Source organism: Streptomyces sp. NPDC056144, from assembly GCF_042264145.1.
Lineage (GTDB): Bacteria > Actinomycetota > Actinomycetes > Streptomycetales > Streptomycetaceae > Streptomyces.
Genome location: NZ_JBHJVF010000007.1, coordinates 1 through 56,053 on the forward strand (window position 1 = coordinate 1; position 56,053 = coordinate 56,053).

General features: G+C 72.1%; 49 protein-coding genes (1 of these 49 cut by a window edge). 27 read left to right on the plus strand and 22 right to left on the minus strand.

What is annotated here, in order from left to right; genetic code table 11:
* Positions 1 to 246: 246 nt before the first annotated feature.
* On the plus strand, positions 247 to 915 hold the full coding sequence (locus ACFC0Z_RS21745; RefSeq protein ID WP_376440349.1) for a PhzF family phenazine biosynthesis protein: 669 nt from the start codon (positions 247 to 249) through the stop codon (positions 913 to 915).
* A 4-nt stretch (positions 916 to 919) separates the two neighbouring features.
* Here the strand turns inward: ACFC0Z_RS21745 and ACFC0Z_RS21750 are convergent, their stop codons facing one another.
* Positions 920 to 1,570, minus strand: a complete 651-nt coding sequence (locus ACFC0Z_RS21750; RefSeq protein WP_376440352.1) for a heme oxygenase (biliverdin-producing) — start codon at positions 1,568 to 1,570, stop codon at positions 920 to 922.
* A gap of 114 nt (positions 1,571 to 1,684) precedes the next feature.
* The gene (gene map, locus ACFC0Z_RS21755; RefSeq protein ID WP_376440355.1) at positions 1,685 to 2,542 is read right to left on the minus strand and encodes a type I methionyl aminopeptidase; all 858 of its coding nucleotides are present in this window, start codon (positions 2,540 to 2,542) and stop codon (positions 1,685 to 1,687) included.
* A gap of 61 nt (positions 2,543 to 2,603) precedes the next feature.
* Between map and ACFC0Z_RS21760 the strand changes: the two genes are divergently transcribed.
* Positions 2,604 to 2,849, plus strand: coding sequence for a hypothetical protein (locus ACFC0Z_RS21760; RefSeq protein ID WP_376440358.1), 246 nt, complete (start codon positions 2,604 to 2,606; stop codon positions 2,847 to 2,849).
* A 154-nt stretch (positions 2,850 to 3,003) separates the two neighbouring features.
* On the opposite strand, the gene ACFC0Z_RS21765 is transcribed toward ACFC0Z_RS21760, so the two are convergent.
* Positions 3,004 to 4,290, minus strand: coding sequence for an MFS transporter (locus tag ACFC0Z_RS21765; protein WP_376440361.1), 1,287 nt, complete (start codon positions 4,288 to 4,290; stop codon positions 3,004 to 3,006).
* Positions 4,291 to 4,436: 146 nt separating this feature from the next.
* Entirely contained in the window at positions 4,437 to 5,039 is a 603-nt protein-coding gene (locus ACFC0Z_RS21770) for a hypothetical protein (RefSeq protein ID WP_376440364.1), read from the minus strand.
* 105 nt (positions 5,040 to 5,144) lie between these two features.
* Between ACFC0Z_RS21770 and npdG the strand changes: the two genes are divergently transcribed.
* Together npdG and ACFC0Z_RS21780 are read left to right on the plus strand one after the other, a co-directional pair.
* Positions 5,145 to 5,891: an NADPH-dependent F420 reductase gene (npdG, locus tag ACFC0Z_RS21775; protein ID WP_376440366.1), complete on the plus strand. Its 747-nt coding sequence runs from the start codon at positions 5,145 to 5,147 to the stop codon at positions 5,889 to 5,891.
* Between the two features lie 27 nt (positions 5,892 to 5,918).
* Positions 5,919 to 6,161 carry a hypothetical protein gene (locus tag ACFC0Z_RS21780; RefSeq protein WP_376440369.1) on the plus strand — a complete coding sequence of 81 codons (243 nt, stop codon included), beginning with the start codon at positions 5,919 to 5,921 and terminating at the stop codon, positions 6,159 to 6,161.
* Here ACFC0Z_RS21780 and ACFC0Z_RS21785 read toward each other — a convergent pair.
* Positions 6,158 to 6,952: a site-2 protease family protein gene (locus ACFC0Z_RS21785; RefSeq protein WP_376440372.1), complete on the minus strand. Its 795-nt coding sequence runs from the start codon at positions 6,950 to 6,952 to the stop codon at positions 6,158 to 6,160. The two genes, ACFC0Z_RS21780 and ACFC0Z_RS21785, sit on opposite strands and share 4 nt — an antisense overlap.
* A 174-nt stretch (positions 6,953 to 7,126) precedes the next feature.
* Between ACFC0Z_RS21785 and ACFC0Z_RS21790 the strand changes: the two genes are divergently transcribed.
* Entirely contained in the window at positions 7,127 to 10,591 is a 3,465-nt protein-coding gene (locus tag ACFC0Z_RS21790) for a BTAD domain-containing putative transcriptional regulator (RefSeq protein ID WP_376440374.1), read from the plus strand.
* A gap of 27 nt (positions 10,592 to 10,618) precedes the next feature.
* Here the strand turns inward: ACFC0Z_RS21790 and ACFC0Z_RS21795 are convergent, their stop codons facing one another.
* From ACFC0Z_RS21795 to panB, 3 genes are all read right to left on the minus strand, one after another.
* Positions 10,619 to 11,485, minus strand: a complete 867-nt coding sequence (locus tag ACFC0Z_RS21795) for an ABC transporter permease (RefSeq protein ID WP_376440376.1) — start codon at positions 11,483 to 11,485, stop codon at positions 10,619 to 10,621.
* Positions 11,482 to 12,483 carry an ATP-binding cassette domain-containing protein gene (locus tag ACFC0Z_RS21800; protein ID WP_376440379.1) on the minus strand — a complete coding sequence of 334 codons (1,002 nt, stop codon included), beginning with the start codon at positions 12,481 to 12,483 and terminating at the stop codon, positions 11,482 to 11,484. Before ACFC0Z_RS21800 ends, ACFC0Z_RS21795 begins: the two co-directional genes overlap by 4 nt.
* A 99-nt stretch (positions 12,484 to 12,582) precedes the next feature.
* A complete protein-coding gene (gene panB, locus ACFC0Z_RS21805; RefSeq protein WP_376440382.1) occupies positions 12,583 to 13,446 on the minus strand; it encodes a 3-methyl-2-oxobutanoate hydroxymethyltransferase in 864 nt (287 codons plus the stop codon).
* A gap of 225 nt (positions 13,447 to 13,671) precedes the next feature.
* Between panB and ACFC0Z_RS21810 the strand changes: the two genes are divergently transcribed.
* From ACFC0Z_RS21810 to ACFC0Z_RS21820, 3 genes are all read left to right on the plus strand, one after another.
* Complete coding sequence (locus ACFC0Z_RS21810) at positions 13,672 to 15,279, plus strand: MFS transporter (RefSeq protein WP_376440385.1); 1,608 nt, start codon at positions 13,672 to 13,674, stop codon at positions 15,277 to 15,279.
* Between the two features lie 53 nt (positions 15,280 to 15,332).
* Positions 15,333 to 15,971 (plus strand): TetR/AcrR family transcriptional regulator, encoded by a 639-nt coding sequence (locus tag ACFC0Z_RS21815; RefSeq protein ID WP_376440388.1) that lies wholly within the window; start codon positions 15,333 to 15,335, stop codon positions 15,969 to 15,971.
* 203 nt (positions 15,972 to 16,174) lie between these two features.
* Positions 16,175 to 17,227, plus strand: coding sequence for an endonuclease/exonuclease/phosphatase family protein (locus tag ACFC0Z_RS21820; RefSeq protein ID WP_376440391.1), 1,053 nt, complete (start codon positions 16,175 to 16,177; stop codon positions 17,225 to 17,227).
* A gap of 36 nt (positions 17,228 to 17,263) precedes the next feature.
* Here the strand turns inward: ACFC0Z_RS21820 and ACFC0Z_RS21825 are convergent, their stop codons facing one another.
* On the minus strand, positions 17,264 to 19,024 hold the full coding sequence (locus ACFC0Z_RS21825) for an NAD+ synthase (RefSeq protein ID WP_376440394.1): 1,761 nt from the start codon (positions 19,022 to 19,024) through the stop codon (positions 17,264 to 17,266).
* Between the two features lie 197 nt (positions 19,025 to 19,221).
* Between ACFC0Z_RS21825 and ACFC0Z_RS21830 the strand changes: the two genes are divergently transcribed.
* The 3 genes from ACFC0Z_RS21830 to ACFC0Z_RS21840 are packed head-to-tail and all read left to right on the plus strand — an operon-like array spanning position 19,222 to position 22,227.
* Positions 19,222 to 20,700: an APC family permease gene (locus ACFC0Z_RS21830; RefSeq protein WP_376440396.1), complete on the plus strand. Its 1,479-nt coding sequence runs from the start codon at positions 19,222 to 19,224 to the stop codon at positions 20,698 to 20,700.
* Between the two features lie 22 nt (positions 20,701 to 20,722).
* A complete protein-coding gene (locus tag ACFC0Z_RS21835; RefSeq protein ID WP_376440398.1) occupies positions 20,723 to 21,421 on the plus strand; it encodes a DUF998 domain-containing protein in 699 nt (232 codons plus the stop codon).
* Complete coding sequence (locus ACFC0Z_RS21840) at positions 21,418 to 22,227, plus strand: alpha/beta fold hydrolase (RefSeq protein ID WP_376440400.1); 810 nt, start codon at positions 21,418 to 21,420, stop codon at positions 22,225 to 22,227. Before ACFC0Z_RS21835 ends, ACFC0Z_RS21840 begins: the two co-directional genes overlap by 4 nt.
* Here ACFC0Z_RS21840 and ACFC0Z_RS21845 read toward each other — a convergent pair.
* The 4 genes from ACFC0Z_RS21845 to ACFC0Z_RS21860 form a co-directional block, all read right to left on the minus strand.
* Positions 22,212 to 22,631, minus strand: a complete 420-nt coding sequence (locus tag ACFC0Z_RS21845) for a CBS domain-containing protein (RefSeq protein ID WP_376440403.1) — start codon at positions 22,629 to 22,631, stop codon at positions 22,212 to 22,214. The two genes, ACFC0Z_RS21840 and ACFC0Z_RS21845, sit on opposite strands and share 16 nt — an antisense overlap.
* Positions 22,632 to 22,743: 112 nt before the next feature.
* A complete protein-coding gene (locus ACFC0Z_RS21850) occupies positions 22,744 to 23,400 on the minus strand; it encodes a DUF305 domain-containing protein (RefSeq protein ID WP_376441294.1) in 657 nt (218 codons plus the stop codon).
* Positions 23,401 to 23,405: 5 nt separating this feature from the next.
* Entirely contained in the window at positions 23,406 to 24,083 is a 678-nt protein-coding gene (locus tag ACFC0Z_RS21855) for a DUF3105 domain-containing protein (protein WP_376440405.1), read from the minus strand.
* Between the two features lie 84 nt (positions 24,084 to 24,167).
* On the minus strand, positions 24,168 to 24,557 hold the full coding sequence (locus tag ACFC0Z_RS21860; RefSeq protein WP_376440408.1) for a hypothetical protein: 390 nt from the start codon (positions 24,555 to 24,557) through the stop codon (positions 24,168 to 24,170).
* A 303-nt stretch (positions 24,558 to 24,860) separates the two neighbouring features.
* Here ACFC0Z_RS21860 and glnA point away from each other — a divergent pair, with 303 nt between their 5' ends.
* From glnA to ACFC0Z_RS21875, 3 genes are read left to right on the plus strand one after another with little or no spacing between them, the layout of a single operon-like run.
* Positions 24,861 to 26,222: a type I glutamate--ammonia ligase gene (gene glnA / locus ACFC0Z_RS21865; protein WP_376440411.1), complete on the plus strand. Its 1,362-nt coding sequence runs from the start codon at positions 24,861 to 24,863 to the stop codon at positions 26,220 to 26,222.
* Positions 26,223 to 26,227: 5 nt separating this feature from the next.
* The gene (locus tag ACFC0Z_RS21870; RefSeq protein ID WP_376440414.1) at positions 26,228 to 26,683 is read left to right on the plus strand and encodes a hypothetical protein; all 456 of its coding nucleotides are present in this window, start codon (positions 26,228 to 26,230) and stop codon (positions 26,681 to 26,683) included.
* A 39-nt stretch (positions 26,684 to 26,722) separates the two neighbouring features.
* Positions 26,723 to 27,364 carry a DUF6461 domain-containing protein gene (locus tag ACFC0Z_RS21875; protein ID WP_376440417.1) on the plus strand — a complete coding sequence of 214 codons (642 nt, stop codon included), beginning with the start codon at positions 26,723 to 26,725 and terminating at the stop codon, positions 27,362 to 27,364.
* Positions 27,365 to 27,373: 9 nt separating this feature from the next.
* Here ACFC0Z_RS21875 and ACFC0Z_RS21880 read toward each other — a convergent pair whose 3' ends face one another.
* Positions 27,374 to 27,880 carry a GNAT family N-acetyltransferase gene (locus tag ACFC0Z_RS21880; protein ID WP_376440419.1) on the minus strand — a complete coding sequence of 169 codons (507 nt, stop codon included), beginning with the start codon at positions 27,878 to 27,880 and terminating at the stop codon, positions 27,374 to 27,376.
* A gap of 69 nt (positions 27,881 to 27,949) precedes the next feature.
* Here ACFC0Z_RS21880 and ACFC0Z_RS21885 point away from each other — a divergent pair, with 69 nt between their 5' ends.
* Entirely contained in the window at positions 27,950 to 28,438 is a 489-nt protein-coding gene (locus tag ACFC0Z_RS21885; protein WP_376440422.1) for a GNAT family N-acetyltransferase, read from the plus strand.
* A gap of 19 nt (positions 28,439 to 28,457) precedes the next feature.
* Here ACFC0Z_RS21885 and ACFC0Z_RS21890 read toward each other — a convergent pair whose 3' ends face one another.
* Both ACFC0Z_RS21890 and ACFC0Z_RS21895 read right to left on the minus strand, forming a co-directional pair.
* A complete protein-coding gene (locus ACFC0Z_RS21890) occupies positions 28,458 to 28,889 on the minus strand; it encodes a VOC family protein (RefSeq protein WP_376440424.1) in 432 nt (143 codons plus the stop codon).
* An 85-nt stretch (positions 28,890 to 28,974) separates the two neighbouring features.
* Positions 28,975 to 31,116: a PIG-L family deacetylase gene (locus ACFC0Z_RS21895; protein ID WP_376440427.1), complete on the minus strand. Its 2,142-nt coding sequence runs from the start codon at positions 31,114 to 31,116 to the stop codon at positions 28,975 to 28,977.
* Between the two features lie 278 nt (positions 31,117 to 31,394).
* Here ACFC0Z_RS21895 and ACFC0Z_RS21900 point away from each other — a divergent pair, with 278 nt between their 5' ends.
* On the plus strand, positions 31,395 to 34,427 hold the full coding sequence (locus tag ACFC0Z_RS21900) for a bifunctional [glutamine synthetase] adenylyltransferase/[glutamine synthetase]-adenylyl-L-tyrosine phosphorylase (RefSeq protein ID WP_376440429.1): 3,033 nt from the start codon (positions 31,395 to 31,397) through the stop codon (positions 34,425 to 34,427).
* 34 nt (positions 34,428 to 34,461) lie between these two features.
* Here the strand turns inward: ACFC0Z_RS21900 and ACFC0Z_RS21905 are convergent, their stop codons facing one another.
* Complete coding sequence (locus ACFC0Z_RS21905) at positions 34,462 to 35,079, minus strand: TetR/AcrR family transcriptional regulator (protein WP_376440431.1); 618 nt, start codon at positions 35,077 to 35,079, stop codon at positions 34,462 to 34,464.
* A 127-nt stretch (positions 35,080 to 35,206) separates the two neighbouring features.
* On the opposite strand from ACFC0Z_RS21905, the gene ACFC0Z_RS21910 reads away from it, so the two are divergent.
* A complete protein-coding gene (locus tag ACFC0Z_RS21910) occupies positions 35,207 to 36,748 on the plus strand; it encodes an APC family permease (protein ID WP_376440434.1) in 1,542 nt (513 codons plus the stop codon).
* Positions 36,658 to 38,226 carry an amidohydrolase gene (locus ACFC0Z_RS21915; protein WP_376440437.1) on the plus strand — a complete coding sequence of 523 codons (1,569 nt, stop codon included), beginning with the start codon at positions 36,658 to 36,660 and terminating at the stop codon, positions 38,224 to 38,226. The genes ACFC0Z_RS21910 and ACFC0Z_RS21915 overlap by 91 nt, the downstream gene beginning before the upstream one ends.
* Here the strand turns inward: ACFC0Z_RS21915 and ACFC0Z_RS21920 are convergent.
* Both ACFC0Z_RS21920 and ACFC0Z_RS21925 read right to left on the minus strand, forming a co-directional pair.
* The gene (locus ACFC0Z_RS21920; protein WP_376440440.1) at positions 38,210 to 39,118 is read right to left on the minus strand and encodes a phosphatase PAP2 family protein; all 909 of its coding nucleotides are present in this window, start codon (positions 39,116 to 39,118) and stop codon (positions 38,210 to 38,212) included. The two genes, ACFC0Z_RS21915 and ACFC0Z_RS21920, sit on opposite strands and share 17 nt — an antisense overlap.
* Before the next feature lie 74 nt (positions 39,119 to 39,192).
* The gene (locus tag ACFC0Z_RS21925; protein WP_376440443.1) at positions 39,193 to 40,263 is read right to left on the minus strand and encodes a LacI family DNA-binding transcriptional regulator; all 1,071 of its coding nucleotides are present in this window, start codon (positions 40,261 to 40,263) and stop codon (positions 39,193 to 39,195) included.
* A 368-nt stretch (positions 40,264 to 40,631) separates the two neighbouring features.
* On the opposite strand from ACFC0Z_RS21925, the gene ACFC0Z_RS21930 reads away from it, so the two are divergent.
* The 7 genes from ACFC0Z_RS21930 (at position 40,632) to pulA (ending at position 53,865) form a co-directional block, all read left to right on the plus strand.
* Positions 40,632 to 41,909: an extracellular solute-binding protein gene (locus ACFC0Z_RS21930; protein WP_376440446.1), complete on the plus strand. Its 1,278-nt coding sequence runs from the start codon at positions 40,632 to 40,634 to the stop codon at positions 41,907 to 41,909.
* Between the two features lie 20 nt (positions 41,910 to 41,929).
* Positions 41,930 to 42,943 carry a carbohydrate ABC transporter permease gene (locus ACFC0Z_RS21935; protein ID WP_376440448.1) on the plus strand — a complete coding sequence of 338 codons (1,014 nt, stop codon included), beginning with the start codon at positions 41,930 to 41,932 and terminating at the stop codon, positions 42,941 to 42,943.
* Positions 42,940 to 43,791, plus strand: coding sequence for a sugar ABC transporter permease (locus tag ACFC0Z_RS21940; RefSeq protein ID WP_376440451.1), 852 nt, complete (start codon positions 42,940 to 42,942; stop codon positions 43,789 to 43,791). Before ACFC0Z_RS21935 ends, ACFC0Z_RS21940 begins: the two co-directional genes overlap by 4 nt.
* Positions 43,792 to 43,867: 76 nt before the next feature.
* A complete protein-coding gene (locus ACFC0Z_RS21945) occupies positions 43,868 to 45,535 on the plus strand; it encodes a glycoside hydrolase family 13 protein (protein ID WP_376440453.1) in 1,668 nt (555 codons plus the stop codon).
* Positions 45,523 to 46,590, plus strand: coding sequence for a LacI family DNA-binding transcriptional regulator (locus ACFC0Z_RS21950; RefSeq protein ID WP_376440455.1), 1,068 nt, complete (start codon positions 45,523 to 45,525; stop codon positions 46,588 to 46,590). The genes ACFC0Z_RS21945 and ACFC0Z_RS21950 overlap by 13 nt, the downstream gene beginning before the upstream one ends.
* Positions 46,591 to 46,739: 149 nt before the next feature.
* On the plus strand, positions 46,740 to 48,470 hold the full coding sequence (locus tag ACFC0Z_RS21955) for a carbohydrate-binding module family 20 domain-containing protein (RefSeq protein WP_376440458.1): 1,731 nt from the start codon (positions 46,740 to 46,742) through the stop codon (positions 48,468 to 48,470).
* 88 nt (positions 48,471 to 48,558) lie between these two features.
* On the plus strand, positions 48,559 to 53,865 hold the full coding sequence (pulA, locus tag ACFC0Z_RS21960; RefSeq protein ID WP_376440460.1) for a pullulanase-type alpha-1,6-glucosidase: 5,307 nt from the start codon (positions 48,559 to 48,561) through the stop codon (positions 53,863 to 53,865).
* Here pulA and ACFC0Z_RS21965 read toward each other — a convergent pair.
* Positions 53,862 to 54,386, minus strand: a complete 525-nt coding sequence (locus tag ACFC0Z_RS21965; protein WP_376440463.1) for a GNAT family N-acetyltransferase — start codon at positions 54,384 to 54,386, stop codon at positions 53,862 to 53,864. The two genes, pulA and ACFC0Z_RS21965, sit on opposite strands and share 4 nt — an antisense overlap.
* A 53-nt stretch (positions 54,387 to 54,439) precedes the next feature.
* Between ACFC0Z_RS21965 and ACFC0Z_RS21970 the strand changes: the two genes are divergently transcribed.
* Positions 54,440 to 54,772 (plus strand): 5-carboxymethyl-2-hydroxymuconate Delta-isomerase, encoded by a 333-nt coding sequence (locus tag ACFC0Z_RS21970; protein WP_376440466.1) that lies wholly within the window; start codon positions 54,440 to 54,442, stop codon positions 54,770 to 54,772.
* On the opposite strand, the gene ACFC0Z_RS21975 is transcribed toward ACFC0Z_RS21970, so the two are convergent.
* Entirely contained in the window at positions 54,757 to 55,482 is a 726-nt protein-coding gene (locus ACFC0Z_RS21975) for a TetR/AcrR family transcriptional regulator (protein WP_376440468.1), read from the minus strand. The genes ACFC0Z_RS21970 and ACFC0Z_RS21975 overlap by 16 nt on opposite strands.
* Before the next feature lie 37 nt (positions 55,483 to 55,519).
* Here ACFC0Z_RS21975 and ACFC0Z_RS21980 point away from each other — a divergent pair, with 37 nt between their 5' ends.
* On the plus strand, positions 55,520 to 55,903 hold the full coding sequence (locus ACFC0Z_RS21980) for a hypothetical protein (RefSeq protein WP_376440471.1): 384 nt from the start codon (positions 55,520 to 55,522) through the stop codon (positions 55,901 to 55,903).
* 18 nt (positions 55,904 to 55,921) lie between these two features.
* Here ACFC0Z_RS21980 and ACFC0Z_RS21985 read toward each other — a convergent pair whose 3' ends face one another.
* A protein-coding gene (locus tag ACFC0Z_RS21985; protein WP_376440474.1) for a PDR/VanB family oxidoreductase crosses the window boundary here: on the minus strand, positions 55,922 to 56,053 show its 3' end. The gene runs 948 nt beyond the window's last position; 132 of the gene's 1,080 nt are visible here — the last part of the coding sequence; the start codon falls outside the window, past its right edge; the stop codon is at positions 55,922 to 55,924.

The window sequence follows — 56,053 nt, forward strand, 5'->3', positions numbered from 1 at the left end:
GGGCTGAATGTCAGCCCGCCCAGCGTTTGAGGGCACGGCCGCCAGGCCGTATTTCAGCCCCGCCGGCGTTTGAGGCGCGGGGTCTGGGGCGGAGCCCCAGTTCGGGAAGGGGCGGGGTGGGGAACAGGCCCCGCGCAGCGGCCCCCGGCCACCCACGCAGCGGCCCCGGCCACCCCACACGGCGGCCCCCCGGCCACCCCAAGCAACAACCCCGCCCACCCCGCCCCGTGGTGGTTCAATGCCGCCATGAACACGACCGCCACTGACATCGACGTCCTCCGGGTCTTCTGCGCGGGGGACGGCCGCCACGGCAACCCCCTCGGCGTCGTACGGGACCCCCGTCACCACCCCGACGAGGCCTCCCGGCAGGCGCTCGCCAAGGAGCTCGGCTTCAGCGAGACGGTGTTCGTGGACGATCCGGAGCGCGGGTTCGTCGACATCTACACGCCGGGGGTGCGGCTGCCGTTCGCCGGATATCCGCTCATCGGCGCCGCCTGGCTGCTCGACCTGGAGGTCGTACGGCCGCAGGCGGGCGAGGTGTGGGTGCGCGGGGACGGGGAGTTCACCTGGATCGAGGCGCGCGCCGAGTGGGCGCCGCCGCGGACGCTGCGGCAGTTCGGCTCCGCCGCCGAGGTGGAGGCTCTCGACGTGCCCGAGCCGGGCGAGTGGGTCTACGCCTGGGCGTGGGAGGAGGAGGCCGCGGGCCGGATCAGGGCGCGGGGCTTCCCGGGGCGCGGTGACGGCATCGACGAGGACGAGGCGACGGGCGCGGCGGCGCTGCTCCTGACGGCGGAGCTCGGCCGGGCCCTGAACATCACGCAGGGCCGGGGTTCGCAGTTGCTCACTGCCCCCGGCCCTGACGGCATCGTGGAGTTGGGCGGACGGGTCCGCCTGGAGGGCACGCTCACGCGCTGAACCCTCACGCGCTGAGCGGGAACTCCGTACCCAGCTCGCGGAAGAGCGCGGTGTTGAAGGCGAAGGCGCGCTTGCACTCGTCGACGATCCGCTGCTTCTCCAGGTCGTCGGCGTTCACGCCGTCGAGCAGTTCGCGGTAGGCGCGCTTGAAGGCGGCGGGGTTGGTGATCTCGTCGAAGACGTAGAACCGGACGCCGTCGCCCTTGCGCGCGAAGCCCCAGGTCCGCTCCGCCTTGTCGCGGATGATCTGTCCGCCCGACAGGTCGCCGAGGTAGCGCGTGTAGTGGTGGGCCACGTACCCCGCGGGCCAGTCGCGGGCGCATTCGGCGACCCGCTCGGCGTACGCGACGGTGGCCGGCAGTGGCGAGACGGAGGCGCGCCAGTCCGGGCCGCGCAGGTGGGCGAGGTCCTGCTCCAGGGCGGTCGTGCGGAACAGCTCCGGCTGTATGAAGGGCCCGGCGACCGGGTCCTCGCGCAGGGCGTCGGCGCCCTCTTCCAGGGCGCGGTAGACGAACCAGAGCTGCTCGGTGTAGCGCGCGTAGGCGTCGACGGCCAGACGTCCGCCCAGCAGGTCGCCCATGAAGGACGACGTCTCCGCCTCCGTGTGCTGCTCGTGCGAGGCCGTACGGATGAGCGTGGAGAAGGGCGTGTCCAAGGCGTGCCTCCGGGACCGATGGGACGGGAACCAGTGACGATCCTGCCAAGTTAGGCTTGCCTAAGTCAACTGGTTCCCGACGTCCTGTCGGTAAAAAAGTACCCCGCGGACGGGTCAGGGCAACGTGAGGATTTCGGCCCCGTCCTCGGTCACCACGAGCGTGTGCTCGAACTGCGCCGTCCGCTTGCGGTCCTTCGTCACCACGGTCCAGCCGTCCTCCCACATGTCGTAGTCGTGGGTGCCGAGCGTCAGCATCGGCTCGATGGTGAACGTCATGCCGGTCTTGATCTCGGTGGTGTGGTGGGGGGAGTCGTAGTGCGGGACGATCAGGCCCGAGTGGAACGACGAGTTGATGCCGTGCCCGGTGAAGTCGCGCACGACGCCGTAACCGAAGCGCTTGGCGTACGACTCGATGACCCGGCCGATGATGTTGATCTGGCGGCCCGGCTTCACGGCCTTGATCGCGCGGTTGAGGGACTCCCGGGTCCGCTCGACGAGCAGCCGGGACTCCTCGTCGACGTCGCCGCAGAGGTAGGTGGCGTTGTTGTCGCCGTGGACCCCGTTGATGTACGCCGTGACGTCGAGGTTCACGATGTCGCCGTCGCGCAGCACCGTGGAGTCGGGGATGCCGTGGCAGATGACCTCGTTGACCGAGGCGCACAGCGACTTCGGGAAGCCGCGGTAGCCCAGCGTGGACGGGTAGGCGCCGTGGTCGCACATGTACTCGTGGGCGACCCGGTCGAGCTCGTCGGTGGTGACGCCCGGGGCGATGTGCTTGGCGGCCTCCTCCATCGCCCGGGCGGCGATGCGGCCGGCGATCCGCATCCGCTCGATGGTGTCGGAATCCTGCACCTCGGGCCCCGTGTACGGGGCCGGGGCGGGCTTCCCCACGTACTCGGGGCGGCGGATGGAGCCCGGGACGGAGCGGTGGGGGGAGAGCTCCCCCGGAACGAGAAGCGACTGGCCAGACATGCCAGCGAGTCTAACGACCGCGGGTGGGGCAGCATGGTGTCGGAGGAAGGAGCCGACGACGATGGCCCTGTTCAAGAAGCGCGCCTCGGGCAAGCCGGGCGAGTGGTACTACTGCCTGGAGCACAAGAAGGTCGAAGAGGGCCCCGAGTGCCCCGCGAAGAACCGGTTCGGCCCGTACACCACCCGGGAGGAGGCGGCCCACGCCATGGAGACCGCCCGCGAGCGGAACCTGGAGTGGGAGACGGACCCGAAGTGGCACGACGGGAAGTCTCCCGAGACCGGGACCGGGACCGAGACCGAGAAGTGAGACGAAGGGGCGCCGGAAGCCCTCGTACGGCTCGTACGAGACTCCTCCGGTCGCCCCTTCGGTCTACCGGCGGCCCGCGCCTCTAGGGCCTGTCCGGCGGATCATGGCCGGGGTCGCGGGGCGCCCTATCCGACCCTGATCCGCCGGACAGGCCCTAGCGCGCCGCCGCCTCGCGCTCCACGGCCTCCTGCTGGGCCTTGCGGCGCAGCGAGTCCTCGTCGGTCTCGGAGTCGTACGTGAGCAGCTTCGGCAGCGCGAGGCAGAGCAGGCCCACCGAGGCGACGCAGGCGACACCGCCCGACCAGACGGCCGCCCGGGTGCCGGTCCACCCCGCCGTGACGCCCGCCCGGAGCTGGCCCAGCTGCGGGCCCACGCTGTAGGAGAGCACCTCGATGCCGGCGAGGCGGCCGCGCAGCTCCTCCGGGATCGTCTGGTTCCAGATCGTGGAGCGGCCGAGCCCGCTCAGCATGTCGCCGGCGCCCGCGAAGGCCAGGCAGAGCAGGACCAGCCAGATGTTCCCGAACCAGCCCGCCGCCGCGATCGCCAGACCCCAGGAGGCGGCGCCCCCGGCCACGAGCAGTCCGTGGCGCCGGACCTTCGAGGTCCAGCCGCTGGTCAGGCCGAGCAGCAGCGAGCCGACCGACCCGGCCGCGTACATCAGGCCGAGGGCCCACACCGCGTCCAGCTCGTCCGCGAGGAACGGGAAGACCGCGTTCGGGAACGCGAAGAACATCGCGGCGAGGTCGATCGCGTACGTACCGAGCAGGACGGGCCGCGACCAGGCGTACCGGGCGCCCTCCGCGATGCCCCGCAGCGAGGGCTTCTCCGCGTCGTGCGCGGGCGGCGCGGGGGAGAGGCGCAGGCACATGAGGACGGAGACGGCGAAACCCGCGATCGTCACGGCGTAGGCCGGGGCGTGCCCGGCGAAGGCGACCACGAGTCCCGCGACCGACGGGCCGGCGATCGAGCCGATCTGCCAGCGCAGCGAGTTCAGGGCGGCGGCGGCCGTCTGGTGCTCGTGCGGCACGATCCGCGCGAGCAGCGAGTCGAGCGCGGGCCGCTGGAGCCCGGCGAGCGCGGAGACGCCGGCGGCGACCACGTACAGCGGCCACAGCATCGGCTCGGGCAGCAGCGAGTTCAGGAGCAGGAGCGCGGCGAGCGCCCCGAGCCCCGCCTCGGTCCAGATGATCACCTTCCGCCGGTCGACGGCGTCGGCGAGCGCGCCGCCGTACAGCCCGAAGACGACCAGCGGGACGAGTTCGACGGCCCCCATCGCGCCGACGGCGAGCGGCGAGTCTGTCAGGTCCTTGATCTGCAGAGGCAGCGCGACCATCGCCATCGCGCTGGCGAAATAGGTGACGAGCCCCTGGATCCAGAGAAGCCGGAAGTCGCGGGAGGCGCGCCAGGGCGCCAGGTCGGGGAGGAGGGAGGAAGGTGACACGAGGGGTCATGTTCCGGCCGGGGAGCGGGCCGGGGCAACCGAATATCGCGGCTCCGGTGGCTCCCCCCGGCATATGGCGGCTCCGGCGGCTCTCCCGCGGCTCCGGCGGCTCCCCCCGGCATATCGCGGCTCCGGCGGCTCTCCCGCTACCAGCGCGGCGGCGGTGGCGCCGTGAGGCGGTCGGCCAGCTCCGCGAGCCGGTCCTTGAACCGGCGGGGGCCCCGGGGCGACGGCAGGCTGTTCTCGCCGGCCGCCGCGCTCACCAGGTGCTGGACCGTGTCCAGGTCGACCTCGGCGCCCTCGGCGACCGTCAGCGTCTCGTGGGCGAGACCCCGCACCTCCGCGTCTCCGCCGTCCAGGGACAGCACGGTCGCCCCGGCCCTGCGGGCGTCGTGCACCCGCTGGAGCAGCCCCTCGTCGGGCCGCTGCGGGGCCACCATCAGCAGGGTCGCGCCGCGCCGTGCCGTCTCCAGGCGCTGGAGCCCGACCGCCAGGTGGGCCGGGTCGTCGGGCCGTACCCGGTGGCGTACGAGCGTGGGGGCGAGTTCCGGGGTCCCCGACCAGGCGGCCTCGTCGACGAGGTGCGCGGCGAGGTGCCAGGGCTCGTACTCCCTCGTGCCGACGAGCAGCAGCCCGCCCCGGTGCGGGACGACCGAGGTGCGCAGCGCGCCCGCGAAGCGGCGGGCGGCCCCCGGCCACTCCGTCCCGGCGAGCACCTCTCGCAGCAGCGCGACTCGTACGGCATCCATGAGGAGGCATCTTGCCCCAGCGCGGGAGGGTGCGCGGACGCTCCGGTGAGGTTCGCGCGGTACGAGTCGGGTCCCCGGACCCGACCGGTCGGTAATGTCGGGTCCATGACTTCCTCCAGCGACAGCACCGTCCCCGCCGCCCCGGCGGCCCCGGCCGCCGCGACCGCCCCCAAGGCGCCCGCCAAGGACCCGTGGGACCTCCCCGACGTCTCGGGACTCGTCGTCGGCGTCCTCGGCGGCACCGGCGAGCAGGGCCGCGGCCTCGCCTACCGCCTGGCCAAGGCCGGCCAGCGGGTGATCATCGGCTCCCGCGACGCCGGGCGCGCGGTGACCGCCGCCGAGGAGATCGGCCACGGAGTCGAGGGCGGCGACAACGCCGAGTGCGCGAGCCGCTCCGACATCGTGATCGTCGCCGTGCCGTGGGACGCGCACGCCAAGACGCTGGAGTCGCTGCGCGAGGAGCTCGCCGGCAAGCTCGTCGTCGACTGCGTCAACCCGCTCGGCTTCGACAAGAAGGGCGCCTACGCCCTCAAGCCCGAGGAGGGCTCGGCCGCCGAGCAGGCGGCGGCGCTGCTGCCGGACTCCCGGGTCACGGCCGCGTTCCACCACCTCTCGGCGGTGCTGCTCCAGGACACGTCCCTGGAGGAGATCGACACGGACGTGATGGTCCTCGGCGAGGAGCGCGCCGACGTCGAGATCGTCCAGGCGCTCGCCGGCCGCATCGCCGGCATGCGCGGCGTCTTCGCCGGCCGGCTGCGCAACGCGCACCAGGTCGAGTCGCTGGTCGCGAACCTGATCTCGGTGAACCGCCGCTACAAGGCGCACGCGGGCCTGCGGGTCACGGACATCTGAGAGACCGGTTCCGGCCCGGCGGCGGGCATGGGGGACACTGGACGGGCACCAGCAGCCGTACCCGGACAGGAGCCGTCCCCCATGCCCCGCCTCGCTCTCTACGCCCTCGTCGTCTGCGTCCTCGCCGTCGCGGCGGCGGTCGTCTCCTTCGTCCAGGGCAGCTTCCTCGGCGTGATCTGGGTGCTCCTGGCCGGTCTCTCCTCGAACATGGCGTGGTACTACGTCCGCCGGGCGAAGATCGAGAAGGCCGCCGCGGCGACGCAGTCCTAGACCTGGCAGAACTCGGGAGTCTCCTCCCAGAACCGGAACAGCTGCGATCCGCAGTACCGGCTGGCGCCGTCGACCCCGAGGGCCTGGAGCATCCCGTCGACGGCGTCGAAGAAGAACGCGTTGACCGACGGGACGAAGAGCAGCGCGATGACGACGAAGAAGCCGTAGGGCGCGTACGGCTCGATCTGGCGCTTGATCCTGTACGACAGCCAGGGCTCGACGACTCCGTAGCCGTCCAGGCCCGGCACCGGCAGGAAGTTCAGGATCGCCGCGGTGACCTGGAGGAACGCCAGGAACGCCAGGGCGAACCGGAAGGCGAGCGGTACGCCGTCGAGCGCACCCAGCCAGAACGGCGCCGTGCAGACGACCGCGAACAGGACGTTCGTGAGCGGCCCGGCGGCGGAGATCAGGCTGTGCTTCCAGCGGCCCTTGATCCGGCCCTGCTCGATGAAGACGGCGCCGCCGGGAAGACCGATACCGCCCATGATCACGAAGAGCACGGGCAGGATGACGCTGAGCACGGCGTGCGTGTACGCGAACGGGTTGAGCGTCAGGTAGCCCTTGGCCCCGACGGTGATGTCCCCGCCGTGCAGGGCGGTCCGGGCGTGCGCGTACTCGTGCAGACAGAGCGACACGATCCACGCGGACGTCACGAAGAGGAAGACGGCGAGCCCGGGGGAGGCGGCGAAGTCCGTCCACACCGCCCAGCCCGTGACGGCCATGACGGCGAGGATCGCGAGAAAGACGGGGCTGATCCGCCGCTCGTGGCGCCGTGCGGTGGCGGTGGACATCGGGGACTCCCGTAGGACGAGGACGTGACGACCGCCCAACGTACTGCCCCCACGAAGGAGTTCCACCCCCGCTGCTCCGGTCCCGCGGGCCGGTGTCCGCGACGGAGCGGCGGGCCCGGACGGCGGTGTCCGGGGGTGTCCGGGGGTGTCCGGGGAGTCGCGGAGAATGGGGGCGTGCGTTACTTCGTGCTCGGGGCGGCCGGCGCCCGGACTTCCGACGGCACCGACGTTCCCGTCGGCGGCCCCCGCGTCCGTGCCCTCCTCACCCTGCTCGCCCTCCGGCCCGGCCGTCCCGTCCCCGTCCCCGTCCTCGTGGACGGGATCTGGGGCGGCGACGACGAGCCGCCCGCCGACACCGTCGCCGCCCTCCAGGCCCTCGTCGGCCGTCTGCGCCGCACCCTGGGCCGTACCGCCGTCGTCTCCGCCGACGGCGGCTACCGCCTCGACGCCGCCCCCGACGACGTCGACGCCCACCGTTTCGAGCGGCTCACCCGCGAGGGCCTCGCCGCCGGGGAGCCCGCCCGTGCCGCCGCCCTCCTCGACGAGGCCCTCGGCCTCTGGCGCGGCCCCGCCCTCGCCGACCTGCCCGACCGGGGCCCCGAGGCGGCCCGCTGGGAGGCCCGCCGGCTCGACGCCCGCCGGGCCAGGCTCGCCGCCGCCCTGGACCTCGGCGACGCCGGGACCGCGCTCCCCGAGCTGATCCCCCTCTGCGAGGCCCACCCGCTCGACGAGCCCCTCCAGGCCCTCCGGATCCGCGCCCTGCGGGACACCGGCCGTGCCGCCGAGGCCCTCGCCGCGTACGAGGACGTCCGCCGCGCCCTCGCCACCCGGCTCGGCACCGATCCGTCCCCGGCGCTGCGGGCCCTTCAGGGGGAACTCCTGAACCCCGGCACGTCGGGCACGCCGGGCACGCCGGGCATGCCGAGTACGCCGGGCACGCCGGGGACCCTTCCCGCGCCGGACCGGCGAGCCGCGACCGCACCGGCGCCCTACCCCGGCGCCGCGCACCCGCCGGTATCTCCGGCCGTGCCCACGGCCGCGACCACGGCCTTGCCCTCGCCCCCGGCGGGGGCCCCGCTCGCCCCCGCTGCCCCGCGCGGCAACCTCCGTGCCCGCCTCACCAGCTTCGTCGGCCGCGACGAGGACATCGCCGCCCTCCAGGGCGACCTGCGCACCGCCCGGCTCGTCACCCTCCTCGGTCCCGGCGGCGCCGGGAAGACCCGTCTCTCCCAGGAGGCGGCGGAGCGCGGCGCCGGGGCCTGGCCCGACGGCGTCTGGGTCGCGGAGCTCGCGCCCGTCACCGACCCGGAGGCCGTCCCCGAGGCCGTGCTCGCCGCCGTCGGCGCCCGCGAGACCGTGCTGCGCGGCGCGGGCGCCGAGGAGCTCCGAGGCGGCGGCGACCCCGTCGCCCGGCTCGTCGAGCACTGCGCGGACCGCCGGATGCTGCTGATCCTCGACAACTGCGAGCACCTCGTCGCCGCCGCGGCCGAGCTCGCCGAGACCCTGCTCGCCCGCTGCCCGGGCCTCCGGGTGCTGGCGACGAGCCGGGAGCCCCTCGGCGTACCGGGGGAGGCGCTGCGCCCCCTCGGGCCGCTGCCCGCCGAGAAGGCGCTGCGGCTGTTCGGCGAGCGCGGGGCCGCGGTCCGCGCCGGGTTCCGCACCGGGGAGGACCCGGAGGCCGCGGCCGAGATCGTCCGCCGCCTCGACGGCCTCCCGCTGGCGATCGAGCTGGCCGCCGCCCGGCTGCGGATGCTGACCCCGCGCCAGATCGCCGACCGTCTCGACGACCGCTTCCGCCTCCTGACCTCGGGCGCCCGGACCGTCCTGCCCCGCCAGCAGACCCTGCGCGCGGTCGTCGACTGGTCCTGGGACCTCCTGGACGCCGGTGAACGCGCCGTCCTGCGCCGCCTGTCGGTCTTCACCGGCGGCTGCGACCTGGACGCGGCGGAGGCGGTCTGTACCGCGGCCCAGGACACCCCCGACGACGTGCTCGACCTCCTCGGTTCGCTCGTCGACAAGTCCCTCGTCGTCTCCGCCCCGGTCCCCGACGCTCCCGGCATGCGCTACCGCCTCCTCGAAACCGTCGCCGAGTACGCGGGCGAGCGGCTCGACGAGTCCGGCGAGCGGGCCGCCACCGAGCGCCGCCATCTCACGTACTACCGCGAACTCGCCCGCCGCACCGACCCCGAGCTCCGCTCCGCCGGGCAGGTCGAGGCCATGGCGCGGTTCGGGACCGAGTACGGGAACATCCGCACCGCCCTGCGGCGGGCCGTCGCCCTCCGGGACGAGGACGAGGCGCTCGTCCTCGTCCACGCCCTGCTCTGGTACTGGCAGATGCGCGACCTGCGCGCCGACGCCCTGCACTGGTCCAAGGCCGCCGCCGCCCTCGGCCCCGACCCGTTCGTCCCGCCCGCCGCTCCCGTCGTCCCGCTCCACGAACCGTGCACGGCCGCCCCGCCGCCGCTCTCCGAGGAGCAGCGCTGGGAGGCGCGGCGCGGGGTGCGGCTCGTCGAGCTGCTCAGCATGGACCACCAGACCGGGCGCTGGACCAGCCCCGAGGGCGTGCGGCGGCTGCGCGAGATGACCGCCGTGTACGAGCCCGGCCTGCCGCAGACCTGCCGGCTGCCCGGCTCCTTCGCCGTCTTCGCCGTCCTCATGATCGGCGAGGCCGGCCGGCTCCGCGAGGTCCTCGACACGACCGTCGACGCCTGCCGCCGGTACGGCTACGACTGGGAGCTCGCCAACGCCCTCCAGATGCGCGCCAACATGTTCGCCAACCGCGCCGACCTCGCGGGCGACGCGACCCTCGACGCCGACGAGAGCCTCGCGCTCTTCGTCCGCCTCGGCGACGCCTGGGGCGCGGCGGAGGCGCTCTCCTCCCGTGCCGAGGCCCGCGAGAAGCTGCTCGAATTCGAGGGTGCCGCCGAGGACTTCGCCGCCGCCATCGCGTACGCGGAGAAGATCGGCGCCCAGTCGCAGATGGCCCTCCTGCGGGCCCGGTACGCGGACATCCTCGTCGAGACCGGGCGGGCCGACGAGGGGGAGGCGATCCTCCGGGAGATCATCGAGGGCGGTCACGGCCGGGGCCACGAGCCCATGCTCGGTGCCCGTCTCTTCCTCGCCCACACGCTCGGCCGCAGCGGCCGGACCGCCGAGGCGAGGGAGCATCTCCTGCTGCTCCGGGAGGAGTTCGGCTCCGAGACGCTCTCCATCTTCGAGGGCTTCACCCTCGGTGCCCTGGCGTGGCTGGACGCGGTGGAGGGCGAGTACCGCACGGCTTTCGCGCTCGCCACGGAGGCGTACACACGCGCGCTCGGCGACCTGTCGCTGATGGTCGCCCCGCAGATGCCGGCGATCTACGCGGTCGTCGCCGCCTGGGCGCTCGCCGGTCTCGGCGGACCGTCCGCGCGGACCGCGGCGATCCTGCTCGGCGCCCGGGAGGGCCTGGTCCCGCCCGGCCATCTGCTGCCGCCGATGGAGCGGGAGAACCTTGCCACGGCCACGGAGCTGACCCGGTCGGCCCTCGGCGAGGCCGTCTTCGCCGAGGCGTACGCCGAGGGCGGCGGCCTCTCGATGGAAGAGACCGCCGCCCTGCTCGGCCGCGCCGCCGACGCGATCAGTGAGCGCGCCGAGTCATGACCCCCGTGAACCCGAACCCCTCCCGGGTCAGGTCTTCTTGCGGAACTTCGCCACCGCCAGCGGTGCCGTCACCACGGTGATGAGCGCCGCCCAGCCGAGCGTCATCCAGACCGAGTGCGCGACGGGACCGCCGTTGATCAGGTTCCGCGCCGCGTCGGCGAGGTTCGACAGCGGGTTGTAGTCGGTGAAGGTCTCCAGCCAGCCCGGCATCGTGGTCGTCGGCGCGAAGATCGACGAGCCGAACTGGAGCGGCATCAGGACGAGCATCGCCATGCCCTGCACGGCCTGGGCCGTCTTCAGGGTCAGACCGAGCAGGATGAAGATCCACATCAGCGAGGCGCCGAAGACCATCGACAGGCCGATGGCCGCGAAGAGGTTCCAGACCGAGGTGTGGATCTCCAGGCCGAGCAGGAAGCCCATGCCGAGCAGGATCGCGGTGGCGATCAGCATCCGGCCGACCTCGACGACGATCTTCGCGATGAGGACCGAGGAGCGGGCGATCGGCATCGTCCGGAACCGGTCCATGACCCCCTTCTTGAAGTCGTCGTTGATGCCGACTCCGACGGCCATCGCGATGTTCATGCCCATCATCGCCATCAGGCCGGGCGTCACGTAGTTGACGTACGCGTCGTTGTTGCCCTTGCCCGCGATCGCGCCGCCGAAGACGTACACGAACAGCAGGATGAAGATGATCGGCATCAGGACGGCGTCGAACATCGACTCCGGGTCCTGCTTGATCTGGAGGGCGTTGCGGCGGGCCAGGGCGCCGATGTGACGCAGGTTGGCCCGCAGGCCGATGCGGCCCTCGGCGGCGGGCGCGGGGCGCGGGGCCGGCGTGCCGACGGGGGACTTGCCGAGCGTGGTCGTGGTCGTGGTCGTGGTGGTGGTGCTCATGCGGCGACCTCCTCGTCGATCGCGTCGGAGACTCCGGCGTCGGCGGTCTTCTGGCCGGTGATCGCGAGGAACACCTCGTCCAGGCTGGGCAGATGGGTACCGATGTGCGCGATGCCGAAGCCGCGCGCGCCGAGCAGCGCGACGACGGCGGTCAGCTGCTCGTCGGCGAGGATCGGGACGTACAGCGCGCCCTCGTCGGGCACGACGGTCGATCCGGCGACGCCGTCGAGGCCCGTCTCGCGGAGCGCGGCGGCCATCGGGGCGAGCTGGCCGGGGTCGACCGGGCGGATCTTCAGGGTCCGGCCGCCGACCTTCGCCTTGAGCTCGTCGACACCGCCCTTCGCGATGACCTTGCCCCGGTCGACGACGGTCAGCTCGCTCGCGAGCTGCTCCGCCTCCTCCATGTACTGGGTGGTGAGCAGGACCGTGACGCCCTCGGAGACCATCCGCTGGACCTCGTCCCACACCTCGTTGCGGGTGCGCGGGTCGAGGCCGGTGGTCGGCTCGTCCAGGTACAGGACGGAGGGCTGCCCGATCATCGAGGCGGCGAGGTCGAGCCGGCGCCGCATGCCGCCGGAGTAGGTCATCGCGGGCCGCTTGGCGGCCTCGGTGAGCGAGAAGCGCTCCAGCATCTCGTCGGACCGGCGGCGGGCGTCGGCGCGCGAGAGGTCGAGCAGCCGCCCGATCATGTAGAGGTTCTCCCAGCCGGAGAGCTTCTCGTCGACGGAGGCGTACTGGCCGGTGAGGCCTATGGTCCGGCGCAGCTGGCGGGGGTGCTTCACCACGTCGAACCCGGCGACGGTGGCGGTCCCGGCGTCCGGGACGAGGAGGGTGGAGAGGCAGCGGACGAGGGTGGTCTTCCCGGCGCCGTTCGGCCCGAGGACGCCGAGGACGGTGCCCTCCCGCACGTCCAGGTCGACCCCGTCGAGGGCCTTGGTCGCGCCGAAGTGCTTCACGAGGCCCCGGACCTCGACGGCGTTGGTGTGTGATCGCGTCATGTCCACCAGTGGACCAGCCGCCACCGACAATCCCCCGACAGACGACCGACAGCCCGCCCACACGCGGTGTGGACGGGCTGTCGGGTCACGTCTCCACGACTAGTGGAAGGTGTGCTCCTCCGCCGGGAACTCGCCGCCGGCCACGTCCTCCGCGAAGGCGCGGGCCGCGTCGCCGAGCGTCTCGCGCAGGTTCGCGTACTGCTTGGTGAAGCGCGGGACCTTGCCGCCGGTCAGGCCGGCCATGTCGGTCCAGACGAGGACCTGCGCGTCGGTCGCGGCGCCCGCGCCGATGCCGATCGTGGGGATGTGCAGGGAGCGGGTGACCTCGGCGGCCAGCTCGGCCGGTACGAGTTCCAGGACGACGGCGAACGCGCCCGCGTCCTGCGCCGCCTTGGCGTCGCTGAGCAGCCGGTGCGCGGCCTCGTCGCTGCGGCCCTGGACCCGGTAGCCCATGGTGTTCACGGACTGCGGGGTGAGGCCGAGGTGGGACATGACGGGGATGCCGGCCTGGACGAGCAGCTCGGTCTGGGGCAGCGAGCGCTCGCCGCCCTCCAGCTTGACCGCGTGCACCCCGGCGTCCTTGATCAGCCGGGTGGCGTTGCGCAGGGCCTGGACGGGGCCCTCCTGGTACGAGCCGAAGGGGAGGTCGCCGACGACGAGGGCCCGCTTGGTGCCCCGGACGACGGCGGCGGAGAGGATGGTCATCTCGTCCATCGTGACCGGGACGGTGGTCTCGTAGCCGAGGTGACAGTTGCCCATCGAGTCGCCGACGAGGATCACGGGGATGCCGGCCTCGTCGAAGACGGACGCGGTCATCGCGTCGTAGGCGGTGAGCATGGGCCACTTCTCGCCGCGGACCTTGGCGGCGGCGATGTCGTGGACGGTGATGCGGCGCGTGCCCTTGCCGCCGTACAGCGCCTTGCTGCTGTCGGCGGTCGTCTTCTGGGCAGCCTGAAGCGTCATGGTGAACGGCTCCTTCGTCATCTCGAGGCGCCCTGACGGCGTCCCCGGACCACATCCATGGTGGCACTTCGCCGGGCGGGCGGGGAAGCGGGCCGAAGTGGCGCTGTTCACACCCCACCCATCCTCCGGTAACGCGGCGCAACGTAACGCGGTCCAACGTAAAGACTCGGCCAGGATTTTCGATACGAGACGGTCTCGTATCGAAAAGAGCCTAGGGTGGTGGCCATGTCGCAACAGTCCCACCCCGCACACCCCCGCCGCTGGGCGATCCTCGGCGTGCTCATGCTCAGCCTGTTGATCGTCGTCCTCGACAACTCGATCCTCAACGTGGCCGTCCGGACGATCGCCGCCCCCGCCCCCACCGGCATCGGCGCCACCCAGAGCGAGCTGGAGTGGTCGATCAACTCCTACACGCTCGTCTTCGCCGGCCTCCTCTTCACCTCCGGCCTCCTCGGCGACCGCCTCGGCCGCAAGAAGGTGCTGCTCTTCGGCATCACGGTCTTCGGCATCGGCTCCGCCCTCGCCGCCTTCTCCTCCACCCCCGGCGAGCTCATCGCCTACCGGGCCGTCATGGGCCTCGGCGCCGCCTTCGTCATGCCCGCGACCCTCGCGGTGCTCATGAACGTCTTCGAGCGCGACGAGCAGCCGAAGGCCATCGGCATCTGGGCCGGCAGCGTCGGCCTCGCCATCGCGATCGGCCCGATCACCGGCGGCGTGCTCCTCGACCACTTCTGGTGGGGATCGATCTTCCTCGTCAACGTCCCCGTCGTGCTGCTCGCCCTGGCCCTCATGGTCTGGCTGGTCCCGGACTCCCGCGACCCGAACCCGGGCCGGATCGACATCCCCGGCGTACTGCTCTCCGTCCTCGGACTCGTCCTCCTCGTGTACGGGATCATCCGCGGCGGCGAACTCGCGAGCTTCACCGACCTCACGGTCCTCGCCCCGGCCCTCGGCGGCCTCGCGGTCCTCGTCCTCTTCGTCCTGCACGAGCGGCGCAGCGACCACCCGGCGATCGACATGGCCTACTTCAAGCGGCCCGCGTTCTCGGCGGCCGTCGCCGCCATCGCGCTCGTCTTCTTCGCGCTCATGGGCGTGACCTTCTTCTCCGCCTTCTACCTCCAGAGCGTGCGCGGCTACAGCGCCCTGCAGTCCGGCCTCCTGATCCTGCCGCTCGCCGTCGCCCAGATGGTCTTCGCGCCCCGGGCCCGGCTCGTCGTCGACCGCTTCGGCGCCCGGGCCGTCTGCACGGCCGGCATGCTGCTCGTCACCGTCGGCCTCGCCGCCTTCGCGTTCTTCGACGCGTCGACCCCGATCTGGGTCATGGAGGTCGTCTTCTTCCTCCAGGGCATGGGCATGGCGCACATCATGCCGCCGGTGACGGTCGCGATCATGCAGGCGCTGCCCCGCGAGAAGGCCGGCTCCGGCTCCGCCATCAACAACACCTTCCGGCAGGTCGGCGGCGCGATGGGCGTGGCCGTCCTCGGCTCGGTGCTCTCCTCCACGTACCGCGGGGAGATCGAGGGGCACCTCGGCGGCGTCCCGGCGGCCCTGCGGGACACGGCCGGCGAATCCATCGAGGGCACCCTCGCGGTCGCCGAGAAGCTCGGCCCGGCCGGCCGTGACCTCCTGGCCCCCGCGTACGACGCCTTCCTCGACGCCATGCACGTCACCGCCGTCGCCTCGGCCGCCATCGCCCTCGCCGGGGCCGTGGTCGTGGCGGTCTTCCTCCCCGGCGGCAGGCCGCAGGCGCCCGCCGGCGCGCCCGCGGCGGACGAACGGCGGGGCTCGGTGCCCGCGCCCGGCGCGGAGGCGGGAGAATCGGCCCGTCGATAGACGGGCCGACGGGACACCGTACGGGCGAGGGACGGACGAGAGGCGGAGCAGGCGTGTCGCTGCACGACGGCGGGGGCCAGGCCCCCCGGAACGACGACGGGGCCCCCGCCCCGCGCCGAGGCCGCCCGCGCAGCGAGGCCGCCGAGCAGGCCATCTTCGACGCGGCCGTCGCCCTCCTGGAGGAGGGCACCCCGCTCGCCGAGATCTCCATCGAGAAGCTCGCCCGCACGGCCGGCGTCGGCAAGGCCACCATCTACCGGCGCTGGTCCGGCAAGGAGGAGCTCTTCGTCGACCTCCTCCGCTCCGTGGAACTCCCGGACCCGGTGCTCCCCGGCACCTCGGTCCGGGACGACCTCGTCACCCTCCTGGAGTCCATCCGGCAGCGCGGACTCGCCAAGCGGACCTCCGCCGTCCTCCACCACGTCTTCGCGGAGATGCAGTTCTACCCGAAGCTGTACGAGGCCTACCACCGCACCGTCATCGAGCCGCGCCGCCGCCTCGGCCTCGACGCGGTGCGGCGCGGGATGGAACGCGGCGAGATCCGCGACGACCTCGACGTCGAGCTCGTCAACGACCTCTTCACCGGCCCGCTCCTGCTCCGTACGGTCATCCGCCCCGGCAGCACCCTGGAGCCCGGCCTCGCCGAGGCCGTCGTCGACACCGTCCTCGACGGCCTCAGGCCCCGCGCCTGACGTCTCGCGTGAGATCGAGCACTCGTACCTGACCTGCACAAATGTGCGCGTTCTGTCACAGGGTCGCCACCTCGTCCCCCGACAGGAACCCGGCACGGGCAGCCGCTCGTCCCTGGGGGAGTACGACGGCCCCGGGATCGCCTAGTGTCGACACCGGGTCACGCGAGACGGCAAGACGGCACGGCAGAGTGAAGGACAGTGCGATGGCGCGGGTGGACATGACGGGGACCGAAAACGGCGGCGCGGGAGACGAGCACCCCGCCTCCGGAACCCCGTCCCCGTCCCCGTCCGGGTCCCGGTTCCGCACCGCCCTCGCCCGCCTCAGGCGCGATCCCGGCATCTGGCGCCGGGGCATCGTCGTGGCCGTCGCCGCGGTGGCCGTCGCCCTCGTGATGGCCTTCCACTCCTCGATCCCCAACACCGTCGGCAACCTCGGCAGCCTCACCGAGACCTTCCTGCCCTGGTTCGGCGCCTTCGTCCCGCTCCTGCTGCTCCTCGCCCTGCTGCGCCGGTCCGCCACCGCCCTGATCGCCGTCCTGCTGCCCGCGATCGTCTGGCTCAACCTCTTCGGCGGCCTCGTCGCCGACAAGTCCGTCCCCGGCGGCGACCTCACCGTCGCCACCCACAACGTGAACGCCGACAACCCCGACCCCGAGGGCACCGCCCGCGCCCTCGCCGCCTCCGGCGCCGACGTCCTCGCCCTGGAGGAGCTCAAGGGCGACATGGTCCCGACCTACGAACGCGGCCTGGAGGAGACCTACCCGTACCACTCCGTCCAGGGCACCGTCGGCCTCTGGAGCAAGCTGCCGCTGCGCAACCCCGAGCCCGTCGACATCGAGATGGGCTGGACCCGCGCCATGCGCGCCGACGTCGTCACCCCGAAGGGCGAGGTCGCCGTCTACGTGGCCCACCTGCCGTCCGTCCGGGTCAAGCTCAACGCCGGCTTCACCGCCACCCAGCGCGACAACAGCGCCAACGCCCTCGGCGCGGCCCTCACCCGCGACCGGCACGAGCGGATCGTCCTCCTCGGCGACCTCAACGGCACCATGAACGACCGCTCGCTCAACGCCGTCACCTCCCAGCTCCGCTCCACCCAGGGCGCGGCCGGCGACGGCTTCGGCTTCAGCTGGCCGTCCTCGTTCCCGATGGCCCGGATCGACCAGATCATGGTGAAGGGCGTCGAGCCCATGTCCTCCTGGGCCCTGCCGGCGACGATGAGCGACCACCTGCCCATCGCCGCCCGCGTGAAGCTCTGACGCCCAGGGCCTGTCCGGCCGGCGCCCTCGCGGGGCTCAGCCGGACGCCGGCTCCCGCCAGCCGTTGGTGATCGGCAGCCGCCGGTCCTTGCCGAAGCCCTTCGCCGAGATCTTCGTGCCCGGCGGGTACTGGCGCCGCTTGTACTCCGCCGCGTCGACCATCCGCAGCGTCCGCGCGACGACCTCCTCCTCGTACCCGGCGGCCACGATCTCGTCCTTGCCGCGGTCCTGGTCGACGTAGAGCGCGAGGATGCCGTCGAGGACCCCGTAGTCCGGCAGCGAGTCCGTGTCGACCTGGCCGGGGCGCAGTTCGGCGCTGGGCGGCTTGGTGATCGAGCTCTCCGGGATCGGCGGGGTCATGCCGCGGTCCTCGGCCGCCCGGTTGCGCCAGCGCGCGAGCCGGAAGACGTCCGACTTGTAGACGTCCTTGATGGGGCCGAACGCGCCGACGGAGTCGCCGTACAGCGTCGAGTACCCGACGGCGAGCTCGGACTTGTTGCCCGGCGCGAGGACGATGTGCCCCTCCTGGTTGGAGATCGCCATGAGGGTCGTGCCGCGCAGCCGGGACTGGAGGTTCTCCTCGGCGAGCCCGGTGAGCCCGAGCGAGGCCATGTACGCGTCGAACATCGGCTCGATGGAGACCGTGCGGTAGTGGAGCCCGGTGCGGCGGGCCAGTTCGGCCGCGTCGCCGCGCGAGTGCTCGGAGGAGTACTTCGACGGCATCGACACCCCGTACACGTTCCCCGCGCCGACCGCGTCGCAGGCGATCGCGGCGACGAGCGCCGAGTCGATGCCGCCGGAGAGGCCGACGAGCACCGAGCGGAACCCGTTCTTCGCCGCGTACGCGCGCAGCCCCACGACCAGCGCCGAGTAGACCTCCTCGTCGTCGTCGAGCCGGTGCGCGTAGCCGCCCGCGAGCTCCGCCTCGTACGCCGGGAGCGGCTTCTCGGAGAGCACCACCCGGTCGATGCGCAGCCCGTCGGCCACGACGCCTTCCGGCGCGTCGGGCTCGGCGGCCGGGAGCTCCAGGTCGAGGATCACGCTGCCCTCGACGAACTGCGGGGCCCGCGCGATCACCTCGCCGCCCGCGTCCACGACGATCGAGTCCCCGTCGAAGACCAGCTCGTCCTGGCCGCCGGTCGACGCCAGGTACGCCGTGACGCAGCCGGCCTCGCGGGCCCGCCTGCGGACCAGTTCGAGCCGTGTGTCGTCCTTGTTCCGCTCGTACGGCGAGGCGTTGACCGACAGCAGCAGCCCGGCCCGCGCGGCGCGCGCCGCGGGGACCCGGCCGCCGTCCTGCCACAGGTCCTCGCAGATCGCGAGGGCCACGTCGATCCCGTGCACGCGGACGACCGGCATGGTGTCGCCCTGCACGAAGTAGCGGTACTCGTCGAACACGCCGTAGTTCGGCAGGTGGTGCTTGGCGAAGCGCAGCGCGACCTCGCCCCGGTGCAGCACGGCGGCGGCGTTCTCCGGGGAGCCCGCGGGCCGTCCGAGCCGGGGCACGGCGTGCGCGGAGCGGTCGAGGTAGCCGACGACGACCGGCAGGTCGCCGAGGCCCTCGTCCGCGAGCCGCCGCGCGAGCCCGCGCAGCGCCTCCCGGGAGGCCTCGACGAAGGACGGCCGCAGGGCCAGGTCCTCGACGGGGTAGCCGGTCAGCGCCATCTCGGGGAACGCGACGAGATGCGCGCCCTGTCCGGCGGCGTGCCGGGTCCAGTGGACGATCGCCTCGGCGTTCCCGGCGATGTCACCCACGGTCGAGTCGATCTGATTCAGGGCGAGGCGTAGTTGAGGCACCCCGCCAGCATAATCGTCAGACCGACGCGATGTCCCGGAAAACACCCAGCGAAACGTTCCGCCAGGCCTGTCCCCGCCCCCTTCCCGCGATGCGCCCCCGCCCCCCTTCCCCCGATGCGCCCGCGCCCTCTTCCCCCGACGCGCCCCCGCCCCCTGCCCGACATGCGTCCCCGCCCCGCCCCGCCGATCATGGGCCCATGACGACCACTGACGATCCGGCGGAGTCGGCGCGGCCCGACGGGGCCGACGCGCAGACCGTCCGGGACGACGGCACCAAGCGGCAGTTCATCTCCTGGCTGACCCTCGCCTTCATGACCACCGCCTCGGTGGCGAGCCTCAGACCATCGCCGTCGATGGCCATCTACGGCCTCGCGGCGATCTTCCTCTACCTGCTCCCGGCCGTCGTCTTCCTGCTCCCCACCGCCCTCGTCGGCGCCGAGCTCGCCTCCGGCTGGTCCGGCGGCATCTACCGGTGGGTCAGCGAGGCCCTCGGCAAGCCCCTCGGCTTCGTCGCCGTCTGGTGCCAGTTCGCCATGACGATCGCGTACTACCCGAGCCTGCTCGCGTACGTGGCCTCGACCTTCGCGTACGTCATCGACCCCTCCCTCGCGGAGAACGGCCTGTACGTCGCGATCGTCATCATCGTCATCTACTGGAGCGGGGTCCTCATCTCCTCGCGCGGTACGAAGACGATCGCCGGCCTCTCCTCCTTCGGCCTCATCATCGGCACCCTCATCCCCGGCGTGCTGCTCGTCGTCCTCGGCATCGTCTTCCTCGGCCAGGGCAACCCCTCCGCGCAGCCGATGACCGCCGACCACTGGCTCCCGCCGTGGACCGGCCTCGCGAGCCTCGTGCTCATCGTCAACAACTTCCTGTCCTACGCGGGCATGGAGATGAACGGCGTCCACGTCTCCTCGCTGCGCGAGCCCAAGCGCGAGTACCCGAAGTCGATGTTCCTGGCGACCGGTCTCGTCCTGCTGATCTTCATCCTCCCGGCCCTCGCCATCGCCTGGGTCATGCCGGCCGAGCAGCTCAGCCTCACCGCCGGTCTGATGCAGGCATTCGAGGCCTTCTTCGACCACTTCTCCATCGGCTGGATGACCAAGGTCGTCGGCATCATGCTGGTCTGCGCCGCCCTCGGCGGCATGCTCACCTGGCTCTCCGGACCCGCCAAGGGCCTCGTCCTGCTCTCCCGGCAGGAGGGCTACCTGCCGCCCTCGCTCCAGAAGTTCAACAAGGACGGCGCCCCGCAGAACATCATGATCGCGCAGGGCGTCGTCACCACCCTGATCGCCGTCCTCTACGCCTTCAGCGACGACGTCTCCAGCTCGTACTGGATGTTCTCCGTCATCACCGTGCAGATCTACCTGATCGCGTACCTGCTGATGTTCGTCGCCGTCGTCAAGCTCCGCAGGTCCCAGCCGGACGTCGAACGCGGCTTCCGCGTCCCCGCCGTCGAGTGGGTCGCGGGCATCGGCTTCGTCGCCTCGATCGCCGCGCTCGTCATCGGCTTCGTCCCGCCGGACCAGTTCGGCGACCAGCCGCTCTGGCGCTACCTGCTCATCGTCGGCGGCGGCCTGCTGGTCCTCGGCATCATCATCCCGGCCGCGCTGCTCAAGTACCGCAAACCGAGCTGGGTCCACCCGGACCACAGGGAACCCTCCGGCACCCCCTGACGTTCGAACCCATATGTCGGGCATGCCGGGAAAGGTGACGCGGGCGGCGGCGGTCCTCCTCGGACTCGGCGCCCTCGCGTACACCGCCTGGGTCCTCGAAGTCCTCGTCCGGACCGGCCTCGACCCGGTCCGGACGTACGTCTCCGAGCTCGCCGCCGCCGACCAGCCCCTCGGCGGCCTCTTCCGCGCCACGGACCTGGTGGCGGGGCTCCTCGTCCTCGCGGGCGCCGTCACGGCCCTCGTCGCGAGACGGGGGGCGCGGCTCGCCCGGGAGAGACGGTGGGAGCTCGTCGGCTGGCTCGCCCTCGCCCTCTTCGGCGCCGCCACCGCCGCCGACTCCCGGCTCCCGCTCAGCTGCACCCCCACCGCCGACCCCGAATGCGCGGCCCGCGAGACCGCCGGACTCGTGCCCGCCACCCACACGGCCCACGCCGTCAGCTCCACCCTCGCCATGACCGGCGCCCTCGTCGGCATGGTCGCCCTCACCGTCGCCGCCCGCCGCTACGGCCGCCCGAGCCCCCTGTCCCGTACCGGCCCCGTCCTCGTCGTCCTGGAGCTCGCCGCCACCGCCTGGACCCTCGCCGCCGTCGCCGCCTTCGAGGCCGGCAAGGGCACCTGGTCCCTCGGCGCGGGCCAGCGGCTCCAGATCCTGCTGGTCGCCGTCTGGCTGGCCGTCCTCGCGTACTCCCTGGCGCGCTCCCCGGCCCGGGAGGAGCGGTGACCTTCTTCGTACGGATCGGGGGCACGGCCCACCACGTGGCCGTCGAGGGCACGGGGCCCGTCTGCGTCCTCTCCGCCGGTCTCGGCCTGAGCTGGTTCGACTGGGACCCGGTGGTGCCCCTGCTCGCCCCGTACCGCACGGTCGTCCGCTTCGACCGCCCCGGCCACGGCCTCTCCGCCCCCGCGACGGCCCCGCCGACGGCCCGCGGCGAGGCCGACCGCATCGCGGCCCTCCTCGACGCGCTGGGCGCGCGGGAACCCGCCACGGTCGTCGGCCACTCGATCGCCGGCTTCCACGCCGAGGCCTTCGCGCGCCTCCACCCGACCCGTACGCACGCGCTCGTCCTCGTCGACTCCTCCGTCGAGGAACGCCCCCGTCCGGCCCGTACCGACGCCGTCGCCCGGGCCGCGGGCCTGGTGCTGTCGGCCGCCGGACTCCCGGCGGCGCTGGGCCCGGCCCTGCGCCGGGCGGCCGTACGGAACGACAGCGCGCCCCGCGAGCTCATCCGCCGCGTCTACGGCACCTCACGCGTCCTGAGGGGCGCCCTCCTGGAGAACGCCCACTACGGCGCGGTCGCCGCCGGACTCCTCGCCCTCGGGGAGGACCACCCCCTCCCGCCGGACCTCCCCGTCGCCGTCCTCGCCGCGCCCGACGGCTCCGCCCGCTGGGAGCGGCGTCAGCGCGCGCTGGCCCGGCGGCTCGGCGCCCGCTACGAGGCGGCCGAACCGTCGGGCCATCTGGTCATGAAGGACCGCCCCGACGCGGTGGCCGGGGCGGTGCTCCGCGCCGCTCAGGAAGCCGCGTAGACGCTCTCGCAGAACGCCTTGAGCTGCTCGTCCGACAGATGGTGGGCGAGGTCCGCCTCGCTGATCATGCCGACGAGCCGCTTGCCCTCGATGACGGGGAGCCGGCGGATCTGGTGACTCTGCATCTCCTCCAGGACCGCGCCGACGTCCGCGCCCGCCTCGACCCAGCGGGGCGTGCCCTCGGCGATCGAGCCACAGGTGATCTTCGCCGGGTCGTGGCCCATGGCCACACAGCGGACGACGATGTCCCGGTCCGTGACGATGCCGCAGAGCCGTTCGTTCTCGTCGGCGATGGGCAGGGCGCCCACGTTGAGTTCGCGCATCAGCTGCGCCGCGCGGTCGAGCGTCTCGTGGGCCGGGATCCAGCGGGCCCCGGGGTGCATGATGTCCTTCGCCGTGGTCATGGGCGTGGTGCCTTTCGAACGGGGTCCCCGAGCTCACTCATTCTGTGGGCGCGCGACGGCCCCCGCGACCGCAGGGGTCACGGGGGCCGTCGCGCGCCGCGAGGGGGCCTGGTCAGGCGGCTCCGCGCTGCTTGAGCATGTCCGCCATCAGCAGGATCTCGGACTTCTGGGCGTCGACCATGCCCTGCGCGAGATCGCGCTCGACCCCGGGGACGCACCGGTTCACACAGCCCTCGGCCATGTGGACCCCGCCCTTGTGGTGGGCGGTCATCAGCTGGAGGTACAGGACCTCGGCGTCCCGGCCGCTCGCCCTGCGGAGCGCGTCGAGCTGGGCGTTGGTGGCCATGCCGGGCATGACCGCCCCGTCCGAGGACTCGCTCGGCATCCCCATCCAGGCCATCGGCTCGATCCCGGACTCGAACTTGGGCAGCCCCCACAGGTCGAGCCAGCCGAGCATCATGCCCCGCTGGTTGGCCTGCGTGTTGGCGATGTCGTACGCGAGCCGGCGGACGGCCTCGTCCTTCGTCCGGTCCCGGACGATGAACGACATCTCGACGGCCTGCTGGTGGTGGACCGCCATGTCCCGGGCGAACCCGGCGTCGGCGGAGTCCGTCGCCGGGGTACGGGGAGCCTCGTCGCGCTCCGCGGAGGCGACGGTCACGGCGCCCCCGGCGAAGAGCAGCGCGAGCGCGACGGCGGTGGCGGCGGCCCAGCGGGTCCGGTCGGGCCTGCGCACCGTCTCCGTACCCCCGGGCTCACCGGCGCTCAGGGGGGTCACTGCCCCATCCCGGTGCCACCCTGACCGGACCCGTCGAGGCCGCCCGTGCAGGCGGCACCCGGCTCGGGGGTCTGCGGGCCCTGGACGTACTTCGTGAAGAAGGCGTCGACGCGCGGGTCGGAGGCGCCGTCGACGGTGACCTGCTTGCCCCAGGCGGAGAGCATGATCTTGCCGGACTGGTCGTCGACCGGGCTCATCAGCGAGTACTTGGTCTTGCCGACCTTCTCGGCCAGCTTCTTCACGTCGGCCTGGTCGGCCTGCTTGTTGTACGTGACCCAGACGGCGCCGTGCTCCAGGGAGTGGACGGCGTTCACGTCGGCGACGGCCTTGTCGTAGACGACGCCGTCGCAGTTCATCCAGACCGGGTTGTGGTCACCGCCGACCGGCGGCTTCATGTCGTACTTCACGGCGGTCTCGACGTGGTTCCGGCCGAGCTTCTTCGCGTCCCAGGTCTTCTCGCCGGCGATGGGGGCCTTGGCGGCGGCGTCCTTGGCGTCCTGCTCGTCCGACTTCTTCATCAGCACGAAGGTGCCGAAGCCGACGAGGCCGAGGACGACGACGCCGGAGATGCCGAGGGTGATGAGGCGGGAGCGGCGCTCGCGGGCCTGCTCGGCGCGGCGCATCTCCTCTATTCGGGCGCGGCGGTCGGCGGTGGAGGAGCGGTTGGCGGCCATGGTGGTGTCGTCCTTCTGGGGTATGGGAGGGAAAGTCCGGTACAAGACGTGCGGAGGGCGGTGGATGAACCGTTTCCGCTTCCGCTACGTCCGGAGAACTTGAAGGACGTGCAGGTCCGGCGCCCGGGGCTGGGCGCCGGAGAGGTGCGCGGGACCGGCTGCGGAGGCCGGGTCGAGGCGCGGGTGACCGCCGGCCGCGTGGAGCGGGGAGTCGAGCGGGGGCGCGCTGAGCACCGCGGGGGAGAGGGAGGGGAGGAGGGAGCAGCGGCCGCGGTCGTACGGGCAGACGTACTCACCGGTCGCGGTCACGGCGACGGCCCGGACGTCGTACGTCGCGGACGCGGCCTGCGTGGACTCCGTGGTCTCCGTGGCTTCCGTGGTCTCCCCGTGATGGTCCCGGTCCCCGGGGTCCACGCTCCCCAGACAGACGAAGAGCGCGGCGAGGAGCGTCGCCACGGCACTCGCCAGTGCCATGGGACGCGCATGTCGGAACAGGCGTACGAGCCGCGGGGCCCCCATGGGCCGAGATCGTAGTGGGCGAGGGGCCCCTGTGGGCCGAACGGGGTACGAACCCGTACGGGCCGAGGGGGTGGAGCAGGGGACTCCAACGGACGGAACCCGACATTCCCCCCGGCTCCCCCGTTACCTGTGTCACAGCCGAGCAGGCAGTATGGGTACGCAACGTGCGCGAAACCATGTGGTGGGATGCTCAGGTGCCCCCCGATGCACCGGAGGCGGTGGGAGCAGGCGGCCTGACCAGCGAGGATGGGTGTGGAAATGGACAAGCAGCAGGAATTCGTGCTCCGTACGCTCGAGGAGCGCGACATTCGCTTCGTGCGCCTGTGGTTCACCGACGTTCTGGGCTTCCTGAAGTCGGTGGCCGTGGCACCTGCCGAGCTTGAGCAGGCCTTCGACGAGGGCATCGGCTTCGACGGCTCCGCGATCGAGGGCTTCGCCCGCGTATACGAATCGGACATGATCGCCAAGCCCGACCCGGGCACCTTCCAGATCCTGCCCTGGCGCGCGGAGGCCCCCGGCACGGCCCGGATGTTCTGCGACATCCTCATGCCCGACGGTTCGCCGTCCTACGCGGACCCGCGCTTCGTCCTCAAGCGGACCCTGGCGAAGGCCTCGGACCTCGGCTTCACCTTCTACACCCACCCCGAGATCGAGTTCTTCCTCCTGAAGGACAAGCCCCTCGACGGCACGCGCCCCACGCCCGCCGACAACTCCGGGTACTTCGACCACACCCCGCAGAACGTGGGCATGGACTTCCGCCGCCAGGCGATCACCATGCTGGAGTCGATGGGCATCTCGGTCGAGTTCTCCCACCACGAGGGCGCCCCCGGCCAGCAGGAGATCGACCTCCGCTACGCCGACGCGCTCTCGACGGCCGACAACATCATGACCTTCCGCCTGGTCATGAAGCAGGTGGCTCTCGAACAGGGCGTCCAGGCCACCTTCATGCCGAAGCCGTTCTCCGACTACCCCGGCTCGGGCATGCACACCCACCTCTCCCTCTTCGAGGGCGACCGGAACGCCTTCTACGAGTCGGGCGCCGAATACCAGCTCTCCAAGGTCGGCCGCTCCTTCATCGCGGGCCTCCTCAAGCACGCGGGCGAGATCTCCGCCGTCACCAACCAGTGGGTCAACTCGTACAAGCGCATCTGGGGCGGCTCCTCCCGCACGGCCGGCTCGGGCGGCGAGGCCCCCTCGTACATCTGCTGGGGCCACAACAACCGCTCGGCCCTCATCCGCGTCCCCATGTACAAGCCCGGCAAGACGGGCTCCTCCCGCGTCGAGGTCCGCTCCATCGACTCCGGCGCCAACCCCTACCTGACGTACGCGGTCCTCCTCGCCGCCGGCCTCAAGGGCATCGAGGAAGGCTACGAACTCCCGGCCGGCGCCGACGACGACGTCTGGGCCCTCTCCGACTCGGAACGCCGCGCGATGGGCATCGAACCGCTCCCGCAGAACCTCGGCGAGGCGATCGCCCTGATGGAGAAGAGCGAACTGGTCGCGGAAACCCTCGGCGAGCACGTCTTCGACTTCTTCCTGCGCAACAAGAAGCAGGAGTGGGAGGAGTACCGCAGCGAGGTCACCGCCTTCGAACTGCGCAAGAACCTCCCGGTTCTGTAAGGTAGATGGCCGCCCGCCCGGGAACGAACCTGACCCCCAGGCCGCTCCACCGGGTCGGCAACGCGGGCCTCGGCATCGCGCCCGCCATCGCCACCCTCGTCTCCCTGCCGGAGGCGTGGGCGGAGGGATGGCGGGTGACGGCGGCGCTCCTCGCCGTCCTCGCCGCCTGCGGTGTCCTCGCCGTACGCGGCTACCGCCTCCGCGTCCGGTACGAGGCCCACCGGCTCGTCGTCCGGGGCTACCTGCGGACGCGGACGATACCGCGCGAGTCCGTCACCTCGGTGACGGACTTCCCGGCCGTCCGCTGGACCACACCGTCCGGCCGACGCCGGTGGACGCCGATCATGGCGTTCGCGGTGTCGGAGTCCGGACCCGAGAGCATGCGGGCTCACAACCTCCGCAACACGGCGAGACTCCGCCGCTGGGCGTCCCGGGGCGGGCGCGGCGGCGGCACGTCCTGAACGGGCGGACTGTCAGACCCCCGGGCCACAATGACCGCCATGACCGACGGAATAACCTGGCTCGCGGCCCCCCAGTCCATCGCCTACGGCGGCTACGGCGTCGTCCTGGCGCGCGGCCTGACCCCGGACGAGCTGGTGGCCCGGCTCGCGCGGGCGACGTACGACGACCGCACCCCCCGTCCGCTCGGCGACCTCACCTCCGTGGAGCTGATCGAGGAACTGGACGACGAGTACGGGGGCGACGTCGACGACCCGGCCCTCCGCGTCGGCCAGGACGGCGACTGGGTCTACGCCGTCATGTACGGCCTCTGGCAGGGCGAGTTCGAGGACCTGACCCCCGTCTCCCGCGACGGCGCCCACGTCTTCCACCTCGAATTCGAGGAGACGAACGGCAAGCCGGTCCCGCCGTTCTTCCACTACTTCCACGACGACCGCCACCAGTGCGGCTTCAACCTCCACCTGGACGGCTCGTGGGGCTCCGCGGGCGTGGACGGCGACCCCGAAGTGGCATCAAAGGTGCAGGACTTGCTGACCGCGGCCGGCCTCCCCTCGGAAGTGATCCCCCAACGGGAGGTCCACCGCGCGACCCTCCAGATCCTCGAAGCCCACTTCGGCCTCGACCTCCCCAGGGTCCGCGTCCTGGACGACGCACTCCCGTCCGTCGTCCTGGAAACGGACTGACCGCCGCCGCTACGGCAACGTCCGCGTCAGCCAGGCCACTTCGCCCGCCTCGCCCTCCACCGTCACCCGGTCCCGCGTGAAGTCGAGCTTCTCCAGGACCCGCAGCGACGGCTCGTTCCAGGTGCCCACGGTGGACCAGAGGCGGGTGCGCCCGGTCGCCGCCGCCGCTTCGACGATCGCGCGGGACGCCTCGGTGGCGTACCCCCGGTTGTGGGCGTGCTGGAACAACTCGTACGCGATCTCGGGCTCTTCGAGCGTGGCGCGGCCGACGATCAGCCCGCAGTAGCCGATGAAGTCGCCCTCCTCCCGGCGCTGGATCGGCAGGAGGGCGATCCCGTTCTCCTCCGTCGCGGCGAGCATCTCCCCGATGGCCTTCCGGATCCGGTCGACGGGCGGCTTCCCCTTGCCCCGCTCGGCGAGCAGCTCGCAGAACTCCTCGGCGTCGGACTCGGCCCACGGCCGCAGGATCAGACGCTCGGTCTCCAGGTGGTACGGCATCGTCGTGTAGGTCGGCATGGCTCCCACTCTGCCCTGACCACGGAATTCCGTTGCCCGGGGGGCGGGAAAGCCGCACACTGCCCGCATATGAAGATCGAATCCGTCGCCACCGAGCGGCTTCTCCTGCACCCCGTCACCGTCGAGGCCGCCGAGCGGGTCGTCGCCCAGGAACCCGGAGAGGGGGACCGGTGGGCCGAGGGGTATCCCCGGGACGGGGACGTCCGGGCGCTCACCGGGTTTCTGGCGAAGGTCGCCGGGCACGGCGATCCGGGGGTGTTCCGGCACTACGAGATACGGCTCGACGGGGTCGTCGTCGGCGGGATCGGGTTTCACGGGCCGCCGGACGAGACCGGGGTCGCGACCGTCGGGTACGGGCTCGCGCCGGGGGCGCGCGGCAAGGGGTACGCCTCCGAGGCCCTGCGCGCGCTGATCGAGCTGGCCCGGCGGGCCGGCGCCTCCGGGGTGAAGGGGGACGCCGACCTGACCAATCCGGACTCCCATCGGGTGATGGAGGCGGCCGGTATGCCGTGTGTGGGGGAGGACGAGACGCTGCGGTACTTCGCCCTCCGGTTCTAGCGGATGTCGTGCCGGGGCCTCAGCGTTCCGTCAGTTCCGACGGGGCCTCCTGGACCACCCAGCCGTTGCCGTCGGGGTCCTCGAACGTCATGAACGAGTTCCACGTGTCGCCCTTGCCGTCCTCCCAGCCCGTCTCGCCGACGTGCATCACGGGGGAGACGGCGACACCCCGGCCCACCAGCTCCGCGCGCGCCGCCTCGATGTCCGTGACGCAGAGCTGGAGGCCGTGCAGGCTGCCCGGCGGCATCTCCTTCGTGCCGGGCATCGTGGGCATGCCGCTCAGCATCGCGATCGAACAGCGCGAGCCCGGCGGCGTCGCCTGGATGATCCGCATGCCGGGCGCCACCTCGTCGTCCAGATCGATCGTGAACCCGCACTTCTCCCCGTAGAACTCCTTGGCCTTGTCCATGTCGGTCACGGGGACGGGGACGACTTCCAGCGTCCAGTTCATCGGTTTGCTCCTCGCGAGAGATGAGGTGGAGGGAAGTACCACCGTCGCCCATCGGGCCCGTGGACCGCATCCCGACGCGCAAACCTCAGCGGTTCGCCGGCGTCCAGTGCAGCCGGCCGTCCAGGCCGATCGCCGCCACGCCCTCCCGGCCCGCGTCCGGCGCGCCGGAGAAGAGGAAGCCCTCCAGGGTCCACTGGGGGCGCGTCCCGCCGCGGCCCATCGGGGCCGTCGCGAGGAAGCCCGTGCGGGAGCGGACCGCGAGCATGCCCTCGCCGCCCGTCGCGCCGCTGACCGGGCCGAAGCCCGCGACGCCGCCGGTCAGCTCCCGGTAGGGCGAGACCAGGCCCGTGCCCGAGAAGGCGGCGCTCCGCAGGTCGCCGGAGGACGGCTTGCGGAACCAGAGCCGTACGCCCCCGGCCGCGCCCGCGTCCCCACCCCCGGCCGCGCCCTCGTCCGCGCCCGTGACCGGGCTCGCGCTCAGCGCGAGGGTCGTCGGCGGGAGGCCCGTCGGGGTCGGGCCGACGAGCGGTCCGCCGGGGCGCTCCGCCGCCCAGACCAGGACGGTCTTCGGGGTGCCGGCGAAGACGTGGCCGCGACCGGAGGCGTCCGTCGCGGCCACCGGGTCCCCGTACAGGTCGGCCCCGCCGAGCGTCCGCCACGGCCCCCACGCGCCGTCCGCGCCCTGCTCGCGCGCCGTGAGCCGGTGCGCGCTGTCGCGCAGGACGAGCGTCGCCCGCCCGTCGCGGCCCACGGTCACGGCGGGCGCGCTGATGTCCGAGGTGCCCGCCGCGTCGTTCCGCTCGGGCGTGCCGAGGGAGCGCCACGGGCCGAAGGAGCCTTCCGGGCCCGCCGTCGTCTGCTCGGCGGTCACGACCTCGCGCCGGTAGTCGGCGGGGTCGTCGCCCAGCGTCGTACGGGTCCCGAAGACGGCGATCCGGCCGTCGGGGCGCAGCACGGAGGTGATCCCGCTGTCGAGGCCGCCGCCGGCCAGCAGCTCCGGGCCGTGCCAGGCGGACTCGCCGGCCGGCTTCCGCCAGGTCGCGAGCCGCCCGTCGAGGACGGAGAAGGCGTGGAGCGCGCCGGTCCGGTCCCGCTGGACCCAGCTCGTGGAGGTGCCGCGCGCGTACCGCACGGTCGAGGTCCAGCCCGCGCCGGTGGGCCGCACCGCGACCTTCAGGTCGCCGCAGCCGGCCTCGGTCCCGCAGTCGTTGACCCGGTCCAGCCAGGAGTACGTCTTCACGGTCTTCAGCTTCTCGCCCGAGGTCTCGGGGTCGAGGGTGTGCGGCAGCGTCGTCGTCGGGTAGCCGAGGTAGTTCTGCACGCCGACGTGCGGGTGCCCGGGTATGCGCGCGTACCGGTCGAGGGCGGCCTGCGTGAACCGCGCCCCGTACAGGTGGTCCTGGTGGTCACGGAGCTTCCCGGTCTCCGGGTACGTGCCGGGGGACGGGTCCTGCATCCGTACGAAGGTCGGCCGGAACCGCTCCAGGAGCCCGGTGATCACGTCGACCACCTGGTCCTTCGTGTACGTGAAGTCCTCCGCGACGGGCGTTCCGGCGGCGCGCTGCGAGGCGAGCGCCGGGACCCGGCCGTGCCACAGGCCGTTGAGGCTGTGCGGGCTGTCGCCGTTGGTCGACCCCGCCTCCTTCAGCTGCACCCACACCAGGGAGACGTGCGGCTCCGCGCGCAGGGTGTCCAGCTCGGCGCTCGCCCCGCCGGCCGTGGGGATCGTGGTCCGGTCCCAGGGGCTCGTACGGTCCCCGGTGGCCATCTCCGCGTACGCGGCGCGTATGCCGTTCTGCCGGGCCTCGGCGTACCCCGCCTTGTCGGGCTCGACCGCCCCGCGCCTGGCCGCGTTCACGCCGTCCGACTCGCCGGAGGTGAGGTAGACGGCGGTCAGGGGGCTGCCGGAGCGCAGGGACTGGGAGACGTCGGGGTTCATGAAGAACAGGTCGTCGTCCGGGTGTGCCACGACCTGGAGGACCGAGGCCCGCTGGTGCGCGGCCCGCGCCGGGGACGCCGCAGGGGCCGGAGTGCCCGAAGGGGTCGGAGTGCCCGCGGTGGTCGGGGTGACCGAAGGGGTCGGAGTGCTCGGAGAAGTCGCGCGCTCCGCCGGATTCGCCGTCACCGACAGCAGTCCCGCGAACGTGCCCGCCACCAGGACGGCCGTCCCGACGGTCGTGAGGACCCGGCGGCGGGACGGGGGAGAGGTACGGCGGCTGACGGGCATCGGCGAGGGCGTGCTTTCAGGAGAAGGACCCCGAGGGGTGTACGGACAGACAGCAGGACGAGCAGCAGGTCGAACAGCAAGACGAAGTTTCAAGGATGCGGGTTCATTCCGTCCTATAAGCGACGATTGTGCGAGACGTCACGTGTGATCCCATACGATCCGCAGGCCTGAACACCCCCGCCCCCCGCGCCGGATAGGCTCGATCCCCCGGGTCGCCCCCGGGGTCCTTCCGGGGCCGTCCCCGGACGGACACGCTCGGAGGGAGCCGCGGAATGTCGGTGCCGGGACCTGTGCCGGGACACGAACCGGGACGCGAGCCGGGACGTGCGCCAGGACGCAGGAGCAGTACGTTCACCCGTCTCCTCCGCCACGGGTTCACCCACCCCTCGGAGGCGGAGAAGCTGCTCGACGTCCCCGAGCTGGCCGCCCTCCGTGGCGACGCCGTCCTCCTGGAGGCCCTCGGCGCCACCGCCGACCCGGACCTCGCCCTCCGGGGCCTCGTCCGTCTCGTCGAGGCCCAGCCCGAGACCGAGCGGCAGACCCTCACCACCACGCTGCTCTCCGCCAAGCCGTTCCGTGACCGGCTCCTCGGCGTGCTCGGCTCCTCGGAGGCGCTCGCCGACCACCTGGCCCGTCACCACCGCGACTGGGAGACCCTCGTCACGTACGAGGCGGCCGACCTCCACCCGGGCGTCGCCGAGTTCGAGCACGGCCTCGCCGAGGCCACCGACGAGGTCGCGCTCCGCGTCGCCTACCGCCGCTGCCTCCTGGCCATAGCGGCACGGGACGTCTGCGGCACCACCGACGTCGCCCAGACCGCCGCCGAGCTGGCCGACCTCGCCACGGCGACCCTCCGCGCCGCCCTCGCCATCGCCCGCACCGCCGCGCCCGCCGACGCCGCGCAGTGCCGGCTCGCCGTCATCGCGATGGGCAAGTGCGGCGGCCACGAACTGAACTACGTCTCCGACGTGGACGTCATCTTCGTGGGCGAGCCCGTGGAAGGCGCCGACGAGGGCAAGGCCATCCAGGCCGCGACCCGGCTCGCCTCCCACCTCATGCGGATCTGCTCGGAGACCACCGTCGAGGGCACCATCTGGCCCGTCGACGCCAACCTCCGCCCCGAGGGCCGCAACGGCCCCCTCGTCCGCACGCTCTCCTCCCACCTCGCCTACTACCAGCGCTGGGCGAAGACCTGGGAGTTCCAGGCCCTCCTCAAGGCCCGCGCCGTCGCGGGCGACCCCGATCTCGGCAGCCAGTACATCGACGCCGTCTCCCCGCTGGTGTGGCAGGCCGCCGAGCGCGAGAACTTCGTCGCCGACGTCCAGAAGATGCGCCGCCGGGTCGTCGACAACATCCCCGCCGCGCAGGTCGAGCGCGAGCTCAAGCTCGGCCCCGGCGGCCTCCGGGACGTCGAGTTCGCCGTCCAGCTCCTCCAGCTCGTCCACGGCCGCAGCGACGCCACCCTCCACAGCGGCACGACCCTCGACGCGCTCGCCGCCCTCGCCGCCGGCGGGTACGTCGGCCGCGCCGACGCCGCCCAGCTCGACGAGGCCTACCGCTTCCTGCGCGCCATGGAGCACCGCATCCAGCTGTACCGGCTGCGCCGCACCCACCTCGTCCCCGAGGACGAGGCCGACCTGCGCCGCCTCGGCCGCTCCCTCGGCCTGCGCACGGACCCCGTCGCCGAGCTGAACAAGGAGTGGAAGCGGCACGCGTCCGTCGTCCGCCGCCTCCACGAGAAGCTCTTCTACCGGCCGCTGCTGGATGCCGTCGCCCAGCTCGCCCCCGGCGAGATCCGGCTCAGCCCCAAGGCGGCCGGACAGCGCCTCGAAGCCCTCGGGTACGCCGACCCCGCCGCCGCCCTGCGTCACCTGGAGGCCCTCGCCTCCGGCGTCAGCCGCAAGGCCGCGATCCAGCGGACGCTGCTCCCCGTGCTCCTCGGCTGGTTCGCCGACTCCGCCGACCCGGACGCCGGTCTCCTCGGTTTCCGGAAGGTCTCCGACGCCCTCGGCAAGACGCCCTGGTACCTGCGCCTCCTCCGCGACGAGGGCGCCGCCGCCGAGAACCTCGCCCGCGTCCTGTCCGCCGGCCGCCTCGCCCCCGACCTGCTGCTCCGCGCCCCCGAGGCCGTCGCCATCCTCGGCGACCCCGAGGGGCTGAAGCCCCGCACCAGGGACCACCTCGAACAGGAGGTCCTCGCCGCCGTGGGCCGCGCGGACGGCGCCGAGCAGGCCGTCGCCGCCGCCCGAGGGGTGCGCCGCCGGGAGCTGTTCCGTACCACCGCGGCCGATCTCATCGGCTCGTACGGCACCGAGGACAACCCCCGCGAACCCGACCCCGGCGCCCTCGTCGACCGCGTCGGCGAGGCCGTCACCGACCTCAACGCGGCCACCATCGCCGGAGCCCTGCGGGCCGCCGTCCGCGCCGAGTGGGGCGACACCCTCCCGACCCGCTTCGCCGTCATCGGCATGGGCCGCTTCGGCGGGCACGAGCTGGGGTACGGCTCCGACGCCGACGTCCTCTTCGTCCACGAGCCCCGCGAGGGCGTCGACGAGCAGGAGGCCGCCAAGGCCGCGAACCGGGTCGTCGCCGAGATGCGGCGGCTCCTCCAGCTGCCGACCGCCGACCCGCCGCTCCTCATCGACGCCGACCTCAGGCCCGAGGGCAAGAGCGGCCCCCTCGTCCGCACCCTCAAGTCGTACGAGGCGTACTACCGCCGCTGGTCGCTCGTCTGGGAGAGCCAGGCCCTCCTGCGCGCCGAGCCGATGGCCGGCGACCGGGACCTCGGGGAGCGGTTCGTCGAGCTCGTCGACCCGCTCCGCTACCCCGTGGAGGGGCTCGGCGAGGACGCGATCCGCGAGATCCGCCGCCTCAAGGCCCGCATGGAGTCCGAGCGGCTGCCGCGCGGAGCGGACCCGACGCTCCACGCCAAGCTGGGGCGCGGCGGTCTGAGCGACGTCGAGTGGACGGTCCAGCTGCTTCAGATGCGGCACGGCTGGGCCGAACCGGGCCTGCGGACCACCCGTACCCGCGAGGCGCTCGCCGCCGCGCACGCCGCCGGGCTGATGCCGACGGACGAGGCGCAGATCCTCGACGAGGCCTGGGTGCTCGCGACCCGCGTCCGCAACGCGGTGATGCTGGTGCGCGGCCGCCCAGGGGACACCTTCCCCTCGGACCCGCGCGAGCTGGCCGCGGTGGGCCGCTACCTGGGGTACGAGGCGGGCCACGTCGGCGAGATGGTCGACGACTACCGGCGGATCACCCGCCGGGCCAGGGCCGTCGTCGAGGAGCTGTTCTACGGGGCCGCCTAGGAGGCAGGACGCCCCTTGGAGGGCGTCCTGCCTCCTAAGCCCTGGCGTCGTAGCTCTCCAGGAGGGCCCGCACCCGCGTCAGGTATCCGGTGAGCGCCAGCTCGAAGGCCTGGTCGGTGCGGCCCTCGGCGAGTGCGGCGAGCGCGAGGGCCAGTCGCGGGGTGGCCTTCTCGTCGGGCTCCCACATGGTCTCCGGCGCCGCCATGTCCAGCGCCGAGCCGAGGACGATGTTCTCCAGGGCGATGATCACCGGCATGACGTCCGGCAGCGCGAACCCCGCGTCCAGGAGGCGGCCGACGGCCTGTTCGTAGTGGGCGAGGACCTTGGGCGCGCGGACCGGTGAGGCCATCAGCAGCGGGATCACGCGCGGGTGCGCGGCGAAGGCGGCGCGGTAGGAGCGGGCCCAGGCGGCCATGGCCTCGTCCCAGGGCGTCAGCTCCAGGGTGCCGCCGTCGATCGCCGCGCAGACCCGCTCGCGCAGCAGCTCCACGATCCCGTCCCGGCCTTCCACATGGTGGTAGACGGAGCCGGTCTGCACCCCGAGCCGCCGCGCGATCTGCGGGACGCTGAAATCCCCCTGCTCGTCGACGATGTCGAGGGCCGTGGTGGTGATCCGCTCCAGGTCGAGGAGGGGTCTGCGCGGCCGGCCCATGGATCGTCTCTCCCTGTTCGGATGTTCGGAGGATGTTCGTCAGGTCTTCCCGAATCGTCGAAGGCGAGGCTACATTGCGCAAAACCGAAAGCCTTTAGGTTTCCTGTCGCGGAAGGCTCTCCCCGCCATGCCCGTTTCCGAAGTGCCCCCCGATCCCGGACTGAGAACGGGCACCCTCACCACCACCGACATCTCCCTCTTCGTCGTCTCCGCCGCCGCCCCGCTCACCGTCATGGCCGGCGTCGCCCCCGTCGCCCTCCTCCTCGGCGGCATCGGCGCCCCCGTCGGCTACCTCCTCGCCGGCCTCACCCTCACCGTCTTCGCCGTCGGCTTCACCACCATGAGCCGCCACGTCCGCAGCGCCGGCGCGTTCTACGCGTACATCACCCGCGGCCTCGGCCGCCCGGTCGGCATCGCCGCCGCCCTCGTCGCCATGCTCGGCTACAACGGCATGGAGATCGGCGTGTACGGGCTCCTCGGCTCCGCCACCTCGGACACCGCCACCGCCCTCACCGGCCACGGCGTCCCCTGGCTCCCCGTCTCCCTCGCCGGCCTCCTCCTCATCTGGTACGGCGGCTACCGCTCCATCGACTTCGGCGCCAAACTCCTCGGCGTCCTCCTCGTCGCCGAGACCGGCATCCTCGTCCTCCTCGCCGGCGGCGTCCTGCTCGACGGCGGCGCCGACGGCCTCTCCCTCGGCGGCCTCGCCCCCGGGAACGTCCTCACCGGCGGCATGGGCGCCGTCCTCGCCTTCGCCTTCGCCGCCTTCACCGGCTTCGAGTCCACCGTCATCTACCGGCGCGAGGCCAGGAACCCCGAGCGCACCATCCCCCGCGCCACCTACCTGGCCGTCGCGTTCCTCGGCCTCTTCTACGCCTTCGTCGTCTGGATCGTCGTCCAGGCCTTCGGCGAGGACAAGGTCGTCCAGGCCGCCACCGACGACCCCGCCGGCCTCTTCTTCGCCGCCATCACCACCTACGTCGGAGCCTGGGCCGCCGACCTGATGCACGTCCTCATCGTCACCAGCGTCCTCGCCTCCCTCCTCGCCTTCCACAACGCGATCAACCGCTACACCCTCTCCCTCGCCGAAGAGGGCGTGCTGCCGAAGGCCCTCGGCCGGGTCCACCCCCGCCACCGCTCCCCGTACCTCGCCGGAGCCGCGCAGACCGTCCTCGGCGCCGTCGTCGTCCTCGCCTTCGCGCTCGCCGGCGCCGACCCGTACCAGCAGCTCCTGCTCTGGGTGAACACCCCCGGCATGATCGGCCTGATGGTGCTCCAGCTGCTCGCCGCGCTCGCCGTGCCCTGCTACTTCCGGAAGATCGACCACGGCGAGGGCATCCTCCGCACGGTCGTCGCCCCCGTCACGGCGTTCCTGCTGCTCGCCGGGGCGATCGTCCTGGTCGCCGCCAACATCGGGCTCTTCACCGGCGCCCCGCCCACCGTCAACACCGTCCTCCTCTCCCTCACCCCCGCCGTCTTCCTCCTCGGCCTCCTCCTCGCGTACCGCCTGCGCCGCACCCGCCCCGAGGTCTACGCCGGCTTCGCCGCCGAACCCACCACAGAAGGAGCAGACCCCTCATGCCCGCACCCGACCTCGTCCTCGTCGGCGCCCGCGTCCGCGACCCCGAGCTCACCGGCGCCACCGCCGTCGCCGTCCATGGCGGAGTGATCACCGCCGTCGGCACGGACGCCGAGGCCCGCGACTGGGCGGGCCCCGCCACCGAGACCGTCGACCTGGCCGGCGCCACCCTCACCCCGGGCCTCACCGACTCCCACAGCCACCCCGTCTGGGGCCTGGAGATGTTCACCGGCACCGACCTGTCCGCCGTCACCGACCTCGACGGGCTCCGCGCGGCCCTCCGGACCGCCGAGCGCCGCGACGGCTGGGTCCTCGGCTTCGGCCTCGACCACAACGTCTTCGCCGGCCGGCCCGTCCACCGCGACCTGATCGAGGACGTCCTCGACGGCGCGCCGGCCCACCTCCGCCTCTACGACGGACACTCCGCCCTCGTCAGCGGCGCCGCCCTCAAGGCCGCGGGCATCGACGGGCCCCGCGCCTTCACCCAGCGCTCCGAGATCGTCATCGGCGCCGACGGCCGCCCCACCGGCCACCTCGTCGAGCACGCCGCCATGGACCTGATCACCCCGGTCCTGCCCGCCCAGTCCTTCGCCGAGCGCCGCGACCGGCTCGTCGCCCTGCTCACCGACATGGCCGCCACCGGCCTCACCGGCGCCCACGTCATGGACCTCGGCGGCCACGACGTCCCCGGCCTGCTCACCGCCCTGGAGGAGGACGGCGACCTGCCGCTCCGCCTCCGCCTCGCCCCCTGGTGCATGCCCGGCGCCATCGACGAGGAGCTCGACACCCTCGTACGGCTCCAGGAGCGGGCCGGCCGGATGTGGCGGATCGGCGGCGTGAAGTTCTTCATGGACGGCACCGTCGAGGGCGGCACCGCCTGGCTGGAGCACGCCGACTGCCACGGCCAGGGCACCGACGCCTTCTGGCCGGACCCGGAGACGTACTCCGCTGCCGTACGCCGACTCCACCGCGCGGGCGTCGGCACCGCCACCCACGCCATCGGCGACGCGGCGGTGCGCCACGTCCTGGACACCGTGGAATCCCTCGGTACGGGCGGTCCCCGCCATCGCGTCGAGCACATCGAGACGGTCCCCGACTCCCAGCTCGGCCGCTTCGCCGCCCTCGGCGTCGTCGCCTCCATGCAGCCGCCGCACACCGCGTACACCCGCGCCGACCGCACCGACGAGTGGTCGAAGCGGCTCGGCGACGAGCGGGCGGCCCGCGCCTGGCGCTGCCGCGACCTGCGGGAGGCCGGCGCGCACCTCGCGCTCGGGTCGGACTGGCCCATCGCCCACCACGACGCCCGTCAGGTCCTGGCCACCGCCCGCGCCCCGCGCGGAGCGGCCTCGGCACGGCACGGTCTCACCGGCCTGATGGCCCTGGAGGGCATGACCACGCACGCCGCCGTGGCGGCGGGGGAGGAGGCGGTCGCGGGCCGGATCGCCCCGGGCTACCGGGCCGACCTCACGGCCTTCGCGCTCGACCCGGTGGAGGCCTCCGCGGACGAGGTCGAACAGGCCCCCGTCCGCCTCACGGTCTCCGGCGGCCGGATCACGTACCGGAGCTGACCTGCTTCGGCTCCTGCTCCTGCTCCTGCTGAGCCTTCGCCTTCGGCTTCCGCTCCACCGCTCCCACGGACCGCACCGGCTCGACCAGCTTCGGCAGCCGGTGCGGCCTGGAGCCGTACCAGAAGTACGAGACGAGGAAGCCGAAGGCCAGGCAGAGCATGCCGCCGAGGGCGTCCATCCAGAAGTGGTTGGCGGTCGCGACGATCACGACGAGCGTGAACGCCGGGTAGAGCAGGCCGAGGATCTTCGCCCAGGGCGCCTTGGCCAGCAGGAAGATGGTGACGCCGCACCACAGCGACCAGCCGATGTGCATCGACGGCATCGCCGCGTACTGGTTCGACACGTGCTTGAGGTTGCCCGAGGCCATCGAGCCCCAGGTGTGGTGCACGAGGACCGTGTCGACGAAGTCCATGTTCGTCATGAGCCGGGGCGGTGCGAGCGGGTACAGGTAGTAACCGACGAGGGCCACACCGGTCGTGGCGAACAGGACCGTGCGGAACGCGGCGTAACGGCCCGGGTGCCAGCGGTAGAGCCAGACGAGCACACCGATGGTCACGACGAAGTGCAGCGTCGCGTAGTAGTAGTTCATCGAGACGATCAGCCAGGTCACCGAGTTCACGGCGTGGTTGACGGCGTGCTCGAAGGCGAGACCGAGGGACTGCTCGGTCCCCCAGATCCAGTCCGCGTTCTTGAGCGCCTGGGCCTTCTGCTCCGGCACCGCGTTGCGGATGAGGGAGTACGTCCAGTAGCTCACCGCGATGAGCAGGATCTCGAACCAGATCGTGGGCCGCCGCGGCGTGCGCGCGCGAAGGCGTGCGAACCTGCCGTCGGCCCCGATGGGTGACGACGGGGTCGTCCGGTCGTCCAAACTCTTCACGGTCGTTTCACCCATAGGCAGAGAGTTTGCCAGATCCCGCCCCCCGACCGATCATCCCTCGGTCGGGTCCCGGGCGCACCCGCTCCTCCTCAGGAAGGAGTGCCGGAACCGTCCCGACCAGGGGCGACGGCGGATACGGGGGCCGGGGACGGAGCCGAGGCCGTGGAGCCCCGGACGACCAGTTCCGGCATGAAGACGAACTCGGAGTGCGGGGCCGGGGTGCCCCCGACCTCCTCCAGGAGCGCGCGGACGGCCGCCTGGCCCATCGCCTGCACGGGCTGGCGGATGGTGGTCAGCGGCGGGTCCGTGAAGGCTATGAGCGGGGAGTCGTCGAAGCCGACGACGGAGACGTCCCGGGGGACGTCCAGGCCCTGCTGGCGGGCGGCCCGGATCGCGCCGAGCGCCATCATGTCGCTCGCGCACACGATCGCGGTGCAGCCGCGGGAGATGAGCGCCGAGGCGGCGGCCTGGCCGCCCTCCAGGGTGTACAGGGAGTGCTGGATCAGGGCCTCGGACTCCTCGAAGGCGAGGCCGAAGCGCTCCTCCATGCCCTTCTGGAAGCCCTCTATCTTGCGCAGCACCGGCACGAACCGCTTGGGTCCGACGGCGAGGCCGATCCGGGTGTGGCCGAGCGCGGCCAGGTGCGTCACCGCGAGCCGCATCGCCGCCCGGTCGTCGGGCGACACGAAGGGCGCCTGGACCTTGGGGGAGAAGCCGTTGAGCAGGACGAACGGGACGCCCTTGCCGCGCAGCTGGTCGTAGCGGGTCATGTCGGCGGTGGTGTCGGCGTGCAGGCCGGAGACGAAGATGATGCCGGCCACCCCCCGCTCCACCAGCATGTCGGTGAGCTCGTCCTCCGTGGACCCGCCGGGGGTCTGGGTGGCGAGCACCGGGGTGTACCCCTGCCGGGTGAGGGCCTGCCCGATGACCTGCGCGAGCGCGGGGAAGATCGGGTTGTCCAGTTCGGGGGTGATGAGGCCGACGAGTCCGGCGCTGCGCTGCCGCAGGCGGACGGGACGCTCGTAGCCGAGCACGTCGAGTGCGGCAAGGACGGATTCGCGGGTGGCGGTGGCCACACCGGGCTTGCCGTTGAGCACGCGGCTGACTGTGGCTTCACTGACCCCCGCCTGGGCTGCGATGTCGGCGAGCCGCGCGGTCATGGGAGTGGACTGTACCGGTCACAGCGCGTATTGCCCACCGAACGCCGCGAGTGCGCTCCAGGAACCGGGTTTCGGGCACCTTCCGCAAGGTCTTGCAAGGTTTGCGACGGGCTCGCGAGGTGGATGGAGGGTGGTGGGGGGCTGGATCCGGCCGGAAGTGGCGGCTCGAACCCCTGTCAACCGGCCATTCGGCAACCTTCAAGACACGTGGATGTAACGATCGCCGTGTCTTGCAGAAATTTCACGCAAGGTCTTTCGGCGAGTTTTCAACCCTGTTACGTTCCTGGCAACCCGGAGCGCCGCGAGGGAGCGGTCGCATGAGGAAGGTTCCAGCCCCTCGTCATCCCGGGATCACTGAAGGAGTTCACATGCGGCGTGGCATAGCGGCCACCGCGCTGGTCGCGGCCCTGGGCGTGACCCTGGCGGCGTGCGGTAGTGACAGCGGTTCCAACGGCGGCGGCGAGAAGGCCTCCGGCGAGCTCTCCGGCACCGTCACCTGGTGGGACACCTCCACGGTCGGCTCCGAGGACAAGGTCTTCAAGAAGATCGCCGAGGACTTCACCAAGAAGCACCCCAAGGTCACCGTCAAGTACGTGAACGTGCCCTTCGGTGAGGCGCAGAACAAGTTCAAGAACGCCGCCCAGTCCGGCTCCGGCGCGCCCGACGTCATCCGCTCCGAGGTCGCCTGGACCCCCGACTTCGCCAGCCTCGGCTACCTCCAGCCGCTGGACGGCACCGCCGCGCTGAAGGGTCAGGACGACTTCCTCGCGCAGGCCGCCGCCTCCACGAAGTTCGACGGCAAGACCTACGCCGTGCCGCAGGTCATCGACTCCATGGGCCTCTTCTACAACAAGAAGATCCTCAAGGACGCCGGCGTCGAGGTCCCGAAGTCCATCGCCGAGCTCAAGACGGTCTCCGCCAAGATCAAGGAGAAGACCGGCAAGACCGGCCTGTACCTCCGCGGCGACGACCCGTACTGGTTCCTCTCCTTCCTGTACGGCGAGGGCGGCGACATGGTCGACGCCTCCACCAAGACCGTCACGATCGACAACGCCCAGGGCGTCAAGGCGCTCGCGACCGTCAAGGACCTGGTCGACTCGAAGGCCGCGATCACCGACGCGTCCAACGGCTGGGAGAACATGCAGGCGTCCTTCAAGGACGGCAAGGTCGCGATGATCGTCAACGGCCCGTGGGCCGTCACCGACACCTACGCGGGCAAGGAGTTCGCCGACAAGGCGAACCTGGGCATCGCCCCGGTCCCGGCCGGCTCGGCCGGTCAGGGCGCCCCGCAGGGCGGCCACAACCTCGCGATCTACGCCGGCTCCAAGAACATGGCCGCCTCCTACGCCTTCACCGAGTACATGACCTCGGTCGAGACGCAGACGCAGATCGCCAAGGAGCTCAGCCTGCTCCCGACCCGCGAGTCCGTCTACGCGAAGCCGGACGTCGCGACCAACGAGATGATCCAGTTCTTCAAGCCGGTCGTCGACAAGGCCGTCGAGCGCCCCTGGATCCCCGAGGGCGGCAGCCTCTTCGAGCCCATCAAGACCGAGTACGCCAAGGTCCTCACGGGTCAGACGACCCCGGACAAGGGCGCCAAGGCCATCGGTGACTCCTACCGCAAGCTCCTGAAGGACTGGAAGTAAGAAGGAAGGCAGGCCGGCTGATGGCTGTGGACACCACCAGCCAGTCGGTGGCGAAGGCCGCGGGCGACGACGTCGCCCGCGGCCGGGGCCGCGGAACTGGCACCCCCGGGGGTGCGGCGAAGCGCTCCCTCTCCACCCACTGGTACGCCTGGGCGATGGTCGCCCCGGTGGTGATCGTGATCGGTGTGATCATCGGGTACCCGCTGATCCGCGGCATCTACCTGTCGCTCACCGACGCGAACGAACGGAACGTCGCCCGTTCCATCGGCGTCAACCAGATCCCGGCGACCTACGAGTTCGTCGGCCTGGACAACTACGTCGACGCCCTCACCGGCAGCCAGTTCCTCGGCACGCTCGGCTGGACCCTGCTGTGGACGGTGGCCTGCGTCTCCGTCACCTTCGGCCTCGGCCTGGCCCTCGCCAACATCCTCAACCGCAAGATCGCCGGCCGTTCCGTCTACCGGATGCTGCTGATCCTGCCCTGGGCCGTGCCCGGCTTCGTCTCCGTCTTCGCCTGGCGCTTCCTCTACGACGAGCGCCGCGGCCTGCTCAACCAGATCCTCGGCGGCGTCGGCATCGACGCGGTGCCCTGGCTCAACGACCCCACCTGGGCCAAGTTCTCGGTCATCACCGTCAACGTCTGGCTCGGCATCCCGTTCATGATGATCGCCCTCCTCGGCGGGCTCCAGTCCATCCCCGGCGAGCTCTACGAGGCCGCCGAGATGGACGGCGCGAACGCCTGGCAGCGCTTCCGGCACATCACGATGCCCGGCCTCCGGTCGGTGTCCACCACCGTGATCCTGCTCAGCACCATCTGGACGTTCAACATGTTCCCGGTGATCTTCCTGCTCACCCGGGGCGGGCCCGGCGAGGCCACCCAGATCCTCGTCACCCAGGCGTACAAGTTCTCCTTCGAGATCAGCCCGCGTGACTTCGCCCAGTCCTCGACCTGGGGCGTCCTGATCCTGGTCCTCCTGATGATCTTCGCCGCGGTCTACCGGCGAGTCCTCCGCAAGCAGGGAGAAGTCTGGTGACCACCGCAGCCAACACCCCGACCCGCGGGAAGCGTTCGCCGCTCGCCTCCGTCGGACTGCACCTCACCCTGATCGTCACCTCCGTGGTCGCCGTCTTCCCGGTCCTCTGGGTGCTGCTGACCTCGCTGAAGCCGCCGGTGTACGCGAGCAGCACGGACTTCTTCAAGGAGACGACGCTCGAGAACTACACGAAGCTCCTCGAGGACACCCCGTTCCTCACCTGGTTCGGCAACTCACTGCTCGTCGCGAGCCTCACGACCGTCCTCGGCGTCTTCATCGCCTCCACGACGGGCTACGCCGTCAGCCGCTTCCGCTTCCCCGGCAAGCGCGGACTGATGTGGACCCTGCTCATCACGCAGATGTTCCCGGTCGCCGTCCTCATCGTGCCGATCTACAACATCATGTCGACGATGGGCCTGCTCAACCAGCCGGCCGGCCTGGTCATCACGTACCTGACGATCGCCGTCCCGTTCTGCGCCTGGATGATGAAGGGCTTCTTCGACTCCATCCCGCGCGAGATCGACGAGTCGGGTTACGTCGACGGGCTCACCCCCTTCGGGACCTTCTGGCGCCTCATCCTGCCGCTCGCCAAGCCGGGCATCGCGGTGACCGCCTTCTACTCCTTCATCACCGCCTGGGGCGAGGTCGCCTACGCCTCCGCCTTCATGGTCGGCGACGAGAACCTCACGCTCGCCGGCGGACTCCAGAAGTTCGTCAACCAGTACGGCGCGCAGTGGGGGCCGATGTCCGCGGCCTCCGTCCTGATCGCCGTCCCGGCCGCGCTGGTGTTCCTCTTCGTCCAGCGGCACCTGGTGACCGGCATGTCCGCCGGCGCCGTCAAGGGCTGACGGTCCGGGGGTGTCCTGCCCCCCCCCGGCCCCGAGTACCCCGCCCGAACGCCCCTCCTTACCTCTCAGGGAAGACATGACCCAGCATCTCGCCACCCCGGCCGACGCCCCCACCACCGGCACGCACACGGGCTGGTGGAGAGACGCCGTGATCTACCAGGTCTACCCGCGCAGCTTCGCCGACGGCAACGGCGACGGCATGGGCGACCTGGAGGGTGTCCGCGGCCGGCTGCCGTACCTGAAGGAACTCGGCGTCGACGCCGTCTGGCTCTCCCCGTTCTACGCCTCGCCGCAGGCCGACGCCGGGTACGACGTCGCCGACTACCGGGCCATCGACCCGATGTTCGGCTCGCTCCTCGACGCCGACGCCCTCATCCGCGAGGCCCACGACCTGGGCCTGCGGATCATCGTCGACCTCGTCCCGAACCACTCCTCCGACCAGCACGAGTGGTTCCAGCGCGCCCTGCGCGAGGGCCCCGGTTCGCCGCTGCGCGAGCGCTACCACTTCCGCCCCGGCAAGGGCGAGAACGGCGAACTCCCGCCCAACGACTGGGAGTCCATCTTCGGCGGCCCCGCCTGGACCCGTACCGAGAACGCCGACGGCACCCCCGGCGAGTGGTACCTCCACCTCTTCGCCCCGGAGCAGCCCGACTTCAACTGGGAACACCCCGCCGTCCGCGACGAGTTCCGCTCCATCCTGCGCTTCTGGCTCGACATGGGCGTCGACGGCTTCCGCGTCGACGTCGCCCACGGCCTCGTCAAGGCCGCCGGGCTCCCCGACATCGGCGCCCACGACCAGCTGAAGCTGCTCGGCAACGACGTCATGCCCTTCTTCGACCAGGACGGCGTCCACGAGATCTACCGCACCTGGCGGCAGATCCTCGCCGAGTACGACGGCGAACGCATCCTCGTCGCCGAGGCGTGGACCCCCACCATCGACCGCACCGCGAACTACGTGCGCCCCGACGAGATGCACCAGGCCTTCAACTTCCAGTACCTGGGCACCCACTGGGACGCCACCGAGCTCCGTACCGTCATCGACGCCTCGCTCGACGCGATGCGCCCGGTCGCCGCGCCCACCACCTGGGTGCTGTCCAACCACGACGTCACCCGGCACGCCACCCGCTTCGCCAACCCGGCGGGCCTCGGCACCCAGCTCCGCGAGGCCGGCGACCGCGAGCTCGGCCTGCGCCGCGCCCGCGCCGCGACCCTGCTCATGCTGGCGCTGCCCGGCTCCGCGTACGTCTACCAGGGCGAGGAGCTCGGCCTGCCCGACGTCACCGACCTGCCCGACGAGGTCCGTCAGGACCCGTCGTTCTGGCGGGCCAGCGGCCAGGACGGCTTCCGCGACGGCTGCCGGGTCCCGATCCCGTGGACCGTCGAGGGCTCCTCGTACGGCTTCGGCGACGGCGGCTCCTGGCTGCCGCAGCCCGCGACCTGGGGTGCCCTGAGCGTCGAGGCGCAGACCGGCGACCCCGGCTCCACCCTGGAGCTCTACCGCAGCGCCCTCGCCGTCCGGCGCGAGCGCCCCGAACTCGGTGCGGGCGAGGCCGTCGAGTGGCTGGAGGCACCCGAGGGTGTGCTCTCCTTCCGCCGCGACGGCTTCGTCTGCACCGCCAACACCACCGGTCGGGCCATCTCCGTCCCGCTGCCCGGCCGGTTCCTCCTTGCCAGCGGAGAGGTCCGCGTCGTCGACGACGAAGTGGAACTGCCCGCCGACACCACCGTCTGGTGGGCGGTGTGACGGTTCCCCTGCCGCGGGGCGCCGGCACCGGCGCCCCGCGGCTCGCGGACATCGCGGCCCAGTCCGGGGTCAGCGAGGCCACCGTCAGCCGCGTCCTCAACGGGAAGGCGGGGGTGGCCGGGGCGACCCGCCACAAGGTGCTCGCCGCGCTCGACGTGCTCGGCTACGAGCGTCCGGTGCGGCTCAAACGCCGCAGCGCGGGGCTCGTCGGGCTCGTCGTGCCCGAGCTGACCAACCCGATCTTCCCGGCCTTCGCGCAGGTCGTCGAACAGGTCCTCGCGGGCTACGGCTACACCCCGGTCCTCTGCACCCAGATGCCCGGCGGCGCGACCGAGGACGAGCTCGTCGAACAGCTCGTGGAGCGCGGGGTGGCCGGCATCGTCTTCCTCTCCGGCCTGCACGCCGACGCCACCGCCGACCCGTCGCGCTACTCCCGGCTGACCGACCGGGGCGTGCCGTACGTCCTCATCAACGGCTACAACGAGAACATCGACGCCAACTTCGTCTCGCCCGACGACCGGGCCGCGGCCCGGATGGCCGTACGGCACCTCGTCGAGCTCGGCCACGAGCGGATCGGCCTCGCCATCGGCCCGACCCGCTACGTCCCCTCGCGCCGCAAAGCCGAGGGCTTCGCGGCCGAGCTGTACGAGTCCCTCGGCGTCGAACGGGCCGCCGCGGAACGGTTCATCAGGCCGACGCTCTTCGGCGTCGAGGGCGGGCACGCGGCCGCCGACATCCTGCTCCGCGAGGGCTGCACGGGCATCGTCTGCGCCTCCGACCTGATGGCCCTCGGCGTGATCCGGGCCGTCCGCGCCCGGGGCCTCGACGTGCCCGGGGACGTCTCCGTCGTCGGTTTCGACGACTCGCCGCTCATCGCCTTCACCAGCCCGCCGCTGTCCACCGTGCGCCAGCCGGTGCAGGCGATGGCGACGGCTGCCGTCGGCGCGCTCCTGGAGGAGATCGAGGGGAATCCCGTGCAGCGCACGGAGTTCGTCTTCCAGCCGGAGCTGGTCGTGCGCGGCTCGACCGCGCAGCCGCCGCAACTCCTTACGTAACGGCTTGCATTCGGGCCTGCCCACGGGCGTGCGGAGGGTTGACCGCACGCCCGGGCGCCCTTACGGTCACGGCTGAAAACAGTTGCTGAACTTTTCGGCAACTTCTTGCATCCGCTCTCTTGCGACAGGGACGTCGTACAGGAGGAAACATGGCAAGAAAGACCGTGGCCGCTGCACTCGCCCTCGTGGCGGGAGCCGCTGTGGCCGTCGCGGTGACTCCCCAGGCGCAGGCCACCCCGCCCGGAGAGAAGGACGTCACCGCGGTGATGTTCGAGTGGAAGTTCGCCTCCGTGGCGAAGGAGTGCACCGACCGCCTCGGCCCCGCCGGATACGGATACGTCCAGGTCTCACCGCCCCAGGAGCACCTCCAGGGCAGCCAGTGGTGGACCTCGTACCAGCCCGTCAGCTACAAGATCGCCGGACGTCTCGGCGACCGCACCGCCTTCAAGAACATGATCGACACCTGCCACGCGGCCGGCGTCAAGGTCGTGGCCGACTCCGTCATCAACCACATGGCGAACGGCTCCGGCACGGGAACGGGCGGGACCCCGTTCTCCAAGTACGACTACCCGGGCCTCTACTCCGGCTCGGACATGGACGACTGCCGGTCCGCCATCTCCAATTACGGGGACCGCGCCAACGTCCAGAACTGCGAACTGGTGCAGCTCCCGGACCTCGACACGGGCGAGGACTACGTCCGCGGGAAGATAGCCGGGTACCTCAACGACCTGCTCTCGCTCGGCGTCGACGGCCTCCGCATCGACGCGGCGAAGCACATGCCGGCCGCGGACCTGGCCAACATCAAGTCCCGCCTGACGAACCCGAACGCCTACTGGAAGCAGGAGGCCATCTTCGGCGCCGGGGAGGCCGTCTCCCCGAGCGAGTACCTCGGCAGCGGCGACGTCCAGGAGTTCCGCTACGCCCGCGACCTCAAGCGGATCGTCCAGAACGAGAAGCTCGCCTACCTCAAGAACTTCGGCGAGGCCTGGGGCTACATGCCCTCCGGCCAGGCCGGCGTCTTCGTCGACAACCACGACACCGAGCGCGGCGGCGACACCCTGTCCTACAAGGACGGCGCGAACTACACCCTCGCCTCGGTCTTCATGCTCGCCTGGCCGTACGGCTCCCCGGACGTCCACTCCGGCTACGAGTGGACCGACAAGGACGCGGGCCCGCCCAACGGCGGCCAGGTGAACGCCTGTTACACCGACGGCTGGAAGTGCCAGCACGCCTGGCGCGAGATCTCCTCGATGGTCGCCTTCCGCAACACCGCGCGCGGCGAGGCCGTCTCGAACTGGTGGGACAACGGCGGCAACGCGATCGCGTTCGGCCGGGGCGCCAAGGCGTACGTGGCGATCAACCACGAGTCCTCGGCGCTGACCCGCACCTTCCAGACCTCCCTCCCGGCGGGCACGTACTGCGACGTGCAGTCGAGCACCCCGGTGACGGTCAACGGATCCGGCCAGTTCACGGCCACCCTCGCGTCGAACACGGCGCTGGCCCTGCACGTCAACGCGGCGTCCTGCGGCGGAGGTACGACCCCGACCACGCCGCCGACGACGCAGCCGCCGACGACCCCGCCCGCCACCGCGGGCGCGTCCTTCGGCGTCAACGCCACCACGGTCGTCGGCCAGAACATCTACGTCACCGGCAACCGCCCCGAGCTCGGCAACTGGGCCCCCGCCTCCGCGCCGAAGCTCGACCCGGCCACGTACCCGGTCTGGAAGCTGACGGTCTCCCTCCCCGCCGGCACGTCCTTCGAATACAAGTACGTCCGCAAGGACGCGGCAGGGAACGTCACCTGGGAGTCCGGCGCCAACCGCACCGCGACCGTCCCCGCCTCGGGCCAGATCGTCCTGAACGACACCTTCCGCAACTGATCCCCGCCGTGACGCAGGGCCGCCCCCACCGGGGCGGCCCTCCCACCCGTACCCCCGTACCCCCGTCCCTCCTCCAGGGAGCACCCCCGTGATACCCAAGAGAACAGCGGTCGCGCTGGCCGCCGCCCTGTGCGCGGCCCTCGTGCCCGCCGTGCCCGCCACCGCCGCCGGCCGGGCCCCCGCCCCGCCCTCCGACAAGGCCCTCGCCGCCCAGCCGGCCCGCCAGGACCTCACCCGGGAGCAGTTCTACTTCGTGCTGCCGGACCGTTTCGCCAACGGCGACACCGGCAACGACCGCGGCGGCCTCGTCGGCAGCCGTACGGAGACCGGCTTCGACCCGTCCGACAAGGGCTTCTACCAGGGTGGTGACCTCAAGGGCATCACGGAGCGGCTCGACTACATCAAGGGGCTCGGGACCACCGCCATCTGGATGGCCCCGATCTTCAAGAACCGGCCCGTGCAGGGCGTCGGCAAGGACGCCTCCGCCGGCTACCACGGCTACTGGATCACCGACTTCACCCAGGTCGACCCGCACTTCGGGACCAACGAGGACCTGGAGAAGCTGATCGCCGCCGCCCACGCCAAGGGCATGAAGGTCTTCTTCGACGTCATCACCAACCACACCGCCGACACCGTCGACTACGCGGAGAAGAAGTACGGCTACCGCCCCAAGGGCGCCTACCCGTACCTCGACAAGGACGGCCGCCCCTTCGACGACCGCACGGCGGTCGGGAAGGTGGACGCGGACGCGTTCCCGTACACCCTGGAGCAGAAGGCCGAGATCAAGGTCCCGTCCTGGCTCAACGACCCCACCATGTACCACAACCGGGGCGACTCCACCTGGGCCGGCGAGTCCGTCGAGTACGGCGACTTCGTCGGGCTCGACGACCTGTGGACCGAGCGTCCCGAGGTCGTCGAGGGCATGGAGCGGATCTACGAGAAGTGGGTCCGCGACTTCAAGATCGACGGTTTCCGCATCGACACCGTCAAGCACGTGGACCTCGACTTCTGGACGCAGTGGGCCACCGCCCTCGACGCGTACGCCAAGAAGCAGGGCCGCGAGGACTTCTTCATGTTCGGCGAGGTCTACTCCGCCGACACCGCCGTCACCTCCCCGTACGTCACCCGCGGCCGCCTCGACGCCACCCTCGACTTCCCCTTCCAGGACGCGGCCCGCGCCTTCGCCTCCCAGGGCGCCGGCGCCGACCGCCTCGCGAAGGTCTTCGGCGAGGACTACCGGTACACCACCGACAAGGCCAACGCCTACGAGCAGGTGACCTTCCTCGGCAACCACGACCTGGGACGCTTCGGCACCTTCCTCGAGCAGGACAACCCGAACGCCTCCGACGCCGAACTCGTCCGCCGGGCCCGCCTCGCCAACGAGCTGATGTTCCTCTCGCGCGGCAACCCGGTGATCTACTCCGGCGACGAGCAGGGCTACACCGGCGCCGGCGGCGACAAGGACGCCCGCCAGCCCCTCTTCGCCTCCCGGATCGCCGACTACCTCGACGACGACCAGATCGGCACCGACCGCACCCACGCCTCGGACGCGTACGACACCACGCACCCCGTCTACCGCTCCGTCGCCGAACTGTCCGCCCTCACCAAGGCCCACCCGGCCCTCCGCGACGGCATCCAGCAGGAGCGGTACGCCGAGGGGAACGTCTACGCCTTCTCCCGTACGGACGCGAAGGCCCGCGTCGAGTACCTCGTCGCCACCAACAGCGCCACCACCGACAAGACCGTCACGGTCCCCGTCGACTCCGCCGCCTTCCGTGTCCTGTACGGGGGTCAGGGCGCCGCGGCCGCACCGGTGACCGCGAAGGACGGGTCCGTCACCGTCACCGTCCCGGCCCTCTCCTCCCTGGTGCTCAAGGCCGACAAGGCCCTCCCGGCCCCCGCCGCCAAGCCGACCGTCACCCTCGACGCCCCGGCCGCCGGAGCCACCGGCACCGTCGAGCTCTCCGCCGACGTCACCGGCGGCGGCCTCAACCGGGTCGTCTTCGCCGCCCAGGTCGGCGACGGCCGCTGGCAGACCCTCGGCACCGCCGACCACGCCCCGTACAAGGTCACCCAGCACGTGACCGCCGCCGCCGGAACGGCCCTGCGCTACAAGGCCGTCGTCGTCGACAGCGCCGGCCGGACCGCGAGCGCCACCGCCGCCACCACCGCCGGCCAGGTCCCCGCCCCCGAGAAGCCGGTCGCCGTCGAGCGCGCGTACGCCGTCGTCCACTACAAGCGCGAGGACGGCAACTACGACGGCTGGACCCTGAAGGCCGCCGGCCAGGAGGCCGCGTTCACCGGCCGCGACGCCCACGGCGCCTTCGCCTGGGTCAAGGTCCCCGAGGGCGCCTCCACCGTCGCCTACACCGTCGAGAAGGACGGCACCGCGGACGGCCCGCAGCGCAGCGTCAACCTCGGCCGCACCGGCGAGGTCTGGATCACCCAGGGCCAGGACGGCCAGTCCGACACCGCCCCCGCCCAGGCCCCGCAGGACAAGACCAAGGCCGTCATCCACTACCAGCGCCCCGACGGGAACTACGACGGCTGGGGCCTCCACACCTGGGGCGGCGCCGCCCAGCCCACCGACTGGTCCAAGCCGCTGATGCCGGTCCGCTTCGACGCGTACGGCGCCGTCTACGAGGTGCCGCTCACCGAGGGCGCGGCCTCCCTCTCGTACATCCTCCACAAGGGCGACCAGAAGGACCTGCCCACCGACCAGAACCTCGACCTCGCCACCTACGGCCACGAGATCTGGGCGCTCTCCGGGCAGCCGAAGTACCTCCTCCCGACCGTCGGCGGCGCCCCGAACCTCGACCTCGGCACCTCCGAGGCCCAGTGGATCGACCGGAACACCGTCGTCTGGAAGGTGAAGACGACCGACGCCACCAGCCAGCAGCTGGTGTACGCGAAGGACGGCGGGATCACCGTCGCCGACGGGGCCCTGAGCGACGAGGGCCAGTGGCTCCGCCTCAGCCCCTCCGCCCTCACCGACGCCCAGAAGGCGAAGTTCCCGCACCTCGCCGCGTACCCGGCCTTCACCGTCGACCCGCGCGACGCCGACCGGGTCCGCGCCTCCCTGCGCGGCCAGCTCATCGCCACCCAGCGGGCCGCCAACGGCGCCCTGCTCGCCGCCACCGGCGTCCAGACGGCCGGCGTCCTCGACGACCTGTACGCGCCGAAGGCCACGAAGGCGAAGCTCGGCCCGGTCTTCCGGAACGGCCGCCCCACCCTCTCGCTCTGGGCCCCCACCGCCCAGTCCGTCGCCCTCGAACTCGACGGCAGGACCGTGCCCATGCGGCGCGACGACAGCTCCGGCGTCTGGTCCGTCACCGGACGGAAGGACTGGGCCGGAAAGCCGTACCGGTACGTCGTGAAGGTCTGGGCCCCGACCGTCCAGAAGATCGTGGAGAACAAGGTCACCGACCCCTACTCCACCGCCCTCACCACCGACTCGGCCCGCAGCCTCGCCGTCGACCTCACCGACCCGCGCCTCGCCCCCAAGGGCTGGCAGGAGCTGCGCAAGCCGGCCGCCGTGCCGCTGCGCGACGCCCAGATCCAGGAGCTCCACATCCGCGACTTCTCGATCGCGGACCCCACGGCCAAGGTCGACCACCGGGGCACCTACCTGGCCTTCACCGACAAGAACAGCAAGGGCTCGAAGCACCTCAAGGCGCTCGCCGCCTCCGGCACCTCCTACGTCCACCTGCTCCCGGCCTTCGACATCGGCACCGTCCCCGAGAAGAAGTCCGCGCAGACCGCGCCCGCCTGTGACCTGAAGGTGTACGCCCCCGACTCCGAGGAGCAGCAGGCCTGCGTGGCCGCCGCCGCGGCCAAGGACGCCTACAACTGGGGCTACGACCCGCTGCACTACACCGTCCCCGAGGGCTCCTACGCCACCGACCCCGAAGGCACCCGCCGCACGGTCGAGTTCCGGCAGATGGTCCAGGCCCTCAACGGCGACGGCCTGCGCACCGTCATGGACGTCGTCTACAACCACACCGTCACCGCCGGACAGTCCGACAAGTCCGTCCTCGACAGGATCGTCCCCGGCTACTACCAGCGCCTCCAGGCCGACGGCTCCGTCGCCACCTCGACCTGCTGCGCCAACACCGCGCCCGAGAACGCGATGATGGGCAAGCTCGTCGTCGACTCGGTCGTCACCTGGGCCAAGGACTACAAGGTCGACGGCTTCCGCTTCGACCTCATGGGCCACCACCCCAAGGAGAACATCCTCGCGGTCCGCAAGGCCCTCGACGCCCTGACCGTCGCCAAGGACGGCGTCGACGGCAAGGCGATCGTCCTCTACGGCGAGGGCTGGAACTTCGGCGAGATCGCCGACGACTCCCGCTTCGTCCAGGCCACCCAGAAGAACATGGCCGGAACCGGCGTCGCCACCTTCTCCGACCGCGCCCGCGACGCCGTGCGCGGCGGCGGCCCCTTCGACGAGGACCCCGGAGTGCAGGGCTTCGCCTCCGGCCTCTACACCGACCCCAACACCTCGGCCGCGAACGGCACCCCGGAGCAGCAGAAGGCCCGCCTCCTGCACTACCAGGACCTCATCAAGGTCGGCCTGACCGGCAACCTCGCCGACTACACCTTCACCGACACCACGGGCCGCTCCGTCAAGGGCGCCCAGGTCGACTACAACGGCTCCCCGGCCGGCTACGCCGCCGCCCCCGGCGACGCGCTCGCCTACGCCGACGCCCACGACAACGAGTCCCTCTACGACGCGCTCGCCTTCAAGCTCCCGGCGGGCACCTCCCCGGCGGACCGCGCCCGCATGCAGGTCCTCGCCATGGCGACGGCCACCCTCTCGCAGGGCCCGGCGCTCTCCCAGGCGGGCTCGGACCTGCTCCGCTCCAAGTCCCTCGACCGCAACTCGTTCGACAGCGGCGACTGGTTCAACGCGATCCACTGGGACTGCGCCGACGGCAACGGCTTCGGCCGCGGCCTGCCCCCGGCCGCCGACAACAAGGCCAAGTGGTCCTACGGCAAGCCGCTGCTCACCAACCCGGCCCTCACGGTCGGCTGCGAGCAGATCGACGGCGCCTCGGCCGCGTACCGGGACCTCCAGAAGATCCGTACCACCGAGCCGGCCTTCTCCCTGGCGACGGCGGACCGCGTCCAGTCCGCCCTCTCCTTCCCGCTCTCCGGCCGTGACGAGACCCCGGGCGTGATCACCATGCGCCTCGGCGACCTGGTCGTCGTCTTCAACGCGACCCCGAAGAGCACCGAGCAGAAGGTCGAGGCCCTGGCCGGCACGGCGTACGCCCTCCACCCGGTCCAGGCCTCCGGCACGGACACGGCGGTCAAGGCCTCCTCGTACGAGGCCGCCTCGGGCACCTTCACCGTCCCGGCCCGCACGGTCGCGGTCTTCAGGGCCGCGAGCTAGCCGGACACCGCCCGGAGTGACCGCTCCAACAGCGTGACCCCGTACCGGGACCCGTCGGCGGCGAGCTTTCCCGGCTCCTCGCCGACGACCCGGTACCCCGCGGCCTCGTAGTACGTACGCAGCCGCGGGTTGCTCGACAGACAGTCCAGACGGGCGACCGAGCGGCCACCGGCCGCGATCCGCCCCTCCGCGTGGGACAGCAGCGCCCGGCCGGTCCCGGCGGGCGCCGCCGTCCGGTCCGCCATCAGCCGGTGCACGTACCCGGCGACCGGCGGCCGAGGCCCCCACGCCTGCTCGTCCTCCCACCACAGCTCGTACGCGCCGACCGCGCGCTCCCCGTGGCGGGCGAGCCACACCTCACCGGCGGCGATCCGCGCCCGGAAGTGCTCCGCGCTCTTGCCGCCCGGCTTCCACTGGTCGATGCCGTGGTCGATCATCCAGCGGGCGGCCCCGTCGTAGAGCTCCACCAGAAGGTCCACATCGGCGTCGTCGGCCTGCCGAAAGGTCACTTGTGCGTCCATGGCCCTCACCGTAAGGGTGTGGCCTGACATTCTTTTGACCGGGAGCGACCCTCATGCCGCAGATCACCGTCGACTACTCCGCGCCCCTCGACCGGCGCGGCTTCGCGCGGGCCCTGCACCCGCTCGTCGTCGAGACCGTGGACACCGAGCTCGACGCGTGCAAGACCCGGTTCCGCGAGATCGAGGAGCTGATCGTCGGCGACGGATCGACCTACGACGTGGTCGTGCACGTCGAGATCGCCCTGCTCTTCGGCCGCACGGACGCCGTCAAGGCGAAGCTCTCGAAGGCCGTCCTCGACCTGCTGCCGACGTACCTCCCGGTCTCCGACGGCGTCCGGCTCTCCGTCGAGATCCGCGACCTCGACTCCTCCTACCGCAAGCGCTGATCCGGCACGCCGGGAGCGGCCTTCGGCACGAGCGCGGCGAGCCGGGCCACCAGCTCCCCGAAGGGGCCGTCGGCCGGCTCGTCCGCGAGGATGCGGAGGAGGACCTCCGCCATCTCCTCGTCGTACGCGGCGCTCACCGCCGCCAGCGCGGCGAAGTCGTGCACGAGCTGCAACTCCAGCTCCGCGCGCGGCACCCGGCGGCCGTCCAGCCACAGCAGCGCCGTCGACTCGGCGAGCGACACCCAGGAGCGGACGACGAGTTCGAGCCGCGCCGAGGGCTTCTCCACCTCCAGGTGGGCGAGGATCTGCTCGTACGCGGCCTGCCGGACCTCGTCGATCATCGCGTTCGTCGTGGACGAACCCACCGCGGGACCCCCGCGCATGAGCGCGGCGAAGCCGGGCCCGTGGTCGTCGACGAAGTCGAAGAACCGGCGCATCACCCGGAGGAGGCGCGCGCCCAGCGGCCCGTCCGGCGGCTCCACGAACCGGGCGGCGAGCTCGTCGGCGGCCCGCCGCAGCGCGGCCTCGTAGAGGCTCTGCTTGCCGGGGAAGTAGTGGTAGACCAGCGGTCGGGAGATCCCCGCGGCGGCGGCGATCTCGTCGATGGAGACCTCGTCGGGAGAGCGGTGGCCGAAGAGCTCCAGGGCCACCCCGATCAGCTGCTGCTTGCGCTCCTCGACGCCCATCCTGCGGCGTACACCGGTCGTCATACGAACAGCCTAACGGCGTCCGATACGCTCCTGATCCATGAGCGCCTCCGACCAGGAAACCCCGGCAGCAGAGACCGAGTCAGAGACCGAGTCAGGGACCGGGGCGGAGCCTGGTCCCGGGACCGATCCGGAGACCGGCCCCGAGGAGGAGCGGGCCGAGCCCGACGGCCTCACCCCGAAGCAGGCGCGGCGGCTCCGCGTCGCCATCGCCTCCGCCCTCCTCGTCGCGCTCGCCGTCGTCCTGGCGATCCGCCTCGCGAGCCGTACGTCCGTCCTCGTCGTCGGCGTGTACGGCCTCGCGATGATCCTCTGCGGGGTCGTGATCGAGCTCTCCCGCAACGGCCGTACGCGCCTGGCCACCTGGCTCCTGGCGGGCGGCCTGGCGGCGGCCCTGGCCTTCGACTGGCTGATCCTGCCGTAGGGGGCGTCCGGCGCGTCCTCAGAGGTCGAGGACGAGCCGCTTCCCCGCGCACCGCGACACGCAGATCAGCATCGAGTCCTCCCGCTCGGCCTCCGTGAGCAGCTCGTCCCGGTGGTCGATCTCCCCGCCCAGGACCCGCTGTTGGCAGGT

Bases quoted from the DNA above. Each gene is read 5' to 3' on its own strand.
- ACFC0Z_RS21910 (WP_376440434.1), top strand. From the start codon at position 35,207: ATGCCCGTTTCCGAAGTGCCCCCCGATCCCGGACTGAGAACGGGCACC.
- ACFC0Z_RS21895 (WP_376440427.1), bottom strand. From the start codon at position 31,116: ATGCCCGTCAGCCGCCGTACCTCTCCCCCGTCCCGCCGCCGGGTCCTC.
- ACFC0Z_RS21780 (WP_376440369.1), top strand. From the start codon at position 5,919: ATGGGGGACACTGGACGGGCACCAGCAGCCGTACCCGGACAGGAGCCG.
- panB (WP_376440382.1), bottom strand. From the start codon at position 13,446: ATGACGCTTCAGGCTGCCCAGAAGACGACCGCCGACAGCAGCAAGGCG.
- map (WP_376440355.1), bottom strand. From the start codon at position 2,542: ATGTCTGGCCAGTCGCTTCTCGTTCCGGGGGAGCTCTCCCCCCACCGC.
- ACFC0Z_RS21885 (WP_376440422.1), top strand. From the start codon at position 27,950: ATGAAGATCGAATCCGTCGCCACCGAGCGGCTTCTCCTGCACCCCGTC.
- ACFC0Z_RS21830 (WP_376440396.1), top strand. From the start codon at position 19,222: ATGACGACCACTGACGATCCGGCGGAGTCGGCGCGGCCCGACGGGGCC.
- ACFC0Z_RS21925 (WP_376440443.1), bottom strand. From the start codon at position 40,263: ATGACCGCGCGGCTCGCCGACATCGCAGCCCAGGCGGGGGTCAGTGAA.
- ACFC0Z_RS21970 (WP_376440466.1), top strand. From the start codon at position 54,440: ATGCCGCAGATCACCGTCGACTACTCCGCGCCCCTCGACCGGCGCGGC.
- ACFC0Z_RS21945 (WP_376440453.1), top strand. From the start codon at position 43,868: ATGACCCAGCATCTCGCCACCCCGGCCGACGCCCCCACCACCGGCACG.
- ACFC0Z_RS21890 (WP_376440424.1), bottom strand. From the start codon at position 28,889: ATGAACTGGACGCTGGAAGTCGTCCCCGTCCCCGTGACCGACATGGAC.
- ACFC0Z_RS21860 (WP_376440408.1), bottom strand. From the start codon at position 24,557: ATGGCACTGGCGAGTGCCGTGGCGACGCTCCTCGCCGCGCTCTTCGTC.
- ACFC0Z_RS21820 (WP_376440391.1), top strand. From the start codon at position 16,175: ATGGCGCGGGTGGACATGACGGGGACCGAAAACGGCGGCGCGGGAGAC.
- ACFC0Z_RS21880 (WP_376440419.1), bottom strand. From the start codon at position 27,880: ATGCCGACCTACACGACGATGCCGTACCACCTGGAGACCGAGCGTCTG.
- ACFC0Z_RS21855 (WP_376440405.1), bottom strand. From the start codon at position 24,083: ATGGCCGCCAACCGCTCCTCCACCGCCGACCGCCGCGCCCGAATAGAG.
- ACFC0Z_RS21770 (WP_376440364.1), bottom strand. From the start codon at position 5,039: ATGGATGCCGTACGAGTCGCGCTGCTGCGAGAGGTGCTCGCCGGGACG.
- ACFC0Z_RS21980 (WP_376440471.1), top strand. From the start codon at position 55,520: ATGAGCGCCTCCGACCAGGAAACCCCGGCAGCAGAGACCGAGTCAGAG.
- ACFC0Z_RS21870 (WP_376440414.1), top strand. From the start codon at position 26,228: ATGGCCGCCCGCCCGGGAACGAACCTGACCCCCAGGCCGCTCCACCGG.
- ACFC0Z_RS21845 (WP_376440403.1), bottom strand. From the start codon at position 22,631: ATGACCACGGCGAAGGACATCATGCACCCCGGGGCCCGCTGGATCCCG.
- ACFC0Z_RS21835 (WP_376440398.1), top strand. From the start codon at position 20,723: ATGCCGGGAAAGGTGACGCGGGCGGCGGCGGTCCTCCTCGGACTCGGC.
- ACFC0Z_RS21905 (WP_376440431.1), bottom strand. From the start codon at position 35,079: ATGGGCCGGCCGCGCAGACCCCTCCTCGACCTGGAGCGGATCACCACC.
- ACFC0Z_RS21810 (WP_376440385.1), top strand. From the start codon at position 13,672: ATGTCGCAACAGTCCCACCCCGCACACCCCCGCCGCTGGGCGATCCTC.
- ACFC0Z_RS21915 (WP_376440437.1), top strand. From the start codon at position 36,658: ATGCCCGCACCCGACCTCGTCCTCGTCGGCGCCCGCGTCCGCGACCCC.
- ACFC0Z_RS21935 (WP_376440448.1), top strand. From the start codon at position 41,930: ATGGCTGTGGACACCACCAGCCAGTCGGTGGCGAAGGCCGCGGGCGAC.
- ACFC0Z_RS21965 (WP_376440463.1), bottom strand. From the start codon at position 54,386: ATGGACGCACAAGTGACCTTTCGGCAGGCCGACGACGCCGATGTGGAC.
- ACFC0Z_RS21920 (WP_376440440.1), bottom strand. From the start codon at position 39,118: ATGGGTGAAACGACCGTGAAGAGTTTGGACGACCGGACGACCCCGTCG.
- ACFC0Z_RS21745 (WP_376440349.1), top strand. From the start codon at position 247: ATGAACACGACCGCCACTGACATCGACGTCCTCCGGGTCTTCTGCGCG.
- ACFC0Z_RS21760 (WP_376440358.1), top strand. From the start codon at position 2,604: ATGGCCCTGTTCAAGAAGCGCGCCTCGGGCAAGCCGGGCGAGTGGTAC.
- ACFC0Z_RS21875 (WP_376440417.1), top strand. From the start codon at position 26,723: ATGACCGACGGAATAACCTGGCTCGCGGCCCCCCAGTCCATCGCCTAC.
- glnA (WP_376440411.1), top strand. From the start codon at position 24,861: ATGGACAAGCAGCAGGAATTCGTGCTCCGTACGCTCGAGGAGCGCGAC.
- ACFC0Z_RS21785 (WP_376440372.1), bottom strand. From the start codon at position 6,952: ATGTCCACCGCCACCGCACGGCGCCACGAGCGGCGGATCAGCCCCGTC.
- ACFC0Z_RS21795 (WP_376440376.1), bottom strand. From the start codon at position 11,485: ATGAGCACCACCACCACGACCACGACCACGACCACGCTCGGCAAGTCC.
- ACFC0Z_RS21975 (WP_376440468.1), bottom strand. From the start codon at position 55,482: ATGACGACCGGTGTACGCCGCAGGATGGGCGTCGAGGAGCGCAAGCAG.
- ACFC0Z_RS21955 (WP_376440458.1), top strand. From the start codon at position 46,740: ATGGCAAGAAAGACCGTGGCCGCTGCACTCGCCCTCGTGGCGGGAGCC.
- npdG (WP_376440366.1), top strand. From the start codon at position 5,145: ATGACTTCCTCCAGCGACAGCACCGTCCCCGCCGCCCCGGCGGCCCCG.
- ACFC0Z_RS21800 (WP_376440379.1), bottom strand. From the start codon at position 12,483: ATGACGCGATCACACACCAACGCCGTCGAGGTCCGGGGCCTCGTGAAG.
- ACFC0Z_RS21930 (WP_376440446.1), top strand. From the start codon at position 40,632: ATGCGGCGTGGCATAGCGGCCACCGCGCTGGTCGCGGCCCTGGGCGTG.